64 protein-coding genes (2 of these 64 running past the window's edge) are annotated in these 53,805 nt (G+C 71.5%); 26 read left to right on the forward strand and 38 right to left on the reverse strand.

The window, feature by feature from the left end; genetic code table 11:
- The 3 genes from ACZ7OH_RS11035 to ACZ7OH_RS11045 form a co-directional block, all read left to right on the forward strand.
- Positions 1–548 carry the 3' portion of a sigma-70 family RNA polymerase sigma factor gene (locus tag ACZ7OH_RS11035; RefSeq protein ID WP_470280643.1) on the forward strand. 145 nt of this gene lie to the left of the window's left edge, so the window shows 548 of its 693 coding nt (coding positions 146–693); its start codon lies off the left edge, out of view; the stop codon is at positions 546–548.
- Between the two features lie 114 nt (positions 549–662).
- Positions 663–1,724 carry a DUF5667 domain-containing protein gene (locus ACZ7OH_RS11040; protein WP_470280644.1) on the forward strand — a complete coding sequence of 354 codons (1,062 nt, stop codon included), beginning with the start codon at positions 663–665 and terminating at the stop codon, positions 1,722–1,724.
- Positions 1,725–1,798: 74 nt separating this feature from the next.
- Positions 1,799–2,692 (forward strand): HAD family hydrolase, encoded by an 894-nt coding sequence (locus ACZ7OH_RS11045; protein ID WP_470280645.1) that lies wholly within the window; start codon positions 1,799–1,801, stop codon positions 2,690–2,692.
- Positions 2,693–2,704: 12 nt separating this feature from the next.
- Here ACZ7OH_RS11045 and ACZ7OH_RS11050 read toward each other — a convergent pair whose 3' ends face one another.
- The 5 genes from ACZ7OH_RS11050 to ACZ7OH_RS11070 all read right to left on the reverse strand — a co-directional run bounded on the left by ACZ7OH_RS11050 (position 2,705) and on the right by ACZ7OH_RS11070 (position 6,252).
- Entirely contained in the window at positions 2,705–3,739 is a 1,035-nt protein-coding gene (locus ACZ7OH_RS11050; protein WP_470280646.1) for a lysophospholipid acyltransferase family protein, read from the reverse strand.
- A complete protein-coding gene (locus ACZ7OH_RS11055) occupies positions 3,736–4,779 on the reverse strand; it encodes an NAD-dependent epimerase/dehydratase family protein (RefSeq protein WP_470280647.1) in 1,044 nt (347 codons plus the stop codon). Before ACZ7OH_RS11055 ends, ACZ7OH_RS11050 begins: the two co-directional genes overlap by 4 nt.
- Before the next feature lie 257 nt (positions 4,780–5,036).
- On the reverse strand, positions 5,037–5,138 hold the full coding sequence (locus ACZ7OH_RS11060) for a 30S ribosomal protein bS22 (protein ID WP_007030867.1): 102 nt from the start codon (positions 5,136–5,138) through the stop codon (positions 5,037–5,039).
- A 155-nt stretch (positions 5,139–5,293) separates the two neighbouring features.
- Positions 5,294–5,509 (reverse strand): helix-turn-helix domain-containing protein, encoded by a 216-nt coding sequence (locus tag ACZ7OH_RS11065; RefSeq protein WP_013222402.1) that lies wholly within the window; start codon positions 5,507–5,509, stop codon positions 5,294–5,296.
- A 182-nt stretch (positions 5,510–5,691) separates the two neighbouring features.
- Positions 5,692–6,252, reverse strand: coding sequence for a carboxymuconolactone decarboxylase family protein (locus ACZ7OH_RS11070; protein ID WP_470280648.1), 561 nt, complete (start codon positions 6,250–6,252; stop codon positions 5,692–5,694).
- Positions 6,253–6,291: 39 nt separating this feature from the next.
- Here ACZ7OH_RS11070 and ACZ7OH_RS11075 point away from each other — a divergent pair, with 39 nt between their 5' ends.
- A complete protein-coding gene (locus tag ACZ7OH_RS11075; protein WP_400901032.1) occupies positions 6,292–6,618 on the forward strand; it encodes a winged helix-turn-helix transcriptional regulator in 327 nt (108 codons plus the stop codon).
- Here the strand turns inward: ACZ7OH_RS11075 and proC are convergent.
- From proC to ACZ7OH_RS11115, 8 genes are all read right to left on the reverse strand, one after another.
- Positions 6,606–7,415: a pyrroline-5-carboxylate reductase gene (proC, locus tag ACZ7OH_RS11080; RefSeq protein WP_470280649.1), complete on the reverse strand. Its 810-nt coding sequence runs from the start codon at positions 7,413–7,415 to the stop codon at positions 6,606–6,608. The two genes, ACZ7OH_RS11075 and proC, sit on opposite strands and share 13 nt — an antisense overlap.
- Before the next feature lie 24 nt (positions 7,416–7,439).
- Entirely contained in the window at positions 7,440–8,267 is an 828-nt protein-coding gene (locus ACZ7OH_RS11085; protein ID WP_400901036.1) for a thioesterase family protein, read from the reverse strand.
- A 134-nt stretch (positions 8,268–8,401) separates the two neighbouring features.
- Entirely contained in the window at positions 8,402–9,214 is an 813-nt protein-coding gene (locus ACZ7OH_RS11090) for a sugar phosphate isomerase/epimerase family protein (protein WP_470280650.1), read from the reverse strand.
- A gap of 75 nt (positions 9,215–9,289) precedes the next feature.
- Entirely contained in the window at positions 9,290–10,915 is a 1,626-nt protein-coding gene (locus ACZ7OH_RS11095; protein WP_470280651.1) for a hypothetical protein, read from the reverse strand.
- Between the two features lie 163 nt (positions 10,916–11,078).
- Positions 11,079–12,062 (reverse strand): Ppx/GppA family phosphatase, encoded by a 984-nt coding sequence (locus ACZ7OH_RS11100; RefSeq protein ID WP_400901042.1) that lies wholly within the window; start codon positions 12,060–12,062, stop codon positions 11,079–11,081.
- A gap of 113 nt (positions 12,063–12,175) precedes the next feature.
- Complete coding sequence (locus ACZ7OH_RS11105) at positions 12,176–12,865, reverse strand: response regulator transcription factor (RefSeq protein WP_086680214.1); 690 nt, start codon at positions 12,863–12,865, stop codon at positions 12,176–12,178.
- Positions 12,862–14,103: a sensor histidine kinase gene (locus ACZ7OH_RS11110; RefSeq protein WP_400901044.1), complete on the reverse strand. Its 1,242-nt coding sequence runs from the start codon at positions 14,101–14,103 to the stop codon at positions 12,862–12,864. Before ACZ7OH_RS11110 ends, ACZ7OH_RS11105 begins: the two co-directional genes overlap by 4 nt.
- A 145-nt stretch (positions 14,104–14,248) precedes the next feature.
- Positions 14,249–15,121: an oxidoreductase gene (locus ACZ7OH_RS11115; RefSeq protein WP_470280652.1), complete on the reverse strand. Its 873-nt coding sequence runs from the start codon at positions 15,119–15,121 to the stop codon at positions 14,249–14,251.
- Positions 15,122–15,187: 66 nt separating this feature from the next.
- Between ACZ7OH_RS11115 and ACZ7OH_RS11120 the strand changes: the two genes are divergently transcribed.
- Both ACZ7OH_RS11120 and ACZ7OH_RS11125 read left to right on the forward strand, forming a co-directional pair.
- On the forward strand, positions 15,188–15,826 hold the full coding sequence (locus ACZ7OH_RS11120) for a DNA-binding response regulator (protein ID WP_470280653.1): 639 nt from the start codon (positions 15,188–15,190) through the stop codon (positions 15,824–15,826).
- Complete coding sequence (locus tag ACZ7OH_RS11125; RefSeq protein WP_470280654.1) at positions 15,823–16,698, forward strand: hypothetical protein; 876 nt, start codon at positions 15,823–15,825, stop codon at positions 16,696–16,698. The genes ACZ7OH_RS11120 and ACZ7OH_RS11125 overlap by 4 nt, the downstream gene beginning before the upstream one ends.
- Before the next feature lie 51 nt (positions 16,699–16,749).
- Here the strand turns inward: ACZ7OH_RS11125 and ACZ7OH_RS11130 are convergent, their stop codons facing one another.
- From ACZ7OH_RS11130 to ACZ7OH_RS11160, 7 genes are all read right to left on the reverse strand, one after another.
- Positions 16,750–17,499: a phosphoglyceromutase gene (locus ACZ7OH_RS11130; RefSeq protein ID WP_470280655.1), complete on the reverse strand. Its 750-nt coding sequence runs from the start codon at positions 17,497–17,499 to the stop codon at positions 16,750–16,752.
- A gap of 642 nt (positions 17,500–18,141) precedes the next feature.
- A complete protein-coding gene (locus tag ACZ7OH_RS11135) occupies positions 18,142–19,008 on the reverse strand; it encodes a DUF4349 domain-containing protein (protein ID WP_470280656.1) in 867 nt (288 codons plus the stop codon).
- Positions 19,009–19,078: 70 nt separating this feature from the next.
- Entirely contained in the window at positions 19,079–19,582 is a 504-nt protein-coding gene (locus ACZ7OH_RS11140) for a type III secretion system chaperone family protein (protein ID WP_086684658.1), read from the reverse strand.
- The gene (gene mshA, locus ACZ7OH_RS11145) at positions 19,579–20,913 is read right to left on the reverse strand and encodes a D-inositol-3-phosphate glycosyltransferase (protein ID WP_470280657.1); all 1,335 of its coding nucleotides are present in this window, start codon (positions 20,911–20,913) and stop codon (positions 19,579–19,581) included. Before mshA ends, ACZ7OH_RS11140 begins: the two co-directional genes overlap by 4 nt.
- Positions 20,907–21,722, reverse strand: a complete 816-nt coding sequence (locus ACZ7OH_RS11150) for an alpha/beta fold hydrolase (protein WP_470280658.1) — start codon at positions 21,720–21,722, stop codon at positions 20,907–20,909. Before ACZ7OH_RS11150 ends, mshA begins: the two co-directional genes overlap by 7 nt.
- Before the next feature lie 3 nt (positions 21,723–21,725).
- Positions 21,726–22,901 carry a L,D-transpeptidase gene (locus ACZ7OH_RS11155; protein WP_470280659.1) on the reverse strand — a complete coding sequence of 392 codons (1,176 nt, stop codon included), beginning with the start codon at positions 22,899–22,901 and terminating at the stop codon, positions 21,726–21,728.
- 159 nt (positions 22,902–23,060) lie between these two features.
- The gene (locus tag ACZ7OH_RS11160; RefSeq protein ID WP_470280660.1) at positions 23,061–24,116 is read right to left on the reverse strand and encodes a UDP-N-acetylmuramate dehydrogenase; all 1,056 of its coding nucleotides are present in this window, start codon (positions 24,114–24,116) and stop codon (positions 23,061–23,063) included.
- 24 nt (positions 24,117–24,140) lie between these two features.
- Here ACZ7OH_RS11160 and ACZ7OH_RS11165 point away from each other — a divergent pair, with 24 nt between their 5' ends.
- The 5 genes from ACZ7OH_RS11165 (at position 24,141) to purU (ending at position 27,421) form a co-directional block, all read left to right on the forward strand.
- The gene (locus tag ACZ7OH_RS11165) at positions 24,141–24,647 is read left to right on the forward strand and encodes a DUF2505 domain-containing protein (RefSeq protein WP_470280661.1); all 507 of its coding nucleotides are present in this window, start codon (positions 24,141–24,143) and stop codon (positions 24,645–24,647) included.
- Positions 24,626–25,420, forward strand: a complete 795-nt coding sequence (locus ACZ7OH_RS11170) for a class I SAM-dependent methyltransferase (RefSeq protein WP_470280662.1) — start codon at positions 24,626–24,628, stop codon at positions 25,418–25,420. Before ACZ7OH_RS11165 ends, ACZ7OH_RS11170 begins: the two co-directional genes overlap by 22 nt.
- 63 nt (positions 25,421–25,483) lie before the next feature.
- A complete protein-coding gene (locus ACZ7OH_RS11175) occupies positions 25,484–26,185 on the forward strand; it encodes a DedA family protein (RefSeq protein ID WP_470280663.1) in 702 nt (233 codons plus the stop codon).
- Entirely contained in the window at positions 26,082–26,531 is a 450-nt protein-coding gene (locus ACZ7OH_RS11180; protein ID WP_470280664.1) for a maleylpyruvate isomerase N-terminal domain-containing protein, read from the forward strand. Before ACZ7OH_RS11175 ends, ACZ7OH_RS11180 begins: the two co-directional genes overlap by 104 nt.
- A 23-nt stretch (positions 26,532–26,554) precedes the next feature.
- The gene (gene purU, locus ACZ7OH_RS11185; RefSeq protein WP_470280665.1) at positions 26,555–27,421 is read left to right on the forward strand and encodes a formyltetrahydrofolate deformylase; all 867 of its coding nucleotides are present in this window, start codon (positions 26,555–26,557) and stop codon (positions 27,419–27,421) included.
- Between the two features lie 22 nt (positions 27,422–27,443).
- Here purU and ACZ7OH_RS11190 read toward each other — a convergent pair whose 3' ends face one another.
- Positions 27,444–28,493 (reverse strand): NAD(P)-dependent alcohol dehydrogenase, encoded by a 1,050-nt coding sequence (locus tag ACZ7OH_RS11190; protein ID WP_470280666.1) that lies wholly within the window; start codon positions 28,491–28,493, stop codon positions 27,444–27,446.
- 90 nt (positions 28,494–28,583) lie between these two features.
- Here ACZ7OH_RS11190 and ACZ7OH_RS11195 point away from each other — a divergent pair, with 90 nt between their 5' ends.
- The 3 genes from ACZ7OH_RS11195 to ACZ7OH_RS11205 all read left to right on the forward strand — a co-directional run bounded on the left by ACZ7OH_RS11195 (position 28,584) and on the right by ACZ7OH_RS11205 (position 30,680).
- Positions 28,584–29,198 carry a TetR/AcrR family transcriptional regulator gene (locus tag ACZ7OH_RS11195; protein WP_470280667.1) on the forward strand — a complete coding sequence of 205 codons (615 nt, stop codon included), beginning with the start codon at positions 28,584–28,586 and terminating at the stop codon, positions 29,196–29,198.
- A gap of 9 nt (positions 29,199–29,207) precedes the next feature.
- On the forward strand, positions 29,208–29,822 hold the full coding sequence (locus ACZ7OH_RS11200; RefSeq protein WP_470280668.1) for a pyridoxamine 5'-phosphate oxidase family protein: 615 nt from the start codon (positions 29,208–29,210) through the stop codon (positions 29,820–29,822).
- A 234-nt stretch (positions 29,823–30,056) separates the two neighbouring features.
- Positions 30,057–30,680, forward strand: coding sequence for a haloacid dehalogenase type II (locus tag ACZ7OH_RS11205; RefSeq protein ID WP_470280669.1), 624 nt, complete (start codon positions 30,057–30,059; stop codon positions 30,678–30,680).
- Here ACZ7OH_RS11205 and ACZ7OH_RS11210 read toward each other — a convergent pair.
- Both ACZ7OH_RS11210 and ACZ7OH_RS11215 read right to left on the reverse strand, forming a co-directional pair.
- Positions 30,677–31,693, reverse strand: coding sequence for an NADP-dependent oxidoreductase (locus tag ACZ7OH_RS11210; RefSeq protein WP_470280670.1), 1,017 nt, complete (start codon positions 31,691–31,693; stop codon positions 30,677–30,679). The two genes, ACZ7OH_RS11205 and ACZ7OH_RS11210, sit on opposite strands and share 4 nt — an antisense overlap.
- Positions 31,694–31,788: 95 nt before the next feature.
- Entirely contained in the window at positions 31,789–32,223 is a 435-nt protein-coding gene (locus ACZ7OH_RS11215) for an SRPBCC family protein (RefSeq protein WP_470280671.1), read from the reverse strand.
- 49 nt (positions 32,224–32,272) lie between these two features.
- Between ACZ7OH_RS11215 and ACZ7OH_RS11220 the strand changes: the two genes are divergently transcribed.
- On the forward strand, positions 32,273–32,755 hold the full coding sequence (locus ACZ7OH_RS11220; protein ID WP_470280672.1) for a MarR family transcriptional regulator: 483 nt from the start codon (positions 32,273–32,275) through the stop codon (positions 32,753–32,755).
- 29 nt (positions 32,756–32,784) lie between these two features.
- Positions 32,785–33,561 carry a class I SAM-dependent methyltransferase gene (locus tag ACZ7OH_RS11225; RefSeq protein WP_470280673.1) on the forward strand — a complete coding sequence of 259 codons (777 nt, stop codon included), beginning with the start codon at positions 32,785–32,787 and terminating at the stop codon, positions 33,559–33,561.
- A 1-nt stretch (position 33,562) separates the two neighbouring features.
- Here the strand turns inward: ACZ7OH_RS11225 and ACZ7OH_RS11230 are convergent, their stop codons facing one another.
- Entirely contained in the window at positions 33,563–34,486 is a 924-nt protein-coding gene (locus tag ACZ7OH_RS11230) for an ABC transporter substrate-binding protein (protein ID WP_470280674.1), read from the reverse strand.
- Between the two features lie 139 nt (positions 34,487–34,625).
- Here ACZ7OH_RS11230 and ACZ7OH_RS11235 point away from each other — a divergent pair, with 139 nt between their 5' ends.
- Genes ACZ7OH_RS11235 through ACZ7OH_RS11250 form a run of 4 tightly spaced genes read left to right on the forward strand, consistent with a single transcriptional unit; the run spans position 34,626 to position 37,096 of the window.
- Positions 34,626–35,315 carry an ABC transporter permease gene (locus ACZ7OH_RS11235; RefSeq protein WP_470280675.1) on the forward strand — a complete coding sequence of 230 codons (690 nt, stop codon included), beginning with the start codon at positions 34,626–34,628 and terminating at the stop codon, positions 35,313–35,315.
- Positions 35,312–36,025: an ABC transporter permease gene (locus ACZ7OH_RS11240; RefSeq protein ID WP_470280676.1), complete on the forward strand. Its 714-nt coding sequence runs from the start codon at positions 35,312–35,314 to the stop codon at positions 36,023–36,025. The genes ACZ7OH_RS11235 and ACZ7OH_RS11240 overlap by 4 nt, the downstream gene beginning before the upstream one ends.
- 38 nt (positions 36,026–36,063) lie before the next feature.
- Positions 36,064–36,900, forward strand: a complete 837-nt coding sequence (locus tag ACZ7OH_RS11245; RefSeq protein WP_470280677.1) for a helix-turn-helix domain-containing protein — start codon at positions 36,064–36,066, stop codon at positions 36,898–36,900.
- 16 nt (positions 36,901–36,916) lie between these two features.
- Positions 36,917–37,096, forward strand: coding sequence for a DUF397 domain-containing protein (locus tag ACZ7OH_RS11250; RefSeq protein WP_230863066.1), 180 nt, complete (start codon positions 36,917–36,919; stop codon positions 37,094–37,096).
- Here ACZ7OH_RS11250 and ACZ7OH_RS11255 read toward each other — a convergent pair.
- The 7 genes from ACZ7OH_RS11255 to ACZ7OH_RS11285 form a co-directional block, all read right to left on the reverse strand.
- Positions 37,093–37,635, reverse strand: a complete 543-nt coding sequence (locus ACZ7OH_RS11255) for a cadmium resistance transporter (RefSeq protein WP_470280678.1) — start codon at positions 37,633–37,635, stop codon at positions 37,093–37,095. The two genes, ACZ7OH_RS11250 and ACZ7OH_RS11255, sit on opposite strands and share 4 nt — an antisense overlap.
- A gap of 170 nt (positions 37,636–37,805) precedes the next feature.
- Positions 37,806–39,239, reverse strand: coding sequence for an aromatic amino acid lyase (locus ACZ7OH_RS11260; RefSeq protein WP_470280679.1), 1,434 nt, complete (start codon positions 39,237–39,239; stop codon positions 37,806–37,808).
- Positions 39,236–40,243 (reverse strand): ornithine cyclodeaminase family protein, encoded by a 1,008-nt coding sequence (locus ACZ7OH_RS11265; protein WP_470280680.1) that lies wholly within the window; start codon positions 40,241–40,243, stop codon positions 39,236–39,238. The genes ACZ7OH_RS11260 and ACZ7OH_RS11265 overlap by 4 nt, the downstream gene beginning before the upstream one ends.
- Positions 40,240–40,782, reverse strand: coding sequence for a YbaK/EbsC family protein (locus ACZ7OH_RS11270; protein WP_470280681.1), 543 nt, complete (start codon positions 40,780–40,782; stop codon positions 40,240–40,242). The genes ACZ7OH_RS11265 and ACZ7OH_RS11270 overlap by 4 nt, the downstream gene beginning before the upstream one ends.
- Before the next feature lie 13 nt (positions 40,783–40,795).
- Positions 40,796–41,089 carry a DUF2516 family protein gene (locus tag ACZ7OH_RS11275; RefSeq protein ID WP_400901106.1) on the reverse strand — a complete coding sequence of 98 codons (294 nt, stop codon included), beginning with the start codon at positions 41,087–41,089 and terminating at the stop codon, positions 40,796–40,798.
- Between the two features lie 84 nt (positions 41,090–41,173).
- The gene (locus ACZ7OH_RS11280; protein ID WP_470280682.1) at positions 41,174–41,866 is read right to left on the reverse strand and encodes a hypothetical protein; all 693 of its coding nucleotides are present in this window, start codon (positions 41,864–41,866) and stop codon (positions 41,174–41,176) included.
- Entirely contained in the window at positions 41,863–42,288 is a 426-nt protein-coding gene (locus ACZ7OH_RS11285) for a helix-turn-helix domain-containing protein (protein WP_400901933.1), read from the reverse strand. Before ACZ7OH_RS11285 ends, ACZ7OH_RS11280 begins: the two co-directional genes overlap by 4 nt.
- A 151-nt stretch (positions 42,289–42,439) precedes the next feature.
- On the opposite strand from ACZ7OH_RS11285, the gene ACZ7OH_RS11290 reads away from it, so the two are divergent.
- Entirely contained in the window at positions 42,440–43,588 is a 1,149-nt protein-coding gene (locus tag ACZ7OH_RS11290) for a methyltransferase domain-containing protein (RefSeq protein WP_470280683.1), read from the forward strand.
- Here ACZ7OH_RS11290 and ACZ7OH_RS11295 read toward each other — a convergent pair.
- The 3 genes from ACZ7OH_RS11295 to ACZ7OH_RS11305 are packed head-to-tail and all read right to left on the reverse strand — an operon-like array spanning position 43,585 to position 44,930.
- Complete coding sequence (locus ACZ7OH_RS11295; protein ID WP_470280684.1) at positions 43,585–44,196, reverse strand: nucleoside kinase; 612 nt, start codon at positions 44,194–44,196, stop codon at positions 43,585–43,587. The two genes, ACZ7OH_RS11290 and ACZ7OH_RS11295, sit on opposite strands and share 4 nt — an antisense overlap.
- A 1-nt stretch (position 44,197) precedes the next feature.
- Positions 44,198–44,554, reverse strand: coding sequence for a TFIIB-type zinc ribbon-containing protein (locus tag ACZ7OH_RS11300; protein ID WP_470280685.1), 357 nt, complete (start codon positions 44,552–44,554; stop codon positions 44,198–44,200).
- Positions 44,555–44,561: 7 nt separating this feature from the next.
- Entirely contained in the window at positions 44,562–44,930 is a 369-nt protein-coding gene (locus ACZ7OH_RS11305) for a VOC family protein (RefSeq protein WP_400901114.1), read from the reverse strand.
- A 90-nt stretch (positions 44,931–45,020) separates the two neighbouring features.
- On the opposite strand from ACZ7OH_RS11305, the gene ACZ7OH_RS11310 reads away from it, so the two are divergent.
- Positions 45,021–45,491, forward strand: coding sequence for a CGNR zinc finger domain-containing protein (locus tag ACZ7OH_RS11310; RefSeq protein WP_470280686.1), 471 nt, complete (start codon positions 45,021–45,023; stop codon positions 45,489–45,491).
- A 412-nt stretch (positions 45,492–45,903) separates the two neighbouring features.
- On the opposite strand, the gene ACZ7OH_RS11315 is transcribed toward ACZ7OH_RS11310, so the two are convergent.
- Entirely contained in the window at positions 45,904–47,202 is a 1,299-nt protein-coding gene (locus tag ACZ7OH_RS11315) for a DUF445 domain-containing protein (protein ID WP_470280687.1), read from the reverse strand.
- Between the two features lie 29 nt (positions 47,203–47,231).
- Between ACZ7OH_RS11315 and ACZ7OH_RS11320 the strand changes: the two genes are divergently transcribed.
- Both ACZ7OH_RS11320 and ACZ7OH_RS11325 read left to right on the forward strand, forming a co-directional pair.
- Positions 47,232–48,398: a pyridoxal phosphate-dependent aminotransferase gene (locus ACZ7OH_RS11320; protein WP_470280688.1), complete on the forward strand. Its 1,167-nt coding sequence runs from the start codon at positions 47,232–47,234 to the stop codon at positions 48,396–48,398.
- A gap of 538 nt (positions 48,399–48,936) precedes the next feature.
- Positions 48,937–50,319, forward strand: a complete 1,383-nt coding sequence (locus ACZ7OH_RS11325; RefSeq protein ID WP_470280689.1) for a hypothetical protein — start codon at positions 48,937–48,939, stop codon at positions 50,317–50,319.
- Positions 50,320–50,815: 496 nt separating this feature from the next.
- Here the strand turns inward: ACZ7OH_RS11325 and yczR are convergent, their stop codons facing one another.
- The gene (gene yczR / locus ACZ7OH_RS11330; protein ID WP_470280690.1) at positions 50,816–52,261 is read right to left on the reverse strand and encodes a MocR-like transcription factor YczR; all 1,446 of its coding nucleotides are present in this window, start codon (positions 52,259–52,261) and stop codon (positions 50,816–50,818) included.
- Positions 52,262–52,322: 61 nt separating this feature from the next.
- Here yczR and yczE point away from each other — a divergent pair, with 61 nt between their 5' ends.
- A complete protein-coding gene (gene yczE / locus ACZ7OH_RS11335) occupies positions 52,323–52,949 on the forward strand; it encodes a membrane protein YczE (RefSeq protein WP_470280691.1) in 627 nt (208 codons plus the stop codon).
- Here yczE and ACZ7OH_RS11340 read toward each other — a convergent pair.
- Positions 52,946–53,473, reverse strand: a complete 528-nt coding sequence (locus ACZ7OH_RS11340; RefSeq protein ID WP_470280692.1) for a Clp protease N-terminal domain-containing protein — start codon at positions 53,471–53,473, stop codon at positions 52,946–52,948. The genes yczE and ACZ7OH_RS11340 overlap by 4 nt on opposite strands.
- Positions 53,473–53,682: a sigma factor-like helix-turn-helix DNA-binding protein gene (locus ACZ7OH_RS11345; protein ID WP_329052797.1), complete on the reverse strand. Its 210-nt coding sequence runs from the start codon at positions 53,680–53,682 to the stop codon at positions 53,473–53,475. Before ACZ7OH_RS11345 ends, ACZ7OH_RS11340 begins: the two co-directional genes overlap by 1 nt.
- 94 nt (positions 53,683–53,776) lie before the next feature.
- Here ACZ7OH_RS11345 and ACZ7OH_RS11350 point away from each other — a divergent pair, with 94 nt between their 5' ends.
- On the forward strand, positions 53,777–53,805 hold the beginning of the coding sequence (locus ACZ7OH_RS11350) for a protein phosphatase 2C domain-containing protein (protein WP_470280693.1). Its footprint extends 757 nt past the window's final position; the window shows 29 of its 786 coding nt (coding positions 1–29); its start codon is at positions 53,777–53,779; its stop codon lies beyond the right edge, outside the window.

Here is a 53,805-nt window from a genome sequence, read left to right on the forward strand (position 1 = left end):
TGCGCGCCGCGCAGGACGGCGACTCCTCCGCGTTCGGCCGGCTCTACGACCGCTACGTCGACGTCGTCTACCGGTACGTGCTCTTTCGCCTCGGCGACCGCGACCTCGCCGAGGACGTCACGAGCGAGACGTTCCTGCGCGCGCTGCGCCGGATCACGTCGGTGAGCTACCAGGGCCGTGACGTCGGCGCCTGGTTCGTCACCATCGCCCGCAACCTCGTGCTCGACCACGTGAAGTCGAGCCGGTTCCGCCTGGAGGTCGTCACCGACGAGGTGACCGAGCCGGGCTCGGCGCCGTTCAGCGTCGGCGCGAGCGTCCAGGTGGGTCCCGAGCAGGAGGCGATCAGCCGCGCGACCCGCACCGAGCTGCTCCGCTGCGTCGCCGAACTGGGCGATGACCAGCGGGAATGCATCATCCTGCGGTTCCTGCAGGGCCTGTCGGTGGCGGAGACGGCGCAGATCATGAACCGCAACGAGGGCGCGATCAAGGCGCTCCAGCACCGCGCGGTACGCCGTTTGGCACAACTCCTGCCCACCGGATTGCGCTGATCCCGCGAACTTTTCTGCCCGTCGACCGAAACCGGTAACCCTGACGGCTTCTTAATCGTTACTCCAGCGAGACCGGTGTCAGGACCGGTCACCGGCCCGAGATGGAGCAGCGCAGTGAGGTTTGCGCGTGAGCGAGCCGAGATCGATCGGTTCGCGCGTGCCCTGGAGCCGTCCCCGGTACGCCGGGACGGCGAGTTCGCCGACGAGCTGGCGCTCGTCGGTGCCTTGCGCGAGCTCGGTGCGGCCGGGGCCCCGGACCTGGAAACCCGGCAGCGGATCCGCGCGGAGATCGCGGGCCGCCTGGAGACGGCGGCGGCCACCCCGCGTCGGAGGTGGCGGCCGCGGACCGCCGACCTGGTGGCCGCCGCGCTCTTCCTCTTCCTCGTCCTCTCCGGGTTGACGCTGGTGCTCTCCCGCAACGCGCTGCCGGGCGACCCGCTCTACGGCGTCAAGCGCGCCGGGGAGTCGACGGCGCTGAGCCTGACCTTCGGCGACGAGGCCAAGGCCCGCAAGCACCTGGAGTTCGCGACCAACCGCGTCACCGAGCTGAGCGAGCTGGCCTCGGAAGGCGCGAGCGAAGCCGACTACCGCACGGCGTACGACGACTTCGCGGCCGACCTCAAGGCCGGGGTCGCCCAGATGGCGGCCGTGGCGACCAGCGACGGCGGCGGCGCGCAGGCGCTGTCCGACGTCCGGCTGTGGGCCCGCAACCAGCAAGGCCGGCTCGCGGCGCTCCCGGCCGGCTCGGCCCCGGTGTTCGGAGAGGTCCGCGACCTGCTCGGCAAGGTCCAGGAGCGCACGAGCGGCCTGGCCGCGCGGCTGAACTGCTACCGCATCACCACCGGGACGTCGGACGACCTGGGCCTGATCCCGGCGACCGGCGAGTGCACGCAGCGGCCGGCGCCGTCCTCGGGCGGCGAGCCGACGTCGGCCTCGCCCCAGTCGTCGGCCGAGAGCACCGCGCCGGTGCCGACGGGCACGCAGCTGCCGCCGTCGAACGCCGCGTCGACGCCGGGCCTGCCCGCGCCGACCGGCGGGGTCACGCCGCCGCCCGTGTACGGCCAGGTGCCGACGACGACCCCGCCGCGGCCCCCGGTGACCTCGACCACGCCCCCGCCTCCGCTCATTTCGGTCCCGCCGCTGCTCCCGGGCCTGCCGCCGATCGTGATCGGCTGAGGTCCGGGCCACACCTGCGACGGCACCGTGGGCGGCTCGCTACGCTGTGCGAAGGAGACGTGGAGGCGGTGTACGTGTCAGCTTGGCGTGGCAAGGACAAGAGTCAGGAGCTCGAACGGCTTGCCGCGCTGGCCGGCGAGGCGTCGGCCGAGGCCGCCCACGCCCGCGTGGTCGCCGAACCCCCCGCCCCGCCCGCACCGCCGGACCTCACCGCGGCCGCGTTCTTCGACGTCGACAACACGATGATGATGGGCGCGTCGATCTTCTACTTCGCGCGCGGGCTGGCGGCGCGCAAGTTCTTCACGTCGTCGGACCTGGCCGGATTCGTCTGGGGCCAGATCAAGTTCCGCCTCGGCGGCCGCGAGAACAAAGAGGACATCAAGACCCACCGCGAGCGCGCACTGTCCTTTGTGGCCGGACGCACGGTGGCCGAGCTGACGTCGATCAGCGAAGAGATCTACGACGAGCTGATGGCGGACAAGATCTGGTCCGGCACGCGCGCGCTGGCCCAGATGCACCTGGACGCGGGCCAGCGCGTCTGGCTGGTGACGGCGACCCCGATCGAGCTGGCGGCGATCATCTCCCGCCGGCTGGGCCTGACCGGCGCGCTCGGCACGGTGGCCGAGACCCGCGACGGTGTGTACACGGGCCGCCTGGTGGGCGACCTGCTCCACGGTCGCGCGAAGGCGCACGCGGTGCGGGCCCTGGCGTCCCGCGAGGGCCTGAACCTCAAGCGCTGCACGGCGTACTCGGACTCGGCCAACGACATCCCGATGCTGTCCGCGGTGGGCACGGCGGTGGCGGTCAACCCGGACGGCGGCCTGCGCGACGTCGCCCGGGCGCGCGGCTGGGAGATCCGCGACTTCCGGACGGGCCGGAAGGCCGCGAAGATCGGCGTGCCGTCTGTGCTGGGCGCGGGCGCGCTGGCCGGCGCCGTGGCGGCGGGCATGGCCTACCGCCGCCGCTGAGGCGTCCGCCCGTCAACCGCGGAAGACCGACTTCCGCTGCGAAAGCCGCTGGTAGAGCGTCTGCTGGATCGACTCCCGCACCTGGTCGGTCAGCTGGAACACCAGCATCGGGTCCTCGACCGCCTCCGGCTCGAACTCGTCGGTGCGGATCGGCGTCCCGAACTCGATGCTCCACTTCGTCGGCAGCGGGATCGCGCCCAGCAGGCCGAACATCGGGAAGAACGGCGTCACCGGGAAGTACGGCAGCCCGAGCATCCGCGCCAGGACCTTGATGTCGCCCAGCTTCGGGTAGATCTCCTCCGCGCCGATCACCGACACCGGGATGATCGGGACGCCCGCGCGCAGGGCCGCCGACACGAACCCGCCGCGGCCGAAGCGCTGCAGCTTGTAGCGGGACGAGAACGGCTTGCCGACGCCCTTGAACCCCTCGGGCCACACGCCGACCAGCTCGCCGCCGCGCAGGAGGCGTTCCGCGTCCGCGTTGCAGGCCAGCGTCTGGCCGGACTTGCGGGCGAACGACCCCACCAGCGGCACCTGGAACACCAGGTCCGCGCCGAGGCCGCGCAGGTGCCGGCCGCCGGTCTCGTCGTGGACGGCGACCGCCGTCATCAGCGAGTCGAGCGGCAACGTGCCGGAGTGGTTGGACACCAGGAGCGCGCCACCGGACGCCGGCAGGTTTTCGACGCCGTACGTGTCGACGCGGAACCACTTCTTGTAAAGCGCACGCAGCGGCGGCAGGAACACCGCGTCGGTCAGCTCGGCGTCGAAGCCGAACTCGTCGACGGTGTAGTCGCCGGTCAGCCGGTCGCGGATGAAGCCGAGCGCCGAGCGCGCGGCGTCGGACAGCGGCTCGGGCGTCTCTTCCCGCTCGGCGCCGGGGAAGGCGACGACCGGGGCGTCCACCCGCGCGGCTCCGCCGTCACGGAGGTCGCGTTCGGTTTCCGGCTTTTCCCGGCCCGGTCCGTGCAGGGGGATGACCTGCGCCTCGGCACCGCCCACCGTCTCCGCCTCGCTTCCGAAGTCGTCCAAGTCGTGCGGTCTGCTCATCGGCTCTGTCCCGTGGCTGCCGCCACGAGCACCTTTCCGGCCAAGCCCGCCAGCTTCCCGCCGTCGAGCACCGGCCTCAAGCCGCGTCCGGCGATGTAGTCGTCGAACGCCTCACGCGTCGTCCACCGCGGGGTGTAGCCGAACTCTTCCTTCAGCTTGGTGATGTCGACGACCCGGCCGAAGTTCAACAGCCGGACCTGGTCGGCCGAGAAGTCGACCACGCGCGCCCCGCGCAGAACCTTCCCGACCGACGGCACCACGCCCCGCGGCATCGGCAGCTCGACCCGGCCCGCTCGCCGGATCGCCTGCGAGAGCGTGAGTACCCCCTCCGAGCCCACGTTGAACACGCCGGGTTTGTCGGTCAGGGTCGCGCGTTCCAGCACGGACAGCGCGTCCGAGGAGTGCAGCAGCTGGATCCGGGCGTCGAAGCCGAAGACCGTCGGCACGACCGGCAGCGCGAAGTAGCGCGAAAGGACGGTGTCGGTCTCGGGGCCGATGATGTTGGCGAAGCGGAACAACGTCGTGGTGATGTCGGGCCGGCGCCGCACCAGGCCGCGCACGTAACCCTCCATTTCGACGGCGTCCTTCGCGTACCCGCTGGACGACGTCGGGATCAGCTCGGAGTCCTCGGTGAACACCGCCTGCGAGCGGGCGCCGGCGCCGTAGACCGCCGCCGTCGACTTGACCACCAGCTTCTTGACCAGCGGCGAGCGCTGGCACGCGGCGAGCAGCCGCATGGTGCCGATGACGTTGACTTCCTTGATCGCGCTGCGGCGGCCCGGCCCGGCGGGGTGCGCGGTGCAGGACGCGTGCACGACCGTGTCCACTTCGGCCGTGCTGATCACCTTGGCGATCAGCGGGTTCCGGATGTCCGCGCGGACGAACTCGGCGTGGCCCATGCGCTGCAGCACCGTCTTGTCCGGTGCCACCGTGTCGACGCCGATGACCCGCTCGAAGTCGGGGTTGTTGCCCAGCCGGGCGAGCAGTTTCCCGCCCAGTTCGCCGGCGACCCCGGTGACGAGCACGATGTTCGACGGCATGCGACTCCCTGCGGCGTAGGGCGTGGTGGGGGTGGACGATCACCCGGTGTGCGCGGGCCTGCACCCACTGGAAGCATCGCGCGGACGCCCTTGAGATGTTACCGCTCATCAGTGGTAGCTCCGGGGTGTCTTACGTGCTATTAACCGCCGTTCCCCGGAAAGCGACGAACGCCTCACTCGAACGGGGGGAACCGGCCCACCACATGGACGTGGCCCGTCCAGAGACTGGACGGGCCACGGCTGCGCACGGCTGGGTCTTACTTGCCGGCCTTGCGACGCTGCACTCGCGTGCGGCGAAGCAGCTTGCGGTGCTTCTTCTTCGACATGCGCTTGCGGCGCTTCTTGATCACAGAGCCCATGGGCGCTCCTTAGGTCGTCGTCGGTCACGCTGCCCGGCGCAGCGTCCAACGGGTGGAGCGCACAGGCACGAGCGGTTTTCCAGGTTACCCGGCACCCGGGGCGGGCCGGTCGGCGGGCACGTCGTAGGGCGACGTACCGCCGGCCGCGACGGGGATCAACCCACGTCGTAGTAAGCGCCCTGGAGGTACTCGTGCACTGCTTTTTCCGGCACCCGGAAGGACTTCCCGACCCTGACGGCGGGCAGCTCACCCGAGTGCACGAGACGGTAGACGGTCATCTTGGAGACCCGCATCAGCGTGGCCACCTCGGCGACCGTCAGGAACTGGACCTGCCCGACAGCCGGCAGATCCTCCTTCTTGTTCGGCGACATGTTTACCGCGTCCTTCGACACGTGTCGCGCCACGAGGCTTCCCCACCTGTGGTATCGACACGCACGTGCTCTATCGAGAGTAGCGGGACTGGTGGGACTAATGCGACGCCTGTCACCGAGATGGGCTCCTACCTGCGCTAACGCACAGCCACCCGCGCGTGCAAGACCGCAGGAATCGCCCATTACGGCGAATCCGGGCGGGCGGTCCCCGGCTCGAGGGGCAGCCGCAGCGCCCGGACGGTGAACGAAACGGCGTGGTACCACCCGCAGACGAGCAGCAGGTCGAGTACGCCGTCCTGGCCGACGGCGCCTTCCAGCGCCGCCCAGGTGCCGTCGGCGAGGTCGTAGGTGGCGTGGAGTTCGTCGACGGCTTCGAGGACCGCGCGGTCGCTCGCGTCCCAGCACTCGTCGGCCGGGCTGCCGACGGCGAGCGAACGGATTTGCGCCGCGTCGAGGCCGGCCTTCTCGGCGAAGGTGGCGATGTGGACGCCCCACTCGTAGCCGGCCCCGCAGAGTGCCGTCGTCCGATCGATGACCAGCTCACGCTGCCGGACGGTCAGCGCCGACTGCCGCGAGAAGTAGTACCGCCCCCAGTCCGCGACACCCCGGGCCAACTCGGGCCGGCGGGCCCAGACGCGGAAGAGCGCGATCGGCGGTCCGAGCCGGTCGAGTACGTCGGCCGTACCGCCGTCGAACGGCGGCTCGAGGGGCGCGATCCGCGGCTGCTTCGATTTCAGAGGCATACCCGGCACGCTAACATCGGCGCTTCGGAAAGGAAAGCAATGACGACGCCTCTACCCGGCCACCCGGTCCGCGGTTCGACGACGGGCCGCCCGATCATGGCCCTGCTCGACCTGCTCGGCCGGCGGTGGACGCTGCGGATCCTCTGGGAGCTGCGCGACTCGGCTCTGACGTTCCGCGCGCTCCAGCAGCGCTGCGACGGCGTCTCGTCAAGTGTGCTGGCCACGCGGCTGCGCGAACTGGGCGAGGCCGACCTGGTCGGGAACGCCGAGGGCTACTCGCTCACCGAGCAGGGCCGTTCGCTGTTCGGGACGCTGGTCCAGCTCGACGCCTGGGCGGCGGACTGGCGGCCGCGTCAGCCTTCGTGAGCCTTGCCCAGCTCGACCGACCGGTCCTTGGCCGCCTCGATGGCCGCCAGCATGGCCGCGCGGACGCCGTGCTTCTCCAGCTCGCGGATGGCGTTGATGGTCGTCCCGGCCGGCGACGTCACGGCCTCGCGCAGCAGCACCGGGTGCTCCTCGGACTCGGCGAGCATCTTCGCCGCCCCGACGGCCGACTGGATGATCAGCTGCCCGGCCAGCGCGCGCGGCAGGCCGAGCAGGATGCCGGCGTCGATCATGGCCTCGACCAGGTAGAAGAAGTACGCCGGCCCGGAGCCCGACAACGCCGTGACAGCGTCCTGCTGGGCCTCGGGCACCTCGACGACCTGGCCGACGTGCGAGAGCAGGTCGCGCACGACCGCGAGGTGCTCGGCGGTGGCGTGCCGCCCGGCGGAGATGGCGCTCATGGCCTCGTTGACCAGCATCGGCGTGTTCGGCATGACCCGGACGACCGGGACGCCCTCGGCGAGCCGGCGCTCGTACAGCGAGGTCGGCAGGCCCGCGCACAGCGAGACGACGAGCGAGCTCGGGCCGAGCAGCGGCGCCAGCTCGTCGAGCACGGGGTCGATGTCCTGCGGCTTCACGGCGACGACCAGGACATCGGCGTGCTTGGCGGCTTCCTCGACCTCGACCCCGCGGACGCCGTAGCGCGCGGTGAGCTCTTCGACGCGCGCCGGGTACCGCTCGGTGAAGAGCAGGTCGCCCGGCTCGTGGCCGCCGTGCAGCAGCCCCGAGAGCAACGCCTCGCCGATCTTTCCCGCACCCAGCACCGCGATGACCGTCATGGCGTAAAGCGTGCCAAACGCGCCTCAGGCGCCCGGTGCCGGGGCGAGCCCCAGCTGCCGGGCCTGGCACACCAGCCGCCCCTGGGAGTCCACCACCGTGGCGTCCGAGTCGAACCACGACTCGTGCACCGAGCGGGACTCCACCACCACCCGCAGCCAGCCCGGTGCCGGCCGGGTCCGCAGCAGCGCCGTCAGCTGGACCGTCGGCGCCCAGCCGATGCGGCCGAGGTTCATCACCACCGGCGGGTTCACGTCGGACGCCAGCAGCGTGAAGTACGGGTCGACCAGCCCGTGGCGCGGCCGCACCCACAGCCGCATCCGGGGCGGCTCGCCCGTGCGCCCGGCCAGGTACCCCGCCGTCGCCGGGTCGAGGCGGACCTCGCAGCCCTTGGCCAGGTTGAACGGGCCCTCCGTGCTCTCCGCCATCGCGAGCGCGCCCGGGGACGGCTCGGCGGGCATCGACGGCACGTCCGTCCACTCCGGCCGGCGCATCGGCAGCCGGCCGGTCGTCACGCGCGCCTCGACGCAGCTGCGGCCCCGCTGCTCCAGCCGGACCTCGACGACCGTCGCGCGCCGGCCGACCTTGCGGACGTCCGTGCGCAGCAGCACCGGGCCCAGCGCGGGCGCGTGCAGGAACTCCGCGCTGACCACCAGCGGCTCCGCGTGCGGCTCACCGCGCTCGTGGAGGGCGGCGATCGCCGCTTTGGCCAGCAGGGCCAGCAGGAAACCCCCGTGCGGGTGCGAGCCGATGGCCCACTCCGCACGCAGCACCGCGGTGAAGGTGCCGTCCCCCAGCGACCGCGCCGCACTCGCCGTCTCGAAGGACACGGCGGTGCCGTCCGTTCCGCTCACGAACGCGCCGTGCCAAGGGGCAAATCCGGGCAGGTGACGATCAGCGAGCGCGACGGTTTCACGGTCCGAACTTTACGTGTTCGGCCCGGGTAAATGGACCCGGGAGTAGTCGTGTCCGTGGTGAACGTGCGCAATTACTGCCCGAGGTGGAAACGCGCGAACAGCAATGCCTCCGCGAGATCACGGACCCGCTCGGCGCCGGTGGCGGCGTGCCGGGTGTTGATCTCCAGCACGATCTGCCCGGCGAAACCACTGCTGACCAGCTTCTCCAGCAGTTCGGTGCAGGGCTGGCCACCCCGCCCGGGCACCAGGTGTTCGTCCTTCGGGACGCCGGTGCCGTCCGCCAGATGGACGTGCGAGAGGCCTTCGCCCATCCGCTCGGCGAGCGCGAGGGCGTCCATCCGGGCTGCCGCTGTGTGGGACAGGTCGAGCGTGTAGTGCCGGAAACCGACGTCCGTCGGGTCGATCGACGGCCGGAACGCGGAGACGCGCGAATTCTTCGAACCGCCGGGCGGACGCACCTTGAACATGTTCTCGACGGCGATTTCGATCCCGCTGGAGTCCTCCAGCTCGTCGACGAGATCACCGAAGGCGTCGCCGTAGCGGCGTTGCCACCGGAACGGCGGGTGGACCACCACGGTCCGCGCGCCGAGCTCCTGCGCGGCCTCGACGGACATCCGCAGCCGCACGACCGGATCGGGCGACCAGATCCGCTGGGTGATCAGCAGCGACGGCGAGTGGATCGACAGCACGGGCACCCCGGTCCGGCGCGACCACCGGCGCAGGGCGCTGACGTCCTGGCTGACCGCGTCGGCCCAGACCATGACCTCGACGCCGTCGTAGCCGAGCTCGGCGGCGAGCTCGAAGGCGGTCCCGGCCTTGAGGGGCCACACGGACGCCGTGCTGAGCCCGACGGGGACCGGCTTCTCGTCTGTCACGCGCGCCATCCTGCCTCGTCACCGAGGGTGCGGAGCAGGGGCACGCGCGGAAGGGGACGCGGATCTCACCGCGTCCCCCGCGCGTCAGCGGCCGACGAGCAGCAGCGCCGCCGGCGAGACCGTCACGACCAGGCCGACCAGCACCGCCAGCACGGTCGTCTGCAGGTCTTCGGCGCGGCGGATCTTCCGCACGATCCAGACCAGCGCGACCACCACCAGCAACGCGGCCACCAGCGCGGCCGCCGGGATGTTCACCCACAGCCAGTTGAAGCCCAGCCACACGGCCGCGCCGCCGACGACGCCGAGCGCCAGCTGGCCGGCCAGGGCCAGCCACGCCTTGCCGGGCGAGGTCGCGGGCTCCGGCTCCGCGACCGGCTCCGGGACGTCGTCGTACTCGTCGTCCTCGTAGCCGTCGGCCTGCTCGTAGCCGTAGTCGTCCTGCTCGAAGTCCGGGCCGCCGTCGGGGTAGCCGTCGGCGAACTCGCGCTCGTAGGGCGCCAGGTCGTCCGGGATCGGCGCCCGCGACGCGCGGTCGCCGGGCGCGAACGGCATCGGCGGCGGGTAGGCGCCCGTCGGCGGGCCGGCGTCGTACGCGGCCTGGTAGCCGCTGCCCTCCGGCGCGAAGCCGTCCGGCTCGAAGTCGTCTTCGGGGTAGCCGTCGTCCGGGGTCTCGCCGGGCACCACCGGCATGACGCCGATCTCGGTGTCCTCCAGCTGCTCCTTCTGCCGGCGCTTGCGCCAGTTCGCGAGCCCACCCGGCGACGACGGCTCGTCGGGCTTCGCCGGCGGGGCCGGCGGCGGCTGCTGCTCGTGCCGGACCGCGTCGAACTGCTCGGTGTAGGCCTCCTGCTGCGGCTGCGGACGGCGCGCCGGGCCCCGGCGCGGGCGCCCGGGCGCGGCCGGCGGCGGCGGCGAGAAGGTCCCGCTGGCCATCGGGGGCGGCGGGACGTCGATGTCGGCGTCCGGGGTGCCGTTGAGGCCGTCGAGCCGGGCCGAGAGCGGACCGCCGGGCGGCGGCGTCGGCAGCTGCTGCGACGGCTGCGGCGGCGGGACCGGCAGCTGCTGCGACGGCGGCGCGGGACGGCGCCGGACCGGCGGGACGGCCCGGGTCTCCTCGGCCGCCGGCGGCGCCGGCAGCTGCTGGGACGGCTGCGGAGGCGGGGTGGGCAGCTGCTGCGACGGCTGCGGAGGCGGCGGCTGGCGCCGCGGCGCGCGCGGCGGCACGGGCAGCTGCGCCGACTCCTGCGGGCGCGAGAACTGCCCGGACTCCTGCGGCGGCCGGGTGAACTGGGTCGGCTCCTGCTGCGGCGGGCGCGCGTACTGGCCGGACTCGGCGCCGCCGGGCGCGGGCCGGGCCGGCGGAGGCGGCGGGACCGGCCGCGGCAGCGGCTGGGAGTCCTGCGGAACCGCGCGGGGCGCGGGCGGCGGCGCAGCGGGCGGCTCGGCGCGACGCCGTCCGGTGGGCCGGTTCGGCGGGGGCGGCGTGCCTTCCGACGCGACCCGGTCGATGATCGCCTGCGGGCCGGTGTCGCCGACGCCGGGACGGCGGTGCGAGCCGGTCGGCCCCGGGGCCTCCGGGGTAGCCGGCTCGTCGTCGTCATCGGCCGCGCGCCGGCGGCGACGGCGGTTGCCGTCGACCTGGGCACCGTGCTGGGCGAGCAGCTCGGCCACGGTCTTCTGCGGCTGGTCGCCTCCGGTCTGGTCCGTCATACCTGGTCGTCCCCCGCGCGCACCGAGTTGTCGCTGGTGGCACCTCGAGAGCGGGTTCCCGACGGCACCCCGGCGGCGCCGCGCGCGCTGTACGCCGACCTCTGCATGTCCGTCACCTCTCCACCGTGCCCGTTGTCCGTCCGGGAAGTCCAGCCGCGTGCTTTCACCGGTCCTCCTGTGCGCCGAAGCGCCCCACGAGGGCGGCTCCAGTCTCATCCGCGCCGTTCGAATGGTCCAGCCGCCGCAGGATCACACCCTCTCGCAGAGCCCACGGGCAGATCTCGAGTTCCGCCAAACCGAGTGCCCGCATGGTGGCCTGCGCGACGAGCGCGCCCGCCACCAGCTGGTGCGACCGGCTCGAGCTGACACCCTCGAGCTGGGCCAGATCGGCCGACGTCATCCGCGAGATGAAGGCCAGGAGCTGGCGCAACGCGGTATCCGTGAGCGTACGTCGCACGCGCGGGCCCGCCGCCGAGGGGGCGGCGCCGGTCAGCCGCGCGAGCGACCGGAACGTCTTCGACGTCGCGACGACGCGGTCGGGTTCACCCCATTTGGTGACCTTCCGCGCGAGCTCGGTGAGCTGGTCGTCCAGCCACGCCGACGTCGCGACGAGCTCCGAGCGCGACGGCGGGTCGTGCTTGAAGCGGGTGCGCGTGGTGCGGCCCGCGCCGAGGGGCAGCGATTCGGCCAGGACGGGCTCTTCGTCGCGGCCCATGGCGATCTCCAGCGAGCCGCCGCCGATGTCGAGCACGAGCAGCTGGCCGGCCGACCAGCCGTACCACCGCCGGACGGCGAGGAAGGTCAGCCGGGCCTCATCGGTCCCGGAGAGGACCTGCAGGTCGACGCCGGTCTTGTCGGCGACGCGGGCCAGGACCTTGGCGGAGTTCTTCGCTTCGCGGACGGCGGACGTGGCGAACGCCATGACTTCCTGGCAGCCGAGCCGCGCGGCGGCGTCCTTCGCGGATTCGACCGCGGTCACGAGGTCGTCGGCCCCGGCCTTGCTGAGCTCCCCACCGGGGGTGAGCTGCTCGGCCAGGCGCAGCACGGACTTTTCGGAATGCATCGGCGTCGGGTGGGCGCCACGGTGGGCGTCGACCACGAGCAGGTGGACGGTGTTGGAACCGACGTCGAGTACCCCTAGGCGCACGGGGGTCCAGGGTACCGGCCCCGGCGCCAGGTCTCGAACTTGTAACCGAAAACACTCGGTGCGGTACCGCCCCGGCGCGCCTCCACGCGGGAGCGGTACCGCCCAAACGGGACTTACGTCTCGAACTTGTAGCCCAGGCCGCGCACGGTCACCAGGTGCCGCGGCGAGCCCGGGTCCGGCTCGATCTTCGACCGAAGCCGCTTCACGTGGACGTCGAGCGTCTTCGTGTCGCCCACGTAGTCCGCGCCCCACACCCGGTCGATCAGCTGCCCGCGGGTCAGCACCCGGCCGACGTTGCGCAGCAGGTATTCGAGCAGGTCGAACTCCTTGAGCGGCAGCGACACCTCGGCGCCGTCCACGGTCACCACGTGCCGCTCGACGTCCATCCGGACCGGGCCCGCCGACAGCACCAGCGGGGCCAGCTCGCCGTCCGTGCCCGGCTCGCCGCCGCGGCGCAGCACCGCCCGGACGCGCGCGATCAGCTCACGCGCCGAGTACGGCTTCGTCACGTAGTCGTCCGCGCCGAGCTCCAGGCCGACGACCTTGTCGATCTCGCTGTCGCGCGCCGTCACCATGATCACCGGCACGGCCGAGCGCTGGCGCAGCTGCTTGCAGACGTCGGTGCCGCTCATCCCGGGCAGCATCAGGTCGAGCAGCACGATGTCGGCGCCGTTGCGGTCGAACTCCTCCAGCGCGGCCTGGCCCGTCCCGGCGACGGCCGCGGTGAACCCTTCCTTGCGCAGCAGGAAGGCGAGGGGGTCGGCGAACGACTCCTCGTCCTCGACGATGAGAACCCTGGTCACAGGTTTCCTCCATGATCTGGGCTGTCCTGCCCGGTAACCACGAGCCTCGGGGTGCGCTCGGGGGTCTTCTCCTGCCGAGGTGCCGGCGAGGTCTTGGCGGCCCGCGCCGGCTCGGCGGCCGGCTCGGGGCGGACGTGCGCGGGGATGCGCAGCGTGAACGTCGAGCCGGTGCCCGGCCGGCTCCACAGCCCGACCGAGCCGCCGTGGTTGGCCGCGACGTGCTTGACGATCGCCAGGCCCAGCCCGGTGCCGCCGGTGGCGCGCGAGCGGGCCTTGTCGGCGCGGTAGAAGCGCTCGAACACGCGCTGCTGCTCGTCCTCGGCGATGCCGATGCCGCGGTCGGTGACGGCGATCTCGACCATCCCGTCGGCGAGCCGCCGGCTGATCGAGACCGGGCTGCCGGCCGGCGAGTACGCGACGGCGTTCTCCAGCAGGTTCGACAGCGCGGTGACCAGCAGCGTCCGGTCGCCTTCGATGAGCAGGCCGCTGGGGGTGTCGGTGGTGATCCGGATGTCGGCCGACTCGGCCGAGAGCGTCGTCCGGCCGAGCGCCTCGCGGACGACCGCGTCGACCTCGACGACGTTGAGGTCCGGCAGCCGCTCGGCGCCCTGCAGCCGGGAAAGCGCGATCAGCTCGGTGACGAGCTGGCCCAGGCGGGTGGACTCGCGCAGGATCTTGCCGCCGAAGCGGCGGACCTCCTCGACGTCCTCGGCGGCGTCGAGCACGGCCTCGGTGAGCAGCGCGATTGCGCCGACCGGGGTCTTGAGCTCGTGGCTGACGTTGGCGACGAAGTCGCGGCGGACGGCCTCCAGCCGGATGGCCTCGGAGTGGTCGACGGCCTCGACGACGGTGAAGCCGTCGCCGAGCGGCCGGACCTGGCCGAGCACCGCCTCGGGCTGGCGGCCGCGCGCTTCGATGGGCGAAAGGTCGATCTCCATCGGCTCGTCGGTCTCGACGACCTGCTCGGCGGCCCGGCGGGCCCGCGGGTCGGCCTGGTTCACCCGCACCAGGCCCAGCTCGTAAGCACGCGGGTTGTGCAGCACCATGTCGCCGAACTTGTTGAGGACGACGACGCCGTTGTGGGACGACCGGACCAGCCGTTCGAGGAGCTCCGCGACGGTCGGGCCCGGCGGCCGGGCCTCTTCGCGGCGGCTTCGCGCCCGGGCGAGGAGGTAGCCGACCACCGCACCGGCCACCAGTGCCCCGATGGCCAGTGCGAGGGAAACAGGCGTGGTCACAGGCCGATCGTAAGCTGAGAAGTGGCCCTTCGGCCTAGCGTTGTCCGCCTAGTCGTGAGCACCGCGACACCTGGCGATGACATGTTCGCCGGTGCTTCAGCCCGCGTTCACCCGATCGATTCCCCGGCGAGACATTCCGGGTGAATCACCCGGCGGTGTCAAGGGTCTTCAGATCGTCGTCGGTGAGCTCGAGGGCGGCCGCGGCGACGTTCTGCTCGAGGTGCGCGACGTCACCGGTGCCCGGGATGGCGAGCACGTGCGGTCCTTGGTGGAGGGTCCACGCGAGCCGCACCTGGGCCGGGGTGGCGTCGTGGCGGCGCGCGACCTCGGCGACGCGCGCGTCCTCGCCCTGGCCGCTGGCGACGGCGAAGAACGGCACGAAGGCGATCCCGTGCTCGGCGCACATCCGGACGATCTCGTCGTCCTCGCGGCGAGCGGTGAGGCCGTACTGGTTCTGGACGCAGACGACCGGCGCGATCGCGAGGGCCTCGGTGAGGTGCGCCGGGCCGATGTTGGAGATGCCCAGCTCGCGGATGAGGCCGTGCTCCCGCAGCTCGGCGAGGGCCCCGAAGCCATCGGCGAGCGAGCCTTCGCCGCGGTCGAGGCCCGCGCCGATCCGGTAGTTGACGACGTCGAGGTGCTCGACGCCCAGCTGCCGCAGGTTCTCCTCGACCTGGGCGCGCAGCTGGTCCGGCCGGGCGAAGTAGAAGGTGCCTTCGAAGTCGCGGCCGGCGCCGATCTTGGTGGTGATCACCAGGTCGTCGTAGGGCGCCAGGGCGGTGTTGATCAGCTCGTTCGCCGAGCGCGGGCCGGCGAAGTAGAAGGCGGCCGTGTCGATGTGGTTGACGCCCAGTTCGACAGCGCGGCGGAGCACGGCCAGCGACGTCCCGCGGTCGCGGATGCCACCGTCCGAAGTGGACATCAGGCGCATCGCGCCGAAGCCGAGCCGGTTGACTTCGAAGGAGCCGAGCTGCCAGGTGCCCGCCGCGGCGGCGGGGAGGGTGGTGTTCGTGGTCATGGCTCCAGCCTTCCGACCTGGCCCGGAAGCCGCCGGGAATGGCACTTTGCTGCCAAACTGGAATACGTGGAGAGAGTCAGCGACGTCGTCGTGGTGCGCGGTGAGGCCGAGCTGTTCGAACGGACGGCCCACCTGTTCGCGACCGCGACAGAGGTCTCGTGCGCGGCCCGCGACCTGCACACCTGGTCGGTGGCGCACCCGACCGCGCCCGAGCGCGAGCAGGCCGTGCGCACGACGTCGGTGCGCAAGATGTACCTGCCCGGCGTCCTGTTCGACCCGGCGCTGGCCGAGCACCTGCGGTTCATGGCCACGCACGGCGCGCGCATCCGCATCACCGAGCGCGAGGTCAACGAGACGATCCTGCTGGACCGCCGGATCGCGATCGTGGCCGGCGACCACGTCGGCGGCGTCCGCAGCTACACCGTCGTCAGCAGCCCGGAGCTGGTCCAGGGCATCCAGTCGCTGTTCGAGGCCGCCTGGGCCGGCGGCACCGACCTCGAGTCCTACCAGGCCCGCTTCACCGAGCTGGGCGCGCGGGAGATCCTCGAGCAGCTGGCGTCCGGCTGCAAGGACGAGACGGCGGCCCGCGCGCTCGGCGTCGGCCTGCGGACCTACCGGCGGCGGGTGGCGGAGCTGATGGAGGTCCTCGGCGCGTCGTCGCGGTTCCAGGCCGGGGCGCGGGCGCGCGAGGCCGGGCTGCTGTGAAGCGAGCGCTGCTGGCGCTGGTCCTGACGACCTCGGCGTGCACGTCGGCGATCTCCGGCACGGCCACGCCGCTCACCGGCAACCTCGCGCTGGTCGACGCGCGCGGGACGGGCGCGGCCCTCGACGCGGTGAAGACGGCGGCCCAGGCGGTGTTCAGCTACGACTCGACGAACCCGGCGGCGTTCGACCAGGCCGTCGCGGCGAACGTCACCGGGGCTGCGAAGGACCAGCTCACGAAGCTGTTCGACACGATCAGGAAGAGCCCGCAGCCGGTCCACCTGACCACGCGGGTGGTGCGCAGCGCCGCGCTCGAGCTGACCGGCGGCCGGCTCCGGGAGCTGGCGGTGCTGGAGCAGGTCAACGGGACTTCGAAGGGCCTGGCGACGGTCGCGTTCACCGCGCTCGAATCCGCGGGGCGCTGGCGGATCTCGGACACCGCGCTGAACCCGGCGCAGCCGCCACCCGCACCGCACCCGGACGACGGCAGCCTCGCCGGCCTGCGCGATTCGGCGCTGGCCGGGGCCCGCTCGGCCGCCGCGGCGCTGCTGACGACCGACAGCGCCGACCCGGAAGGCTCGTACGCGCGGGCCGAAGCGGTGGTCACCGAGCCGTTGCTGACCGACTACCGCACGAAGAAGGCCACCTACGTCGACGCGATCCGCAAGAGCGGCACGAAGGTGGCGCTCGGGCCGGACCCGCTGGCCGGCGTCACCGCGCTCACGGGCGGAACGGCGACGGTGCTGTTCTTCACGACGCTGAAGGTGACGGGCCCCACCGGCACCGCCGACCGCCCGTTCACCACGGAACTCGACATGACCCGCGTCGGCACCAGCTGGAAGGCGACCGCGGTCCGCACGGTCGCCGCGTCCTGAAAGCCGTGAAGGGCGCCCTCAAGGCCTTGAGGGCGCCCTTCGGCAAACGAGTCAGCGGCCCTGGTTGGCGACCGCGGCGGCGGCTTCCTTGGCGGCCTCGGGGTCGAGGTACTCGCCACCGGCCTTGACCGGCTTCAGGTCCGCGGTCAGGTCGTAGCGCAGCGGGATGCCGGTCGGGATGTTGAGGCCGGCGATGTCGGCGTCGGAGATCCCGTCGAGGTGCTTGACGAGCGCGCGCAGCGAGTTGCCGTGCGCGGCGACCAGCACGGTCTTGCCCGCGCGCAGGTCCGGCACGATCTCGGACTCCCAGTACGGCAGCAGCCGCTCGACAACGTCCTTGAGGCACTCGGTCAGCGGGGCCTTGTCGCCGAGGTTCGCGTAGCGGGGGTCGCCGGCCTGGCTCCACTTGTCGTCCGGGTCGATCGGCGGCGGCGGGGTGTCGTACGAGCGGCGCCAGAGCATGAACTGCTCCTCGCCGAACTCCTCGAGGGTCTGCTTCTTGTTCTTGCCCTGCAGCGCGCCGTAGTGGCGCTCGTTGAGGCGCCAGTCGCGCTTCACCGGGATCCAGTGCCGGTCGGCGGCGTCCAGCGCGATGTTCGCGGTGGAGATCGCGCGGCGCAGCAGCGAGGTGTGCACGACGTCCGGCAGCAGCCCGGCGTCGGCCAGCAGCTGCCCACCCTGGCGGGCTTCGCCTTCGCCCTGCTCCGACAGCGGCACGTCCACCCAGCCGGTGAACAGGTTTTCCGCGTTCCACGTGCTCTGCCCGTGCCGCAGCAGCACCAAAGTCCCAATCTCGGCCATGTGCTCAGCCTGCCATGACGGACCAGCCGACCGACTGGTGACCTCGCGTCCTACGCAGAGTGTGTTACTTCGGAGTAACACCTCACCCTTCGACAAGTCCGAGCGCCAACAACGCGCAAAATCCTCGCTTCAAACTGCACACCGTTATCCCTGTGACCGAAGTTCACTCGAACGGACTAGTGAGTAGTCTTGTGATTACAGGTCGGGATCTGACAGGTTTGCTTACGTCCCGAGCGGCCGGATTCCACGCACTCCCCGGCCGGTTTCGGGCTTCGACCGCGGCTCGTCTCCCCCCTGCCGAGCCGCGGCCCGCCGGCCCCGATGGCACCCCCCTCGTCACCGGGTCCTGATCGGCGGGAACTTCAGCGGGGCGGCTCGAGATCGCGACTCCCCCCTCCCTCGAGCCGTCCCGCCTGCCCCGCGCAGGTCTTGAACGAGTCATTCAGGCAGTCCCACCCCATCGGCCCCGCAGGGGCCCGCAGGGCCGCGCCTAGACCTCCCCCGCCCCTCGTCCGAGCCGCAGTCAGCGCCGGAGACCCGGGGTCAAGGGTGAGCGAAGCTCATCGCGAAGCGACGCCGAAGGCGCCCTTGAGGCCGGGTATCCGGTGTTGAACAATCGAAGACGAGGAGCGGAAGCACTGCTCAGCTCTCGACAACCTCCGGCTTGACCGACCGACGACGCCGGTTCACCCACCACCCAGCCCACGCCAGCGGCCCCACGATCAACAGGAACGGCGCAACGGCCCCCAGCACCGTCAGCAACCCACCCCCAAACGTCAAAAACGCGTCCCAGCCACCAGCCAGCCCCCCGAGGAACCCACTCCGGTCCTCCGACGGCGGAGCAGGCGCGGCGACACTGCGGATGCTCATCGACACCGTCGCCATCGCCACACTCCCGGCGAGCGAGTTCTGCTGCTGCTCCAACGACTCCAACGCCGACTCGCGGCTCGTCAGCTCGCTCTCGATCGACGTGATGTCCGACACCGAAGTCGCCTGCGAGAGCAGCGCGCGGATCCGCTCGACCGACTTGCGCTGCGTCGTCAGGCGAGCCTCGACGTCGACGACCTGCTCGGTCACGTCCTGCGTGTTCAGCTCCCGCTTGACCAGCGAGGTGCCCAGGTGCGACAGCTGGTCGAGCACCGGGTCCAGCCGCTCCGAGGGCACCGCCAGCGACAACGTCGCCGACTCGTCACCGGTGCTCTCCTGCCCGGTGTAGCCGCCCGCGCCCTGCGCGATCCCGCGGGCCTGCGCGACGACGTCGACGACCTTGGTCGCGGTCAGCTCCAGCCGGGCGCTGCGCGAAAGCTTGCGGTCGGTGGCGCCGGCCTGCGGTGGCGTCACCTTCGAGTCGGCCTTGCCCCCGGTTCCCTGCTGCGGCGCGGCCGGGACCTTCGCCACCCCACCGGCACTGTCCGCCGTGGACGATGCGCCGTTCTCCGACGCCGAGCACCCGGCCAGCGCGAAAACCACCGCCGCGCCCGCGAGCGCCGCTCTCCATCGAGTCCGCATCCTGCGTCTCCCTCCAGTTTCGGCTGGCGGTGAGACGGATGTCCGGTTCAGGGCCGTTGCACGGCCCGGGTCACGACTCGGTCAAGCCCGGTTCGCGCGGCTCCGCGAGGTGCTTGAACGCCTGCAGGTTGGCCAGCGACTCGCCGCGGGAGACGCGCCAGTCCCACTCGCGCTTGATCGACGTCGCGAAGCCGATCTCCAGCAGCGTGTTGAAGTCGCCGTCGGCGGCTTCCAGGACCTGGCCGAGCACCTTGTCCAGCTCGTCGGCGGACATCGTCTCCTTGCCGAACCGGCCGACCAGGTAGATGTCGCCGAGACTGTCCACTGTGTAGTGGACGCCGTAGAGCTTCGCGTTGCGCTGCAACAGGAACCGGTAAACGTCCTCATGGGACTCATCGGGACGGCGGCAGACGAAGGCCTCCACCGAAAACGCGTGGTCGCCGTCGACGAGCCACGCGTTCGTCTGCAGCTTCTTCGTGCCGGGCAGCGTGACGAAGTACTTGCCGGGACCGCGTTTGTCGTACTTGAGCTCGGCGGAGTCCAAAGTAGACTGAATCAGCTGGTCCAGGCTCACACCGCCACCTCCGCGCGCAGGTCCAGCGCGCGGGAGAACGCGCTCGTCGCCTGAGCATAGATGTCCAGCAGCGCGTCCGTCGTACGACGCCAGGAGAACCGCCGCGCGTGCACGACGGCGTTGGCACCGAGCTCGGCGCGCCGGTCCGGGCGCAGGGCGACGGCCGCCAGCGCGGCCGCCCACTCCTCGGCGCCGTGGCCGGGCACCAGCAGGCCGGACACGCCGTGCGGCACCGCGACCGGCAGCCCGCCGACCTCGGCCGCGACCACCGGCGTCCCGCAGGCCTGCGCTTCGAGCGCGACCAGGCCGAACGACTCGTTGTAGCTGGGCACCGCGACGACGTCGGCGGCGCGGAAGACCCGGGCGAGCGCTTCCCCGGGCTGCGGCGGCAGGAACCGCACCTGCGGTTCGATGCCCAGCGAAACCGCCAGCTCGCGCAGGGCCTGCGGCTGCTCCAGCCCGGTGCCCGACGGCCCGCCGACGACCAGCACGACCAGGCGCGGCGCCAGTTCGGGGCGCCGGCGCAGCAGGGCCGCGGCCGCGTGCAGCAGGACGTCCGGCGCCTTCAGCGGCTGGATCCGGCCGGCGAACGCCAGCACGACGTCGTCGGGAGCCAACCCCAGAGAGGAGCGCGCGTCATCCTTCGAGCCCGGTGTGAAGCGGTCAAGGTCGACGCCCGGCGGCACGGCGTGCACCGCGTCCGGCTCGGCGTCGTAGAGGTCGATGAGCTGTCGCGCCTCGACGGCGGTGTTGGCGACCAGCCGGTCGGCCTCGGCGACCACCTGCTCCTCGCCGATCACGCGCAGGCGCGGCTCCGGCTTGTCGCCCTCGGCGAGCGCGGCGTTCTTGACCTTCGCCAGGGTGTGCGCGGTGTGCACCAGCGGCACCGACCAGCGGTCGCGGGCGAGCCAGCCGACCTGGCCCGACAGCCAGTAGTGCGAGTGGATGAGGTCGTAGTACCCGGGTTCGTGGAACGCCTCGGTGCGCAGGACGCCGGAGGTGAACGCGCACAGCTGGGCGGGGAGCTCGTCGCGGCCCAGCGGCTCGAACGGCCCGGCCTGGACGTGCCGGACGGTCACGCCCGGCGCCAGCTCGGCCACCGGCGGCTGGTCGGACGCCGTCGCGCGGGTGAACACCTCGACCTCGACGCCGCGGCGGGCCATCTCGGTCGCCGTTTCGCTGATGTACACGTTCATCCCGCCGGCGTCGCCGGTGCCCGGCTGCTCCAGCGGCGAAGTGTGCACGGACAGCACCGCGATCCGGCGAGGGGCAGCGTCGAACCCCCGGATGGAGCTGGTCACCTGGTCACGTCTCCCGCGTTGCTTCAGCATTCCTCGGCGAACTGCCGCAGTGCCGCGTCGAACTCGTCCGCGGACTCGGCGAAGGGCGCATGGCCCCCGTCAAGGAACCAACGCCCGACAGCGCCCGGAATCTTCCCGAGGGCGTGCTCGGCCGTCGAGGGCTCGATCACCCGGTCGGCCGTCCCGTGCGCGACCAGGGTGGGCTTGTCCAGCCTGACCAGCACGTCTTCGCTGCCGATGTCCCGGCGGAACAACGCCGAACGGACCGCGGGCGGCACGCTCAAAGAAGCGCCGAGGAGGGCTTGGGCCTGGGTGCCGGGCACCGGCCGGGCGACCATCCCGCGGCTGAACGCGGTCAGGGCGGGGACCGCGATGTCCGGATCGTCCGAAAGCATCGCACGCATGTGCTCGCGCATCAGCGGGCCGACGCGCCCGCCCGGCCGGTCGCGGCCGATCTCGGTGATGGCGCCGACGAGCACGACCCCACGCAGCCGTGCGGTGCCGTGCACGCGGATGTGGTCGGCGAGCACGAGGCCGCCGTACGACCAGGCGACGACGATCGCGCCCGGCCCGGCGAAGTCGAGGACCGCGGCGAGGTCGTCGGCCCACACGACCGGGTCGTCGTAGCCGGACGCCGGGACGTCGGAGGCGCCGTGGCCGCGCAGGTCCATCGCGACCAGCCGGAACCGCTCGGTCAGCGCCGGGTCGGCGAGCTGGGCGGCCCAGCAGCCGGCCGACTGCGCCCAGCCGTGCACGAACACGATCGGCCTGCTGTTGCCGGTCCCTTCGACCCGCAGGCCGAGCCGGACCCCGCCGTGCCCGACGACTTCGGTGCGCACGGTCTACTTCGCTCCCAGCGACTTCCAGGCCGACCAGCTGTAGTTCCAGTCCTTGACGTCCGAGGCCATCGGCGGGGCCAGCTGGGAGCCGGTGATCTCGACCGGATCGCCGATCAGCGCGGAGTCGAAGAAGTCCTTCGCGTCGGCTTCCAGCAGGTTGACGCAGCCGTGGGAGTTGTTGTTCTTCCCGATGTTGGCCGCGTTGTCCTGGTTCTCGTGGATGTACTCGCCGTGGTTGGAGATCCGGCAGGCCCACTTCTTGTTGACGTTCGTGTAGCCGTAGCGGGCGTTGTCGAAGACGGCCGTCGGCTCCTTGCTCATGATGATGTAGGTGCCGTTGGGGGTGTTGCGGTCGACCTCGGCGTCCAGGCCGTTCGCGCAAGGGTAGCTCTTGTACTGCGACCCGCCCCGGTAGACGTGCATCTGGTGCTCGGGGGTGTTGACCTTGACCACCTGGTTGCGGCCGATCTTGAACTTCGTGGTGACGTCGGCCTTGCCGTACGCGCCGCCGCCCAGCTCGACGCCGTAGAGCTTCGCCTCGACGCTCACGGTGATGTTCTGCGGCCAGTACTCCTTCGGCCGGTAGTCGACCTGGCTGTCCGACAGCCAGCCCCAGGCGCCTTCGACCTCCTTGTCCGTCTTCACGGACAGGGCCTTCTCGACGGCCGCGCGGTCCTTGACCGGCGACTGGAACTTGACGCTGATCGGCATGGCCACGCCGACCTGCTGGTTGTCGGCCGGGTTGAGCGTGGCCCGGATCTGCTTCGCGGGGCTGATCGTGCTGAACGTGCCGGTGAGCTCGACCGGCCTGCCGTCGGTGCCGGTGGCCTTGGCCGCGTAGGTGTAGGTCTTGCCGTAGCCGAGCGGCTCGGAGCTGGTCCAGGTGAGCCCGTCCGGCGCGGTGTCGCCCTTGATGGCCTTGCCGCCGTCCGCGGTGACCTTGCACTCGGTGAGCTTGCCGTCGGCGACCTTGATGGTCACCGGCTTGAGGACGGAAGCGTCCTTCGCGTTCACCGCGGGCTCGGCCGTGATCTTTGCCACAGGCTGCGCGCCACCGCCGTCGGCGCCCGCCGCGCCGGTGGGCAGCGCGGTTCCGTCGTTCGTGCTCGAACACGCCGCGGCGACCAGGGCGGCCCCCGCCGCGAGTGCGGCCTTGAAGACCGTACGCCGTTCGATCACCGAAACCTCCTGAGTTTCCCCCGCCGACCTGCGAGCACACGCCCTTAGCGCTGGTGGCCCGCCCGACGTTACCTCCCGAAAGGTAAAGACCATCCGATCAGGTGGTTACGCCTTTGTCGACAAAGACGTCCTGTACACGTCCAGGTTGCCCGTTTCGGCTCAAATGACGCAGTTGATCAAGAGCGGTTCGGGGTGCAACCGGACGCCGAACCGCGCGAAAACGCCGTCGCGGACCTCGCGGGCCAGGGCCAGCAGGTCGTCCGTCGTGGCGTCGCCGCGGTTGGTGAGGGCGAGCGTGTGCTTCGTCGACAGCGAGACGCGGTTCCCCGGCCCGGGGTAACCCTTGGCGAAGCCGGCGCGTTCGATCAGCCAGGCCGCCGACAGCTTGACGCCGCCGTCGGCCGGGTACTGCGGCGCGTCGGTCCCGACGCTCTCGGCGATCCGGGCCAGGACCGCTTCGGCCTCGGCCGACGGGACGATCGGGTTGGTGAAGAAGGAGCCCGCGCTCCACGTGTCGTGGTCGTCCGGGTCGAGCACCATGCCCTTGCCGCGACGCAGCTTCAGCACCGCTTCGCGCGCTTCGGCCGCCGGGACGCGGGAGCCGATCTCGACGCCGAGCGTGCGCGCCAGCTCGGCGTAGCGGACGGGCGCGGAGAGGCCGTCTTCGCGGATCTCGAAGCGGACCGAGAGGACGACGCCGCTGTCGGTGCCCTTCAGGACGCTGGTGCGGTAGGCGAAGCCGAGTTCGTCGGCCTTGAGCGTGCGCACTTCGCGCGTCCGGCGGTCGTACAGCTCCAGCGAGACGATGGACTCGGCGACTTCGCAGCCGTACGCGCCGACGTTCTGGATCGGCGTCGCGCCGACGCTGCCCGGGATGCCGGAGAGGCATTCGAGCCCGCCCAGGCCCGCGTCGACCAGGCCGGCGACGAACGCGTCCCAGTTCTGGCCGGCCTCGACCTCCACGACGTCACCGTCACGCCGCCAGCCGGTGTTCGCCACCTCGACGAGCGTGCCGTCGAACCCCGCGTCCGCCACCACCAGGTTGGAGCCGCCGCCGAGCAGCAGCACCGGCTCGGCCGCCGCGTCGGCCTCACGCACCGCCGCGACGAGGTCTTCGCTGGTCGCGGCACTGACGAACCGGCGGGCGGGGCCGCCGAGGCGCAGCGTCGTGTACGCGGAGAGCTTCGGGAGGGCGGGAGTACGGGCGGTGTTCACGCGTCTGACGGTACTGTCCGGCTCATGGGATCCCGGATCGAGCACCGCGCTGAGTTCGCCGCCGACGTCCCCGCGACGTACGCGGCGGTCGCCGGTGAAGCCGCCCTGCGGGCTCGGCTCGAGCAGCTCGGCGGCCACGACGCGGCGCTGCTGTCGTACGAGGAGTCCGGCACGGACCTGCAGTACGAGCTGCGACAGGGGATCAGCGCGGACAAGCTGCCGTCGGCGGTGCGGACGCTGCACAAGGGCGACCTGCTGGTGACCCGCACGCAGACCTGGCGCGTGAGCAACGACGGCACCGGCCGGCAGGGCAACGCGACCGTCGAGGTCGGCGGCGTCCCCGGCGAGATCGCCGCGCGGACCGCGCTGCTGGCCGACGGCGACAAGACGGTGCTGCGGATCAGCGGCGAGGTGACGGTCCGGATCCCGCTGTTCGGCGGGAAGCTGGAGAGCGTGATCGCCGAGCAGGTCACGAAGCTGCTGGAACGCGAAGCCGAATTCACGGCGAAGTGGCTCACCGAAGCAAACTGAGCCCGGTCGGCGCGCCGACCCGCGGCACGACCAACCCGAACCGCCTCCGCCGGGTCGACCGGTGGATCACGTACTCCCCCGCGACGACCCGGTTGCTGCGCACGGCTTCCTCGCCGCTGGTCGTCGACCTCGGGTACGGCGCTTCCCCGGTGACGACGGTCGAGCTGGCTCGCTGGCTGCGGCGCGTCCGGCCGGACGTCCGGGTCCTCGGTCTGGAGCTGGATCCCGCGCGGGTCGCGGCCGCGTTGCCCGCCGCGTCGCCGCCCTTTTTGGACTTCCGCCGCGGCGGGTTCGAGCTGGCCGGGACGCGGCCGGTGCTGGTGCGGGCGTTCAACGTGCTGCGCCAGTACGCGGAGGACGAGGTCCCGGGCGCGTGGGCGCTGGTGCTGGACTCGATGGCGCCGGGCGGCCTGCTGGTCGAGGGCACGTGCGACGAGATCGGCCGGCTGTCGACGTGGGTGCTGGTGTCTTCCGCCGGCCCGGTGTCCTTGACGCTGTCCATGCGGCTGGCGGGGCTGGAAAAGCCGTCGACGATCGCCGAGCGGCTGCCGAAGGCGCTGATCCACCGGAACGTCCCGGGTGAGCGGATCCACGCGTTCCTGGCCGCGCTCGACACCTGCTGGGCGACGGCGGCGCCGCACCAGGCGTTCGGCGTCCGGTCCCGCTGGCTGGAGACGATCCGGTTGCTGGTGGCGCGCGGCTGGCCGGTGCCGGACCCGAGGATCCGCCCCGGCGCGCTGACCGTCCCGTGGTCCGCGGTCGCTCCCGCCTGAACGTTCACCGGTCCACCCCCGCTGCGTCACCCCGAAGTGACCTGCGGTGATCACCATTGAACCGTGGAACTCCTGGGGCACGTCACCGAGCTGCTGCGCGGCGCGCTCGGCTCGCCGTGGCTGTGGGTGCTCGTCTTCGCCGTGTCCGGGCTGGACGCGCTGCTGCCGTTCATGCCCAGCGAGACGACCGTCGTCACCGTCGCCGTCCTCCTCGGGCCCGATCCCGCGAACCTGGCGCTGCTCGCCGCGGTGGCCGGCGGGGGTGCGTGGGCGGGCGACTGCCTCGGGTACGCCGTCGGCCGGGTCGCCGGGCCGCGGGCCATCGCGCGGCTGCAGCGCGGAGCCGACGGGCACCGGCGCTACGAATGGGCCCGCGACCAGGTGCGGCGCAACGGCGGCCTGCTGATCATCGCCGCGCGGTACCTGCCCGGCGGACGCGTCGCCAGCGCGCTCGCGAACGGCAGCCTAGGCTACCCGCTGCGCCGGTTCGTCCCGCTCGACCTGGCCGGTGCGGCGATCTGGGCGGTGTACAGCGTGCTGATCGGCCTGGCCGGCGGCGCCGCGTTCGCGGACGAGCCGGTGAAGGGCCTGCTGCTGTCGTTCAGCCTGGGCCTGGGCCTGGTCTTCGCCATCGAAGCGGGGAGGCGGCTACGGTCGGCCCATGCTCGAAGCGATCGACGTCCACGCCGACGCGCTGAAGCGGGCGGCGCTGAAGGCGGGTCCGGCGGCCCCGGTGCCGAACTGTCCGAAGTGGACTGTCCATGACCTGGTGACGCACATCGCTTCCGTGCACTGCGCCGCGGTCGGCTTGGTCCTGGACCGGCCGTTGGCACCGTCGCCGCCACCGGAGTGGGCAGACGTGCTCGGGTGGTGGGATGGGCAGCGCCTTGCCCTGCGCGAAGCCCTGGTGCGAGACCCCGGATCGCCGTGGACCGGCCGATTGGCCCACGCCACGGCGATCCACCGCCTCGACGCCGAATCCGCCCTCGCCCGGCCCGTGCCGGCGCGCCTGTCCCCCGAGTTCGCCCAGGGGGCCGATGACCTGGTTTGCGCCGTCGTACTGCCGGGTTCGGCCGGGTGCGGCAGCGGGGACCGGCTCCCCGCCGTCTGACCGGCGCGGGGGAGAATGCCGTCGTGACCGCTCCCGAACGCCGCTACGTCATCACCTTCGGCTGCCCCGACCGCACCGGCATCATCGCCCGGATCTCCGGGTTCCTCGCCGAGCACGGCGGCTGGATCGTCGAAGCGGCCTACCACACCGATCCGGACACCGGCTGGTTCTTCACGCGCCAGGTCGTCCGGGCCGACTCGCTGCCGTTCGACGCCGACGAGCTGCGCGCCCGGTTCGCCGAGGTGGCCGCGGACCTCTCCGCGGAGTCGAACTGGCAGGTCAGCGACACCGGTGAGCGGCGCCGCGCGGTCGTGCTGGTGTCGAAGGCCGGGCACTGCCTGTACGACCTGCTCGGCCGCGTCGCGTCCGGCGAACTGGACGTCGACATCGCGGCGGTGATCGGCAACCACGAGTCCCTCGCGGACATCACCCGCGCGCACGGCATCCCGTTCCACCACGTGCCGTTCCCGGCCGGGGGCAAGGAAGAAGCGTTCGAGCACGTGCGGAAGCTGGTCGACGAGCACGAGCCGCACGCGGTGGTGCTGGCGCGGTTCATGCAGATCCTCCCGGCCGACCTGTGCCGCGAGTGGGCCGGCCGGGCGATCAACATCCACCACAGCTTCCTGCCGTCGTTCATCGGCGCGAAGCCGTACCACCAGGCTCACACGCGCGGGGTGAAGCTGGTCGGCGCGACCTGCCACTACGTGACGGCGGACCTCGACGCGGGCCCGATCATCGAGCAGGACGTCATCCGCGTCGACCACGGCGACTCGGTCGAGGACATGGTCCGCAAGGGCCGGGACATCGAAAAAGTCACCCTCGCTCGCGGCTTGCGCTGGCACCTGGAGAACCGGGTGCTGGTGCACGGCAACCGCACCGTGGTGTTCTGACGCGGTTGCCGTACCCCGGGAGTCAGGCCCCGATCGTCTTGGCGTCGATGACGAACCGGTAGCGGACGTCGGAGTTCTCGACGCGCTCGTAGGCCTCGTTGACCTTGTCGGCCGAGATCGTCTCGATCTCCGCGCCGATGCCGTGCTCGGCGCAGAAGTCCAGCATCTCCTGCGTCTCGGCGATGCCGCCGATCATCGAGCCGGCCAGCACCTTGTTGCCGCCCAGCAGCGAGAAGGCGTTGTAGGACAGCGGTTCGCCGGGCGCGCCGACGTTCACCATCGCGCCGCCGACCCGCAGCAGGCCGAGGTAGGCGTCCACTGGCAGCTTGGCCGACACAGTGTTGAGGATGATGTCGAACTTGCCCTTGAGCACGTCGAACGTCGACTCGTCACTGGTCGCGTAGTACTCGGTCGCGCCCAGCTTGAGCCCGTCCTCCTGCTTCTTCAGGCTCTGGCTCAGCACAGTCACCTCAGCGCCCATGGCGGCGGCGATCTTGACGGCCATGTGGCCGAGCCCGCCGAGGCCGATCACGGCGACCTTCTTGCCGGGGCCCGCGCCCCAGTGGTGCAGCGGCGAGTAGGTGGTGATGCCCGCGCACAGCAGCGGCGCGGCGACGTCGAGGTCGATGCCCTCCGGGATGCGGCAGACGAAGGCGTCCTTCACGACGATCTGGTTGCTGTAGCCGCCGTAGGTGTTCTCGCCGTCGAAGCCGACGCCGTTGTACGTCTGGACGTTGCCCTTGACGCAAAACTGCTCGGTGCCGGCCAGGCAGTACTCGCACTCGCCGCAGGAGTCGACCATGCAGCCGACGCCGACGCGGTCGCCGACCTGGTACTTCGTGACGTCCGAACCGACCGCGGCGACGACGCCGGCGATCTCGTGGCCCGGGACCATCGGGAAGATCGCCTGGCCCCAGTCCTCCTTGGCCTGGTGGAGGTCGCTGTGGCAGATACCGGCGTAGGCGATGTCGATCAGCACGTCGTCCGGACGCAGGTCACGGCGCTCGATCGTGGTCGGCGCCAGGGGCGCGCCCGGCGCCGGAACGGCGATGGCGTGCGTGGTGGTGCTCATGGAACCCTCCAACTTCAAGTACCGTTGCCTCGTAAGAGGCCTCTTACATGGTCTACGTAAGAGCCCTCTTACATATTTCGAACGAGAGATGTGATCCAGGTCATGGGCGGCAAGTACCACCACGGCGACCTCCGCGGCGAGCTCGTGCGCGTATCCCTGGACCTGATCGCGGAGCAGGGCCTCGCCGGCTTCTCGGTCGCGGAGGTGGCGCGGCGCGCGAAGGTCAGCCCCGGCGCGCCCTACCGGCACTTCCCCACCCGGGAGAGCCTGCTGGCCGAGGTCGCGGCGAACGTCGCCTGCCAGCTGGCCGAGCGCGTCGCTTCGGCGGCCGGCGAGCACGAAGACCCGGTGGACGCCCTGGCCGCGGCGGCGGGCGCGTACACGCGGTACCTGATCGAGCGCCGGGCCGGGATGAACATCATCTACGCCGAGGGCCTGCACGGCCCGGAGCACGTCGGGCTGCACGAGCAGACCCGGCGGCTGACGGACGAGTTCCTCATGCGCTGCCTGCTGGTCGCCCCGGACCCGGCGACGGCGCTGGAGCTGATGGAGCAGCTGTTCACCCAGGCCCACGGCTACGGCACGTTCCAGCTCGACGGCGTCTTCGTGAAGCACGGCTACTCGGTGGACTTGGTGGTGAAGAAGTCGTCGGAGGCCGCGCGGATCGCGATCGCGGGCCGCCGGATTGTCGGTGGTGCGCGCTAGCTTGGGCGCATGGGGATCATCGACTCACACGAGGCTTTGCGGGAGCTGATCGGCGACGCGAAGCCGACCACGCGGCAGAAGGTCATCGGCCACCTCGACGAGCACGCGCGGACCTTGATCGCGCACTCGCCGTTCGTGCTGCTGGCCACCTCGGCACCGGACGGAAGCTGCGACGTCTCACCGCGCGGCGACCCGGCGGGCTCGGTGCTGGTGCTCGACGACAAGACGCTGGTGCTGGCGGACCGGCCGGGCAACAAGCTGGTCGACAGCTTCCGCAACATCGTCGACAACCCGCACGCGGGCCTGCTGTTCCTGGTGCCGGGCATGAACGAGACGCTGCGGGTCAACGGCCGCGCCCAGCTGGTGTCGGACGCGCCGTACTTCGACGCGCTGGTGGTCCAGGGGAAGCGGCCGAAGCTCGCGGTGGTCGTCGAGGTCGAAGAGCTGTACATGCACTGCGCGAAGGCGTTCCTGCGGTCGTCACTGTGGGACCCGTCGACGTGGCCGGAGCGCGCGGAGCTGCCGACGATGGGCACGATCCTGCGTGACCAGATGTCCCTGCCGATGTCGGCGGAGGAACTCGACGCGGATCTCAACGAACGGGCGCTGACCCAGCAGTACTGATCCCCCGCGCTGCCGTCGGCCGCGAGCATCAGCACCCACGGGGGCGGCGCCGATCGCGATCGCGGCCCGCACCGCCGGTGGCGCCCGCGGCTCGGGCGCGCGGGGCCGATCGACCACCTTCCGTTCGTGCGGCCGGCGCATCGACCCCCAACGGCACCCGCGGTGTCTCCCGCGCTGCGAGCCGGCGGATCCGGTGCCGGGCCGCGGCGGGGTGATCAGGCGGATACTGAACCCATGCTGTGCGTCTTCGACGTCAACGAGACCCTGCTCGACCTGGCCGCGATGGACCCCGTGATCGGCGGCCGCGAGCTGCGGCGCGAGTGGTTCGGGCTGGCCATCCACACCGTCCTGACCGTGACGGCGACCGGCGGCTACCAGGACTTCGCGGGCATCGCGGGCGCGGCCGCCGTCGAGGCCGCCGCCCGGCGCGGCCACCAGGTGGACCTCGCCAAAGTCGCCGAGGGTCTGCGGTCGCTGCCCGCGCACCCGGACGTCGAACCCGGCCTGGCGAAGCTGCGCGAAAACGGCCACACCCTCGTCGCGCTGACGAACTCGCCGCTCGCCACCGCCGAGGCGCAGCTGCAGAACGCCGGGCTGGCGCCGCTGCTCGACAGGATCTTCTCCGCCGAGCAGGTCGGCCGGCTCAAGCCCGCGCCCGAGCCGTACCACCAGGTCCTGGCCGCCTACCCCGGCGAACGGGCGGTGATGGTCGCGGCGCACGACTGGGACATCGCGGGCGCCCAGGCGGCGGGCCTCGAGACGGCGTTGCTCACCCGTCCCGGCGTCCACCCGCTGCCCGGATCACCCGCGCCCACCTACACCGCGTCGACCCTGCCGGAGCTGGCCGAACTGCTCTAGTCGGCGATGCGGACCAGCATCTTGCCGGTGTTGGCCCCGGAAAGCAGGCCGAGGAAGGCGTCCGGCGCGTTGCGGATGCCGTCGACGAACGTCTCCGAGTACTTGATCTGACCCGACTGCACCAGCGGCGCGACCTCGCTGACGAACTGCTGCTGCAGGTGCCAGTGGTCGATCACCAGCAGGCCGCGGATGGTGAGCCGCTTGGCGATGATCTGCGAGAGGTTGCGCGGCGCCGGGGTCGCCTCGGTGGCGTTGTACTGCGAGATCATGCCGCAGACGGCGATCCGGCCGTGCAGGTTGATCGCGTCGATCGCGGCTTCAAGGTGCTCGCCGCCGACGTTGTCGAAGTAGACGTCGATGCCCTCCGGCGCCGCTTCGTGCAGCTGCGCGGCGACCGGGCCGTCCTTGTAGTTGAAGGCGGCGTCGAAGCCGAGGTCCTCGACGAGGTGCCGGACCTTCTCCGCGGAACCCGCCGAGCCGATGACGCGCTTGGCGCCCTTCAGCTTCGCGAGCTGCCCGACGAGCGAGCCGACCGCGCCGGCCGCGCCCGAGACGAACACCGTGTCGCCCGGCTTGAACTCCGCCGACTCCAGCAGGCCCGCGTACGCGGTCAGGCCCGGCATGCCGAGCACACCGAGGTAGGTCGAGAGCGGGGCCGCCGACGCGTCCACCTTGACGAACCGCTTGGCGTCGAGGACGGCGTGGGTGCGCCAGCCGGCCTGGTGCAGGACGTGGTCACCCGGCTCGACACCGTCCACATGGGACTCGACGACCTCGCCGACCGCCCCGCCGGACATGACCTCGCCGACCTCGAACGGCGGCGCGTAGGACTTCACGTCCCGCATGCGGCCGCGCATGGCCGGGTCGACGCTCATGATCAGGTTGCGCACCAGGATCTGGCCCTCGCCCGCGGCGGGGATCTCGGTGTCCACGACGTCGAAGTTGTCGTGCGTCGGGACGCCGTGCGGGCGGGAAGCGAGCCGGATCTCGGTCGCCTGGGTGGGTGCGTTCACCGTCGAACTCCTCAAGTCGGTCGAAGCGGGGCAGGCGCCCCGGATTCCTCCCGGTGCAACCTGTTAAGCGGGGCGCACATTCCGTCTGTGAGCCGTCACACGATCTCGGCGAGCTTCCCGAGCACGCCGTCGTAGATCTTCTTCAGGCCACCGGGCGCGAAGGTCTTCTCGAAGAAGCCGCCGATGCCGCCGGCGCCGTCCCACGTGGTCTCGATCTTCACGACACTGCGCTCACCGGCTTCGGTGACCGTCCAGGTCGTGACCATGCTGGAGTTCGCGTCGGTCTCGACGAGGGTGCCCGGCCGAGGCTCGCTGACCGTGGCCTTGACGTCGCGCACGCGCTTGGACGTCGCCTGCAGCTTCCAGCCGGCCTTGGTCCCGGCGCCGACGCCGCCTTCGGTGACCTCGTAGTCGCGGTAGTGCTCGGTGAGCAGCTTCGGACGCGTTTCGGCGTAGTCGGCGACGAGCGCGCGCACCTTGTCCGCCGGGGCGTCGATGGTGCGCTCCGCGGTGGCCGTGACCTTTCCCATTTCACTCCTTTTCCGAGGTACCGATCGTGACCACAGTAGGCTGACCCCCATGAGTGCCACCGCGGACGCCGCCCGCCGGCGCCGCGCGACCGTGGCGCTCAAGGAGTCGCTGCGGGAGCTGCGCAACCAGCTCTCGCTGCTGAACCACCAGGTCAGCGCCCATCTGGCGCTCAAGGACGTCGACCTGGACTGCCTCGAGCTGATCGCCCGCCACGGCCCGCTGAGCCCGAGCGCGCTGGCCCGCCGGGCGGGGCTGCACCCGGCGACGATGACCGGCATCCTCGACCGCCTGCAGAAGGGCGGCTGGATCGTGCGCGAGCGCGACCCGGAGGCGCCCGACCGGCGCGCGGTGGGGGTCCGCGCGGTCCGCGGCCGCAACGGCGAGCTGTTCCGGCTGTACGCGGGGATGAACGCGGCGATGGACGAGCTGTGCGCGGACTACAGCGAAGAAGAACTGGCGTTGATCGCCGGTTTCCTCCGGCGCGCGACGTCGGCGGGCAACACGGCGACGGGTGATCTCGCTAACGGCTGACCAGCGGTTTTCTGTGCTGTACTCGGGGCATGTGGCAGTCAGGCGACGCGTACGAGGCCTACATCGGACGGTGGAGCCGCCGGATCGCGGAGACGTTCGTCCGGCAGCTGGACGTCCCGGCGAGCCGGCGCTGGCTCGACGTCGGCTGCGGCACGGGAGCGCTGACCTCGGCGATCCTGACGGCGGCCGACCCGGCGGAGGTGGCGGGCGTCGACCCATCCGAAGGTTTCTTGAAGACGGCCCGCGAGTCGGTGACGGACCCGCGGGCGTCCTTCGAGGTAGCCGACGCGCGCTCACTGCCGTTCCCCGCCGACCGCTTCGACGTGACGGTGTCGGGGCTGGTGCTGAACTTCGTCCCGGACCCGGCCGCCGCGGCGGCGGAGATCGCCCGGGTGACCGTCCCAGGTGGACTCGCGGCGGCCTACCTGTGGGACCTCGCGGAAGGGATGGAGCTGATCCGCTTCTTCTGGGACACGGCGACGGAGCTGGACCCGGGGGTCGCGGAACTGCATGAAGGCCGCCAGTTCCCGCTGTGCCGACCGGAACCCTTCGGTCGCTTGTGGACGGAGGCGGGCTTCGCGGCGGTGTCCGTGGGAGAGATCAAGATCCCGACGGTGTTCCGGGGTTTCGACGACTACTGGCAGCCGTTCCTCGGCGCCCAGGGCCCGGCCCCGGCGTACCTCGCGACCCTTCCCGAAGCACGGCGGAACCAGATCCGGGAGCTCTTGCGCAGCCGCCTGCCGACGAACCCGGACGGCTCGATCCCGCTGACGGCCCGCGCGTGGGTCGTCAGCGGAACCGCCTAGCTCAGAGACCGGCCTGCGACAGCCAGTCCTTCGCGACGTCGGCCGCCTTCTCACCGTCCGAGTCGACGCGCTTGTTCAGGTCGCGCATCACGTCCGTCGTCAGCTTCGCGCTCACCGCGTTCACCGCGTTCGCGAAGTCGGCGCCGCGCTCGTCGAGGACCTTCTTGTTCACCGCCGGCACCACGTTCTCCGTCGGCACGATGTTCAGGTCGTCCTTGAGCACCGTGTAGTTCGAGTCGCCGGTCAGCGGGCTGACGGAGTCGACCGGGATCACCGTCACCGCGCCCGACTTCAGCTGCTCGACCCGCGGCCCGGCCTCCTGGATCGTCTGGAAGGTCGCGTTGGTCAGCTTGTAGACGTCCTTGAAGCCCAGGAAGCACGGAAGCCGCTTCTCGCACTCCGGCGGCCCCGCCATGACGACCTTGTCCAGCTTCTTCAGGTCGCTGATCGACGCGATGCCCTTCGACTTCGCCAGGTCGGACTTGACGATGTAGGTGTTCTTGTCCTCGGCCGCGGCGAAGTTCAGCAGGCCGACGCCGCTCGGCTCGAACAGCTTGGCCAGCTGCTCGTGCTCCTCCTGCGCGGTCTTGCCCGCCTCCTTGCCGAAGCCGGTGGTGATCGCCGCGCCTTGGTACTCCGGGATGAACTGCAGCTCACCGGACTTCAGCGACGGGTAGATCAGCTCCCGCGACCCGAGGTTCAGCTTGCGCGTCACCGGATAGCCCTTGGCCTCCAGCGCTTGGGCGTAGATCTCGGCGAGGATCTGGCTGTCGGTGAAGTTGAAGGACGCGACGACGATCGGCGCGCCACCCTTGCTCTGCGCGGCGGGCTTGTCACCGCTGCCGCTGCCACCACCACAGGCGGCCAAGCCGAGCGTCGCCGCGACGGCCACCGCCACCACGGACGCGTTCCGGAACCAGCGCACGAATCCCCACTCCTTCGTCACTCGAACAGACGAAAGGACCCTAGCGCCGCCCACCGACAAGCGCCCACATATTGGGAGAAAAGCACTCGAATTCCCAAGCTTCGGAATGAGCCGCCGCCAATCGAGGTAGGGTCACCAGGTGCACGTGACCCCGCTGGCCGCCGACAGCGGACCCCCGATCTTCCAGTGGAAGTGGGTGGACCGCAACGCGGACGACATCGTCCAGCGCCTCGGCGAACACATCTCGCTGACCGCCGCCGCGCTCGGCGTCGGGCTGGTCGTCTCGATCGCGCTCGCGGTGCTTTCGCTGCGGTACCGCTGGTCGTACGGCGTCATCCTGAGCGCGGCCGGCGCGCTGTACGTGATCCCGAGCCTGGGCGCGTTCGCCGTGCTGGTGCCGTTCTTCGGGCTGACGTTCCTCACCGCGATGATCCCGCTCGCGACGTACACACTGCTGATCTTGGTCCGCAACATCGTTACGGGCGTCGACCAGGTGCCGAACGAGGTGCGCGAAGCCGCGGTCGGCATGGGCTACACGCGCGGCCGGCTGCTCTGGCAGATCGAGCTCCCGCTCGCGCTGCCGGTGGTGATCGCCGGGCTGCGCGTCGCCGCGGTGACGACGATCGGCCTGGTCACGGTGACGTCGATGCTCGGCCTCGGCGGCCTGGGCTACTTCATCCGCGCGGGCATCCAGACCGCGACGCCCAACCCGACCGAGATCATCGTCGGCGTGGTGCTTTCGGTGGTGCTGGCGGTGGTCGTCGACCTCCTGCTGTGGTTCAGCGAGCGCCTGCTGGCGCCGTGGACGCGGAAGGTGCGGGCGCGATGAGCTTCCTCGACCAGCTGAACGCGTGGCTCGCGGACCCGAACCGCTGGAGCTGGACGGACAAGGCCGGCATCCCGTACCGGACGGTGGAGCACCTCCGGTTTTCCCTGCTGGCGCTGGTGATCGCGGCCGTCCTGACGATCCCGGCCGCGTTGTGGCTCGCCCACTACCGCCGCGGCGCGTTCCTCGCGAGCAGCGCGGTGAACATCGGGCGGGCGATCCCCAGCTTCGGCCTGATCATCCTGTTCTGGTTCCTGGCCAGCCGCTGGGAGGTCGACACGACGTTCTGGCCGCTGCTCCTGGCACTGGTCGCCTTGGCGATGCCGCCGCTGTTCACGAACACCTACGCGGGCGTGGTGTCCCTCGAGCAGGAGACCGTCGACGCGGCCCGCGGGACCGGCTACCGCGAGGGGCAGATCATGCTCCGGCTCGAACTGCCGCTGGCGTCCCCGGTGATCCTGGCCGGCGCGCGGGTGTCTTTCCTGCAGCTGATCGCGACGGTCGCGATCGGCGCGATCGTCAACGACGGCGGCGGCCTCGGCCGCTACATCGTCGACGGCTTCGCGCTCGGCGCGTCGGGCTACGGCGAGATCTTCGCGGGCGGCGTGGCCGCGGTCGTCCTGGCGCTCGTGTGCGACGGCCTCTTCGCGCTCATCACCCGTTTGGCCACACCCCGAGGTCTGGCCCTGCAGAACGCCCGTCGCGAGTCGTAGGAATCTCACCCTGCGCAGTCGCGCCTTACCATCCGTGCATGGACCGGCCGAAGCCCAACGCCCGCAAGCGCCTGCTCGCGAACAAGCTCAGACGGCTCCGCGAGGACGCCGGGCTCACCCAGGTCGAAGCGGGCGAGCCCATGCGGTTCAACAAGAACAAGATGAGCCGGATCGAGCTGGGCCATCTCCCTGATTACAACGGCTTCCTGGCGCTGCTCGACCGCTACGGCGTGATCGTGTCGGACTACGACGACTGGGTCCGCCAGTACGACCGCGCGTGGGAGAAGGGCTGGTGGCACGCCTACGGCCTCAACGACCAGGGCTATATCGCGTTGGAAGCCGACGCTGATGAGGTCCGCGAGTACCAGCTCGGCTTCGTGCCCGGACTGCTGCAGACGGAGGCCGGGATGCGCGCCGCGTTCGCCAGTGCGCGGGACCCGTTGTCCGGTCGCCGGCTGGAGAACGAGATCGCGGTCCGCCTGCGTCGCCAGGCCAGGCTGACCGAGGACCCGCCGCTCGAATACCACGCCATCATCGACGAATCCGTGCTCCGGCGCCCCGATCTCCTCCCCGATGACCAGTGCGTACAGCTCGAGCAGATCATCGAGCGCGCCGCACTGCCCAACGTGACGGTGCAGGTCGTGCCCATCAACCACGGCATCCACTCCGGGCGGAACGGCAGCTTCATCATCCTCAGCTATCCGCGCCTGCGGGAGCCGGACATCGCCTACATCGAGCACGGCTTCGGCTCGCTTCAGTTCGAGAAAGCCAAGGACGTCAACACTGCTAGGCTGGCTTTCCGCCACCTCGCCGATCTCGCGTACGACGAACCGGACTCGATCCGGCTGATCCGGCAGGTGATCACCGAGACCTGACTCGAGGTGAACGATCGTGTCCGACCTCAGCTGGCGCAAGAGCAGCTACAGCTCCGGCGAAGGTTCCCAGGGTGCCTGCGTCGAGGTTGCGTTCACGCCCGGCTCGGTCGCGGTGCGGGACTCGAAGGCGCCGACGTCCGGCACGCTGACCGTGTCACCCGAAACCTGGCGCCACATCGGCGAAATCGCCCGTTAGAACGCCCCGAGCAGGATCAGCACGCCGAGCGCGATCAGCACCACGGGCAGCACGACGTGTCCCCACCGCGCGAGCACCCGCGCGACACCCGGCCGCGTCGCGAGGAACCGCCCGGCGAGGCACCACACGGCCACGCCCACCAGGAAGACCGCGGTGTAGGTGACCAGGCCGCCGGGCCCGGTCGCGGCGAAGGCGGGCACGTAGACGCCGACGTTGTCCCCGCCGTTGGCGAAGCACACGGCCGCGATGCCGAGCACTCCGGCGGCCGGCGCGGGCTTGTCATCGTCGCGTCGCCAGGCCGCGCGGATCCCGAGCAGGATCGGCACCACGCCGAGCCAGCGGACGGCACCGTCGGGCAACAACCCGGCCCCGAGCGCCCCGGCGACCGAGACGGCCAGAATCGCGCCAAACCCGAGCAACTGCCCGGCCACGACGGTCAGCGCGGTGGCCTGCCCGAAGAAGACGGCAAGCAGCACGAGATCATCGACGTTGGTCACGGCGAACATCGCCGCGGCCTGCCCGATCAGCCCAAGGCTCATGCGCGCGCGAGGCTGTAGACGTTCGTCACCGCGACCACCAGCCCGAAACGCCCGCACCAGCGAGCCCGTCGACGCCCATCATCACGAACACCACCGCCAGCCCGAACCACCCGCACCAGCGAGACCGCCGACGCTCGCCACCGCGGCCACCTGCCCGACCCGCCCGAGGCTCATGCACCGGCGAGCCCGTCCTCGCGGCAAGCGGCGATCAACCGCTCCACCTCGGGCCCCAGCGGCCGGTCCTCCTCGACCGGCGGCACCACCGACCGCACCCACTCGTAAGCCGCGCCCAGACCCGGCACCCCGTCCGGCGCCAGGTACCGCGCCTGCGACCCGGTGACCAGCTCGCACGCCGTGATCGCGAAGAGGTGCGTCGCGGCGGCCCGCAGCTGCTCCCCCGAGGCCCACGCAAACGCTTGCACGTCCTCCTGACCTGCCGAAGTATCAAGAGAACCAAGCGTGGCGGGCGACGCCAGCCGCCGCAGCGCGTGCAGCTCGCCGACCGCCCGCTTGTGCAGCGGCACCAACCCCGCCCGCGGCCCCGGATCCGCCGTGAGCTGCGCCGGGAGGCCGCTGAAGCGCTCGTCGAGCAGGCGGTGCGTGCGCTGCACCGAGATCTCGCCGAGGTGGACGAGCGCCGCCGTCAGCGCGTCCATGCGTAGCCCGAGGTCGACCGCGTGGTACGCCGTCCCCGGGAGGAACTCCCCGTCGACGAACGACGGCGAGTCCCCCGGCATCGTCCGCCAGCGCGCCACCGTCTCGTGCAGTTCGGTGTTCACGCGGGAGGCGTGCGCCAGCGCTCGCGGCGCGACCCGCACCGAAAGCGGCGCCTGCACGACTTCGGCGCGCACGGGACCCGCGCCCACCATCCCGGTCAGGGCCTCCAGCAGCCGCCGCAGGTGGTCGTCGCCACCCGCCATGACCGGGGAAAACACCTCGCGCGGCGCCCCGAGGACGTCGATCGCCATCGCCTCGGTGAGCGTCTGCAGCTGGATGAGCTGCCGCGCTTCGGCCCACCCGCGTTTCGCGTGCATCACGGCCAGCGGAGAACCCTGAAGCAGCGAAGCGCCTTCCTTGGGCCCCAACACGTACGGCTCGGCACCTCGGCGAGCGAGCGCGTCCGCCGCGGGAGTTTCGACGCCGTCTTCGAGGACGGTGCCGATACCGAGGAATGTCTGGAACGCGTGCGACAGCGGGATGATCTCGCCCGAGCTGCCGAGGCCGCCGCGCGGCACGGCGGGGGTGAACCCGTCGTTCAGGCGGTCCACCAGGAACTGCACCAGTTCGGCGCTGACTCCCGACCACGGCTGCAGGAAGTCGCGCAGCCGCACCAGAAGCAGCGACCGGACGTCCTCCGGCGGGAGCCACGGCGGGCCGCCGACCGCGCGGCCGATGAGCAGGTTGCGCTGGTGTTCCGCCTGCTGCCGCGCGTCGAGGGCGACACCCGCCAGGCGGCCCATGCCGGTGTTGACGCCGTAGACGGGCTTTTCGCGGCTTTCGAGCGCCGTCAAGAGCGCGTTCCGGCGCTCTTTCAGCGCTGTGACCAGCGCTTTGTCCAGAACCAACCGTTCACCGTCGGCGAACTCGCTTCCGTCGGTGATCATCGGTACGGCAGCATGGTGCCGACGCCGGAAGCCTCGGCACGGGCGAGGATCATGTTCGCCACCGCTACGTCCGTTGTGGACAGTCCGCGGTGCCAGAACAGGATCCGTTCGGCGTCGTGCTCGCGGCCCGGCTTCTTCCCGGCCACGATGTCGCCGATCTCGGCGTGGACCCCGTCCGCGGTGAGGAGGCCGGCGTTGAGCTGCGGGCGCAGGGCGCCGAACCGCGGGTTGCCGGACCGCGATTCGCGCCAGTCGTCGACGACGACCTTGTCGACGTCGTCGAGCAGCGTGAGCTCCAGGGCGCTGATCGTGCCGTAGGGCACCAGGAAGGTGCCCGGCCGGAGGAACTCCCGCCGCACCAGCGGTTCGGGTTCGACCAGCCGGGAGGCCTCGACCTGGATGTCCGCGCCGTCCAGGGTCTCCTCGGCCGTGGCGCAGACGCGGACGTCCTTGCCGAGCCGCTCGGAAAGGCGGCGGCCGAAGTCCTCGCGGGACTCCGGGCGCTTGCTGGTCACGCGGATCTCGGGGAAGTCGAACAACGAGTCGAGGAGCACGACGTTCCACCACGCGGTGCCGCGAGCGCCGATGTGCCCGAGCACCCGGGAGTCCGGGCGGGCGAGGTACTTCGCGCCGACGGCGGTCATCGCGCCGGTGCGGGCCTCGGTGATCATCGTGCCGTCGACGATGGCCCGCGGCATGCCGGTGTCCGGGTCCAGCAGCAGGATCAACGCCATTTCCGAAGGGAGGCCCCGTTCGAAGTTCCCCACGAAGTCACCGACGACCTTCACGCCACTGACCTGCTTCGCGGACAGGTGGCCGCGAAGGATGTTGAAGTGGCCCTTGCCGCCGTTGTCCGGCACGAGGTGCGTACGCGGCTCGAAGACGACCTGGCCGCGGCCGTGGTCGGCGAGCACGTCCTCGACCGCGCCGACGATGTCCGCTTCGGTGACGCCGAGCGAGTCGATGTCGGCACCGGTCAGGTACCGGAGCCAGACGGACGTCACTTGGCGAGGTCCTCGATGACCTCGGCGCCGGGCAGCGCGGCCAGCGCGGTGCCGGAGATCAGCAGCTTGCTGCCGCGGATCCCGCTGCCGATGACGAGCTCGGGCGCGTCCGCGACGCGCTGGTCGATCAGGATCGGCCAGTCGGCGGGCAGGCCGACGGGCGTGATGCCGCCGTACTCCATGCCGGTCGCGGAAACGGCTTCGTCCATCGGCGCGAACGACGCCTTGCGCACGTCGAGGCGGCGCTTGATCACGCCGTTGACGTCGGCGCGGGTGGTCGCGAGCACGAGCGCGGCCGCGAAGCGGACTTCGCCCGCGCGCTTGCCGGCGACGACGACGCAGTTGGCGGACGCCTCGAGCGGCGAGCCGTAGGCCTCGCAGAAGGCGGTGGTGTCGGCCAGCGACGGGTCGATCTCCGCGACGCCGACGGCGTCCGGGTCGGCGAGCGCGGCCAGCGCCTTGGCGACGGGCTCGGCGAGCAGGTCAGTACGCGTGGGGGCGGGAACGACGGTGAGGCTCCCGGCGATGGTCCAGGTCACGGCCCCAGCGTAGCTACCAGCTGGAGCCGCCGCGCTGGACCTCGATCAGCTTCGGCCGGACGTCCACTATGTAGACCAGGGCCGCGGCCATGGCGGGCACGTAGAAGATCATGCCGGGGCCCATCACGGGGAACAGCACCATGGCGAGCGTCGCGCCACCGGTGATGAGCATCCACACGGGCTTGGTCTTGCGGTCGGCCGCGGAATAGGCGTCGGCACGCTGAAGCAGCGCGTGCACGAAGGCGAAGAGCCCGACCAGCGCGCTGCCCCAGTGGATGACTTCGAGGATCCAGATGGCAACCAGCACAGCGACAGCTTACGGCAAACCACCCGAACGACCCCGGCCCCGCCACCGGGGTCCGGTGGCGGGGCCGAAGGGTTCACGGCGTCTTTACTTGTCGGTCTTCGGCGCGGCCGGCTTCTTCGCGGCGGCGCTGGTGGTCGTGCCACCGGTGGTGCGGCGAGCCGGGGCGGCCGTCTTCGGGGCCGTCTTGTTGGCGACCTTGCGGCTCGCGGAGCGGGTCTCGTGGGCGACGTCGTCACCCAGCTCCTCGATGGCGTCGGCGGCCTCGCCGGCGACCTCGGTCACCTTGCGGGCGGTCTTCTCACCGGCCGAGCGGGTGCGCTTGGTCACCTTGGCCAGCACGCCGTCAACGCGCTCGCGGACCTCGGTGCTGACGACCTCGGCCTGGCCCTGCGCGGTGGTGAGGGCCTCCTCGAGCTGCTCGATGGCCTTCTTGACCTGCGGCTGCGCGGCGATCTTGTCCCACGCCTGCTCGCCCGACTCGGCCAGCTTGTTGTACAGCTTGAGCGCGGCCTCGGTGTACTCGTCGATGACCTTGCGCAGCTCGGCCGGGTCCAGCTTCTCGCGGAGGCTCTCGACGTCGGTCGGCAGCTCCTGCAGGTTCTTGCGGGCGACCTCGCCGCTCTTGGTCACGTTCTCCTTGGCCTTCGCCACGGCGTCGGTGACGGCGTGGGTGGCCAGGTTGCCCGCGCCGAGCGCGGCGAGCAGCGGGGTGCGGACCTGGTCGAGAGCGGTGGTGACGACCTTCTTGACGTCTTCGGTGGTCTTGGGGGTGGTCATGCTGACTCCTTGGTGTCTGCGGCTTGCGCGGTGTCTGGGGTGTCTGGGGTGGGAGCGGACGCGGCGGCCGGCCGTGCCGCGGCGTTCTCCCGGCGGAAGGACTCGTAGACGTCGAGCAGGACCTGCTTCTGCCGTTCGGTCAGCTCGGCGTCGGCGCGGATCGCGTCGCCCACCGGTCCGCCCGTCGGCAGATCGAGGATCCCGGCCTGCACGTACAGCGCTTCCGCCGAAATGCGCAGACCCTTGGCGATTTGTTGGAGGATCTCCGCGCTGGGCTTGCGCACCCCGCGCTCGATCTGGCTCAGGTACGGGTTGGACACTCCGGCGAGCTTCGACAGCTGGCGCAACGAGATCTTCGCGGTGTTGCGCTGCTGGCGGATGTACTCGCCGATGTCGGAAGCGATGTCCGCGACCTTCTCCATGGGACCGCCGGATCCGGGCTGGGTCCCACCGGTTTCTGCCATCCGGTCACCTCCTCGCGACACCTCCGACGGTACGCGCGAGTGCTAGCTATTGCAAGCACTCTGCTTGCAACTATCGGGTGTGGTGGCGCTCACCCGCTAAGTTGGTCGCATGACGCGCTCGGCCCGGCTGCGGCGGCGGCTCGTCGAGCACCTGCTCGACGAGGACGTCCTGCACGCCCCGGAATGGATCTCGGCCTTCCGCGCGGTGCCGCGCCACGTCTTCCTGCCGCGGTTCTTCGCGCCGGCGGGCGGGCTGTGGGCGGCGGTCGACCGGGACGACCCGGGCTGGCTGGAGACCGTCTACTCACGGGACGTGCTGGTCACGCAGCTGGACGACGACCCGGACCGCTGGGAGCTCGCGCGGCGCACCGGGCCGGTGCCGGGGACGCCGACGAGCTCGTCGAGCATGCCGTCGATCATGGCGATCATGCTCGAAGAGCTGCGGGTGCGGGACGGGCACCGCGTGCTCGAGATCGGCACCGGCACCGGCTACAACGCCGCCCTGCTGAGCCACCGCTGCGGCGCCGGCCAGGTGTCCACAGTGGACATCGACCCGGTAATCGTCGAGGAGGCGCGCGACCGGCTGGCGCAAGCGGGCTACCGGCCGGCGTGCGCGGTGGGCGACGGCGCTCTCGGATTCCCGGCCGGCACCTTGTTCGACCGGGTGCTGTGCACCGCTTCGGTGTCCTCGATCCCGCCCGCGTGGCTCTCGCAGACCGTGCCGGGCGGGCTGATCGTGACGACGTTGAACCGGCCGATCGGCGCCGGGCTGATCCGGCTCGTGACCGGCGAAGACGGCACTGGGCAGGGGCACGTCCTCGCGCGCGACGGCCGTTTCATGCCGCTTCGCGCGCATCGGCTGCCGGAGGCCGACCCGCTGCCGATGCCGTCGCGGGACGACTGGGAGCAGACGCGGCTACCGATGTCGACGGTGCTCCAGCCGCGCAAGCAGTTCGAGTTCTTCGCCGGGCTGGCGTTACCGGGAGCGCGCCCGGTGCGCGAGAGCGACGACGGCGAAGCACCGAGCGTGGCGCTGGTGCACCCGGACGGCTCGTGGGTCCGCCACCGCAAGCGCGGCGGCGCCGACGAGGTGGCGCAGGGCGGTCCGCGAGCGCTGTGGGAGATCGCGGAGGCGGCGTTCGTCGAGTGGTGCGAGCTGGGCAAGCCGGACCGAGACCGCTTCGGCGTGACCGTCACCGACGAGCGCCAGGAGTTCTGGCTCGACGAACCGGACGGCCGCACCTGGCCGCTCGGTTAGGGCAAGCGGTCGCGGATCCACTTCTCGACGTGGTCGGCCGTCGCCTCCGTGGAGACGTCCGTGGTGTCGAAGAGGTCGACGCCCAGCTCCGGCGCGGACGTCCGGAGCCAGTCGTTGAACTCCAGCATCTCCTCGATCCGCGGTTCGTCCCACTCGCGCCACGCCGGGCGGGCCCGCAAGCGCGCCCGCAACGACTCCGCCGTCCCGACCAGCGCCAGGTAGTGGATCTCGCTGAAGAACGCGCGTTCCGGCAGCGGCTCGAACTCCGGGGGCGCGACCGTGCCGCACAGCACGACCGGGCGGCCGTTCTGGTGCAGCATCGCCGCCATCCGCAGCCACACCGCGCGGAAGGCCGTGACGTCGTCGCGCAGAGCGTCGACCCAGAGGATGTCCTGCTCCAGCACGACGACGTCACCGGCCAGGCGCTCGGCCAGCAGCGGCCCCATCGTCGACTTCCCCGCGCCGCTCGGGCCGGTCAGCGCGAACAGCGGCAGCTTGCGGAACGGCCACTCGTGGCCGCACCGGCGGCACGTGAGGACCGCGCCCGCGACGACGGGACACTCCGCCAGATCGCCGCAGGCCGGGCAGATCCGCAGGTCGAGACCCATTTCAGTCGAATAGGTTCTCGAGGAAGCCGCGCTTGCGGTGGCCGCCGTGCCCGTAGGGCCTCGGGGAATCCGAGTACCCGCGGTGCGGCCGCGGCGAGTCCGCGTACCCGCCGCGGTACGGCTTGGGCGAATCCGGGTGGCCGCCGCGGTAGGGGCGCGGCGAGTCGGGACGGCCCCGGTACGGCGGCGGCTGGTGGCCGTAGAACGAGCTCTCCGCACCGGCGATCGCTTCCAGCTCACCGCGGTCCAGGAAGATCCCGCGGCAGCCTTCGCACTGCTCGATGTGGACGCCGTTCTTGTCCACGGTCCGCATCTGGTTCTGACACTTCGGACAAATCACACATGCGAGACTACGCACAAAACGGTCAGCAGGCGCACAGGCAGAACGGGTGCCCCACCGGATCGGCGTAGACGCGGAACGTCTTCGGCGCGTCGTCCAGCAGTTTCGCGCCCAACCCGAGCACGCGCTCGTGCGCCGCTTCCAGGTCCGTGACGTTCAGGTCCAGGTGCAGCTGCTGCGGGTTCTCCGCGGACGGCCACGAGGGCGGCCGGTAGTCGGGCACCCGCTGGAACGCGATCCCCGCGCCGCCCGCCGGGTTGGCCAGCGTGACCCAGTGGCCGTCCTCGGCGACTTCGGGCGCGTCCCACTCCAGCACGGCTCGGTAGAACCCGGCCAGCGCCACCGGGTCGGGGCAGTCGAGGGCCACCACACCCAGCGTCGGTACCGCACTCATCGTCGCTCCCTTCGATCGCGAATAACCGTCTATCGGATTATGTAGGTTAGCGCACGCGGGGGCAACCACCGGCCGCCGTACACTGGTTCGGTGCACACCGACGCCTCCCTCGTCGTGGAGTTCCTCAACACGGTCAACGTCGAAGAGGGCACTGACCTGCTCGAAGATCCCGGGCAGTGGCGCGAGTGGGCGGCCGGGCGGAAGCTGACGGCCAACCCGGCCGCCGAGGCGCGCGCGGCGCGCGACGCCCTGCGCGCCGCGATCGGCGACCCGCGGTTGCCGGGCGGGAGCTTGGACGTCGGCACGCGGATCTCCCTGACCGACGCGGGGCCGACGCTCGTCGCGGACGACGTGGTGGGCGCGGTGTTCGCGGCCTGCGCGCGACTGGTCGTGCGCGGCGACTGGATCCGGCTGAAGATCTGCCCGGCCGACACATGCCTGTGGGCGTTCTACGACGAGTCCCGCAACCGCTCGCGAACGTGGTGCTCGATGCGGGTGTGCGGAAACCGCGAGAAAGCCCGCGGCTGGCGAGCGCGGGCGGCGGAGGCGGCGACCGGCTGAGCGTCGCGTGGCCAGTGACGGCGGCCGGCGGAGCTGTCCAGGTCGCCTCCGGGAGGCGGCGCGGCCGCCGGCGGCGGCAACCGCAGAGGGGCGAGCCGCACCCGCCGAGTCGAGGCGGGACGGCAAGCCGCGCGGGACAGGCCACCGCGGCTCGCAGCAGCGAGCCCGGCAAGTCACCCGGCCAAGGTCCCGCCTCGCGACGCTCTCATCCGAGCGGCGGACCCCCGAAGGGCTGTGGACAACTCCGCAACCGAGCACCACATATCCACGCCCCCGACGGCCCCGCCCCCACACGTTGTGGACAGCGATTAGGCCATCACCGTGAAAACCTGTGGATAACCCCGGGGATAACTCAGCTTCCTGTGGACAACTGGTTTGAAGGTCCCCCAGCTGTGGTATACGACTCAGTTCGTCAGAACAGCAGCTGCGCCACCGCGTAGATGACCAGTCCGGCGAGCGCACCGACGACCGTGCCGTTGATGCGGATGAACTGCAGGTCGCGGCCCACCTGGAGCTCGATCTTGCGGGACGTCTCCTCGGCGTCCCAGCGCTCGACCGTGTCGGTGATGATCGTCGTGATCTCGCGCGAGTAGTTCTTCACCAGGTACGCCGCGGCGCCCTCGACCCAGCCGTCGGCCTTCTCCCGCAGCTGATCATCCGAAACCAGCCGCGAACCCAGCGACATCAAGCCCAGGCGCACCCGGCGGCGCAGCTCGCTCGACGGGTCCTCCGCCGCCGTCAGCAGCATCTCCTTCGCCGTGCTCCACGCCGAGCCGATCAGGCGCTGGACCTCCTCGTGGTGCACGATCTGGCCCTTCACCTGCTCGGCGCGGGCCATCACGTCCGGGTCGGTCTGCAGGTCCTGGGCGAACTCGCCGAGGAACTTGTCCAGCGCCAGCCGCATCGGGTGGTTGACGTCGGTCTTGACCGCCCACGCGAACGACAGCACCTCGCCGTAGACCTTGTCCGCGAGCATCTCGTCGACGAACTTCGGCGACCAGCTCGGCGCCCGGTCGGACACCACGCGCAGCATCGTCGTGTGGTTGTCGCGGGTCCACTCGTACGCGCGGTCGCACATGAGGTCGACGAGCTTGTGGTGCGCGCCGTCGGCGAAGACGCCCTGCAGGATCTTGCCCAGCGGCGGACCCCACGGCTTGTCGATGATCCGGCGCGCGACCGCCTGCTCCATGATCGCCTGGACGTCCTCGTCACGCAGGACGCGAACTGCCGCCCGGACCACCGTGGCCAGCTCGGACGTCACGCGCTCGGCGTTCTCCTCCTGCGCCAGCCAGCCACCGAGCCGGCGGGCGATCTCGACGCGCTTCAGCTTGTCGCGGACGACCTCCTCGGAGAGGAAGTTCGACCCGACGAAGTCGCCGAGGCTGTTGCCCAGGGCGTCCTTCTTGTTCGGGATGATCGCCGTGTGCGGGATCTTCAGCCCGAGCGGGTGCCGGAACAGCGCGGTGACGGCGAACCAGTCGGCCAACGCGCCGACCATGCCCGCTTCGGCCGCGGCGCGCACGTAGCCGACCCAGCCCGGCCAGCCGGCCGACTGGGCCCAGCTGGTCAGCAGGAACACGACGGTGGCGCCGAGCAGGAAGGACAGCGCGACCAGCTTCATCTTGCGCAGCGCGCGCCGCTTTTCCTCTTCGCCGGCGGCGCCGCCCGGCGGGTCGGCGGGCGTCACCTTGGCGGGGGTCAGTTGCTCCACATCACCATTGTCCGTGAGGATGGCTGATCGTGCGCGAATCTGCTCTCGTCCCCCGCCTCCGGCCGTTCACCTCGACCATCTTCGCCGAGATGACCGCGCTGGCCGTCAAGCACGACGCCGTCAACCTCGGCCAGGGCTTCCCGGACACCGACGGCCCGGCCGGCATGCTCGAAGCGGCCAAGAACGCGCTGTTCGGCGGGGCCAACCAGTACCCACCGGGACCCGGACGGCCCGAGCTGCGCGCCGCGATCGCGCGGCACCGGCTGCGCTACGGCACCGAGTACGACCCGGACACCGAGATCCTGGTCACCGCAGGGGCTACCGAGGCCATCACCGCGACGCTGATCGCGCTGACCGAACCCGGTGACGAGGTCATCGTCATCGAGCCGTACTACGACTCCTACGCCGCGGCGGTCGCGATGGCGGGCGCCGAGCGGCGGGTCGTCGGGCTCGTCGAGGGCCCGGACGGCCGGTTCGGCCTCGACGTCGAGGGCCTGCGCGCCGCCGTCACGCCGCGGACCAGGGCGATCCTGGTCAACTCGCCGCACAACCCGACCGGCACCGTGTTCACCCGCGCCGAGCTGGAGGCGCTGGCGACGCTGTGCGTCGACCACGACCTGATCGCGATCTGCGACGAGGTCTACGAGCACCTGGTGTTCGATGACGCGGAGCACATCCCGCTGGTCACGCTGCCCGGGATGCGGCCGCGGACGGTGAGCATCTCCAGCGCCGGGAAGACGTTCAACTGCACCGGCTGGAAGATCGGCTGGGTCTGCTCGACGCCGGAGCTGGTCGCGGCGGTGAAGGCGGCGAAGCAGTTCATCACGTTCGTGTCCGGCGGGCCGCTGCAACCGGCCGTCGCGCACGCGCTCGACCACGAGCTGCCTTGGGTCGACGGCCTGCGCGCGTCGTTGCAGGAGAAGCGCGACCGGCTGTCGGCGGGGCTCGCCGACGCCGGGTTCACGGTGCGGCCGACGGCGGGGACGTACTTCGTCTGCGTCGACGTGCGGCCGCTCGGCTTCACCGACGCCGCCGACCTGGCGTGGGAGCTGCCCGGCCGCGTCGGGGTCGCCGCGGTGCCCGTGAAGGTGTTCACCGATCACCCGGACGAGTGGAAACACCTGCTGCGTTTCGCGTTCTGCAAACGCAACGACGTCATCGACGAGGGCGTCACCCGGTTGCGCAAACTGGTCTGACGTCCGCGAACCGGCTCGGTGGCACCCTTCGGCGTCGCCGAACCGGTCTCGCGGGGGCGGGCGTCGCGAGCGGCCGTCACGCTCCGGAGCCGTGGGCGCACAGCTCGACGGTCGGTTGGTCACCGACCGCACGCGGAACGGGTGGGCCCCGTCCCACTCGGCGGACCGGTTTCGAGCAACCGGCCAAAAACTGTTTCATGAGCACTGAACGCGATCGAGTCGACACCGCTCGCGACCGGGTTTCCCGAAACATCAGGTCAACGCCCGAATGTGCAAGTTGCAGTACTCGTCCGAATGGCCGCAGAGAAACCCCCGAACGGCACTGAGAGTGATCAACTCGTCGGCCGCAGATACCTTGCCCGGTCGGGCCGTTCCGCCTTACGGGCTGGATAGAACGCGGGAGAGATGAAAGACTCCCGAGCGGTGCTAGAAAGAGTGCAGCCCCGGGGGAACTGCGACCTGGCCGGAGAAAGACCCCAGCAAGAACGGACTCGAGCGCGAAGCGTTGGAGCCACAGGCGCGGACGGTGGTGGTGGCGGTGAGCAGCACGGCGAACGCACGCCGCAGCGCTCCCGCGCAGCCTGCGCTCACAGCGGGTGAAGTGGGCCAGGCCGGTCCGCTCCTCACCGATGGGTTGCGCCGATGGGCCGGCGGTTCGCGCTCCACGGGTGAGCTGCACGAGGCCAGCCCGCTCGCCGTGAGCGAGGCGCACCGCGAAGTCGCTCTTTTCGCAGGTCAGCACAACCGGCCCACCCGGAAGGCGCGCGCGCGCGGGCGGGCGCCACGGCCTTGGGCCGCCGCGCTGCAGCGGCCCGCCGCCAAGATCCTCGTCGCCGGGGGTTTGACCCTCGCCGGCTGGCTGCTCACCGGCGCGCTCTCCGGCAGCACCGCGGCCGCCGCCGAAACCCTCGACTGCCCGCACGTCGCCGCGTCCACTGTGGAGCACGGTGGCCTGCTGCACGGCCACCACCGCAAGAGCCACCGCGAAACCGCCGCCCCCTGCGCCCAGCAGCCGGCCGACGCGGCGAAGACCGACGCGACCGCGGCCGACACCACCCAGACAGACACCGCCCAGACAGTGTCCACGAAGGACACCCAGCCGGCCGAAAAGCCGGCGACGGAACCGGCCACGAAGGCGACCTCGTCCAGTGGCGGCCTGCTCAACGGCCTCATCGGCACCGTCCAGTCGGTGACCGAACCCGTCACGAAGGCCACCACGACCACGTCCTCCGGATCCGACAGCGGCCTGCTCGGCGGGCTCGTCGGCGGCGTCGTGAACCTGGTGGGCGGCACCCTGAACACGGTCACCACCACCGTCACCGGCACGCTGAACACCGTCGGCACCCTCACGAACACGCTGTCCCACACCGTCCTCGCGCCGCTCACCCAGCCGCCCGCGAACCACCCGGACGCCCCCGTCCTGCTCCCCCTCGACGACGTCCTGAACCCGATCCTCGGCGGCAGCTCGAACTCCGGCGGCGTCACGGTCACCGTGCCCGGCGTCGTGAGCGACACCGCCGGCACCCCGCCGGCGACCGCCGCCGCCGTCGTCGTCGAGACCGTGCCCGCCGAAGCCGCGGCCACCACGGCCTCGCCGACCTCCCGGGTCGCGGTCGTGCACCTCATCGAGCAGCAGAACACGCTGCCCGCCAAGCAGGAGCAGCCCCGCGACTCCGGGGTTCACGTCCGCAACGGCGGCGGCGACAGCACCCCGGGGCTGCCCGGCGGCACCACCGCCCCGAGCGCGCCGGCACCGACCGCGGCCCCCGGTCACGACGGCCCGGGCGGCGTCCGCCACCCGTTCGCCGTCCACACCGACGAAGCCACCACCACCCAGCTGAAGCTCATCGGCGCCAGCCGCGACCACGACGTCGACGGCGCGGGCAGGGAAGCCGCCCTGCCCACCACCTCCCCCGACTGACCCCGAACCGGGCAGCCGGGGAGAACTGCGTCCAAAACAAGATCAACTGGACGTACGCGCACGCCGTAATAGCGTGACGTTTCCCCTGCTCCAGTACGAAATCCGTGACTCTTTCACGTCTCGTGACGCCTAAGCGCGTCCGACGTACCCCAGGGGCTGAAACCCATGCGAAACCACAGTCTTTCCGACCGGCCGACCGCGCCCGGCCGGGTCGGATCCCGGTCCCGGCGTCGCGCTGCCCCCGCGACGCCGGGACCCACACCGGGCGTGCTCCGGGAGTCCTCGCTCACCGCGCCGAGCGACGACTCAGCTATCGGAGAGCACGCCTGAGCCGCCGGCTTCCCGGCACGTCGAGGGGCTGTGCCGGGAAGCCGCGGCACCCACGGACGGGGTCACGCCCGGAAGCGGGAGTGTGGAACAACGAACCGGTGCGCTGGATGCACATGAACGCCGCCCATCCCTGGGAGCAGGCTCGCATCCAGCGCACCGGTTCGTTCTATGCGATGGGCGCGTCCAGCGAGGCCGGCGTGCCGCGGACCGACGCCTCCGCCGCGCTCAACCGGCGGACCGCCTCCTCGATCCGGTCCGGCGGCAGCGAGAACGGCAGCCGGATCCAGCGCTCCAACCCGCCGTGGACGCCGAACCGCGAGCCCGGCGCCACCTGAACGCCGTGGCTCGCCGCCGCCACCGCCAGCCGCGAGCTCGCCGGCTCCGGCATCCGGCACCACAGCGACAGCCCGCCCTTCGGCAGCGTGAACGTCCAGTCCGGCAGGTACCGGTGCACGGCGCCGGCCAGCGCGTCGCGGTAGCCGCGCAGCTCCTCGCGACGGTGGCCCAGCGCGGCGTCGTCGTCCAGCAGCTCGCCGAGGACGATCTGCTCGAACACCGGTGAGCCCAGGTCGACCGCATAGCGCGCCGAAACAAGCCGGCCGAGCAGGTCCTCGGACGCCCGGATCCAGCCGAGCCGCAGCCCGCCCCAGTGCGTCTTCGACGCCGAGCCGACGCAGATCGCCAGGTCGCCGGCGAACGCGGCCAGCGGCGGCGGCCCGGCCAGCGGGTCGCCTTCCAGGTCCAGCTCGACGAGCGTCTCGTCCACCACGACGGGCGTCCGGGCGCGGGCCAGCACGGTGCCGAGCCGGGCGCGGCCTTCGGCGTCCAGGCGCAGGCCGGTCGGGTTCTGGAAGTCGACGACGAGGTAGGCGAACCGCGGGGACGCCTGGCGCAGCGCCGCGTCGACGCCCGCGATGTCCCAGCCGCGCTCCCCGCTCGGGTCGAGCGCCACCGGCACCGGGATCGCGTGCGCGGCCCGGATCGCCTCGAGGGCGTTCGGGTACGTCGGCTGCTCGACCAGTACGCGGTCGCCGGGGCCGGCGAGCATCCGCAGGACCAGGACGAACGCGTGGTGCGCGCCGTTGGTGACCATGACCTGCGCGGGCGTCGTCGGCAGCCCGCGCTCGGTGTAGCGCCGCGCGATCTTCTCGCGCAGGCCGAGCAGGCCGCGTTCCTGGTAGCCGTGGTCGCCGAGGTGGTCGGCGAGCCGGACGCGGGCCGCGTCGACCGCCGCGGCCGTGCCCGGGATGGCCGGCGAGGACGCGTGGGTGAAGTCGATCGAGCCGGCGGCCGCGGGGGCGAGCGGGCCGCGGCGACGCCTTCCGGGCGCGGCGATCCACGAGCCCGCGCCGCGACGGCTCGCCACGAACCCGCTCTCCCGCAACCGGTCCAGGGCCGCACCGATGAGCGTCCGGCTGACGCCGAGCGCGTCGGCCAGCTCGCGCTCGGCGGGCAGCCGGGTGCCGAGCGGGAGCTGACCGTCCAGCACCTGCAGTTCGATGGCCGCGGCCAGGTCGGCCGCGCCTTGCCGGGAACCCTGCCGCCACGAGCCCAGCATGACGGCCAATCGTGGTCCGGAGATGCGTCCACCCAGTGGGACTGCGGCTTCCATAAGGCCAATATCCTGGAATTGGCTATGGTTTACAAGGCCACTTCTGACGGATAGTGCTGGTGTGGCTCAGATCGACCTCCGGCCCGTCCGGATCTCCCGCGACCCCGTCCGCCGCAGCACCCAGTTGCTCGGCGGCCTCGCCCTCTACGGCGCCAGCGTCGCCCTCGTCACCCGCGCCGGCCTCGGCCTCGAGCCGTGGAGCGTGCTCGCCGAGGGCGTCCTGAAGCACACCGGCCTGTCGTTCGGCACGGTCACCGGCCTGATCTCGGTGGTCGTGCTCCTGCTGTGGATCCCGCTGCGCCAGCGGCCCGGCATCGGCACCATCGCGAACGTCGTGGTCATCTCGGTGATGGTCGACGTCGTCCGGGCGTTCCTCCCGGACCAGCACGACCTGGCGTGGCAGATCGCGCTGCTGGTCGGCGGGGTCGCGCTCAACGGCGTCGCGACCGCCACCTACGTCGGCGCCCGGCTGGGCCCGGGCCCCCGTGACGGCCTGATGACCGGGCTCGCCGGGCGCACCGGCTGGTCGGTCCGGCTGGTGCGCACCGGCATCGAGGTCACCGTGGTCGCCGCCGGCTTCCTGCTCGGCGGGACCGTCGGGATCGGCACCGTGCTCTACGCCCTCGCCATCGGCCCGCTCACCCAGGCGCTGCTGCCGCTGACCACCTGGCGCGAGCGGGCCGCCTAGCCGGCTTTGCGCTGCTGGACGGCCCGGCGCAGCGTCGGGTAGTCGGCGCCGCGCCGGGCGAGGACGTCGTCGGTGTCGCGCTGCTGGGCCAGCGCCAGCAGGATGTGCTCCTGCCCGAGGTGCTTGTCCCCCAGCCGGACGGCCTCCTTGAGGCTCAGCTCCAGCGTCTTCTTCGACTGGGCGGTGAACGGGATGTGCCCGCGCTTGGCCGGCCCGAGCCGGCCGGCGAGCGCGCCCTCGCCGTGGGTCCGCTCGACGCTCTGCACGATCTGCTCGACGTCGATGCCGAACTCGGTGAGCGCCTCGGCGTCGGCGTCGCTGACCCCACCGCGGCGGCGGGTGCGGGCCAGTTCGGCCGCGATCTCGTCGGCCGGGATCCCCAGCTCGGTCAGCACGGGGGCGCCGGTCTTGACCAGCCCGGCCAGCAGGTGCGCGGGCCGGATCTCGACCGAGCCGGACTCGCGCGCCACGATCTGCGCTTCGACGACCGCCATCCGCGCGTCGTCCGTGAACCTCTCGAACATCAGTGCCTCCCGTACTTCTTGTGCACGGCCTGCCGGCTGACCCCCAGCTCGGCGGCGATCTCCTGCCACGACCAGCCGTCGACCCGCGCACTGCGGACCTGCACGGCCTCCAGTTGTTCCACCAGCCGCCGGAGCGCGGCCACCGCACGCAGTCCCACGCGGGGATCGCGGTCGCCGGCCCGGGCGGCCAGGTCTGTCGCTTCCGTCATGTCTGTCAACCTACGTTGACATACCGGCCTTGTCAACCAGAGTTGACAGTCGCGTCAGCGCGAAGGTCGCCGGGGCTCGACGTACAGTCGGGTGATGCCCGAGATCGTCTTCGCCGAGCGGGC

The sequence above is a fragment of the Amycolatopsis sp. NPDC114478 genome, from assembly GCF_055633805.1.

Excerpts from the sequence above, each read along its gene's own strand:
- ACZ7OH_RS11050 (WP_470280646.1), bottom strand. The coding sequence starts at position 3,739 with ATGAGCAGACCGCACGACTTGGACGACTTCGGAAGCGAGGCGGAGACG.
- ACZ7OH_RS11055 (WP_470280647.1), bottom strand. The coding sequence starts at position 4,779 with ATGCCGTCGAACATCGTGCTCGTCACCGGGGTCGCCGGCGAACTGGGC.
- ACZ7OH_RS11060 (WP_007030867.1), bottom strand. The coding sequence starts at position 5,138 with ATGGGCTCTGTGATCAAGAAGCGCCGCAAGCGCATGTCGAAGAAGAAG.
- ACZ7OH_RS11065 (WP_013222402.1), bottom strand. The coding sequence starts at position 5,509 with ATGTCGCCGAACAAGAAGGAGGATCTGCCGGCTGTCGGGCAGGTCCAG.
- ACZ7OH_RS11070 (WP_470280648.1), bottom strand. The coding sequence starts at position 6,252 with ATGCCTCTGAAATCGAAGCAGCCGCGGATCGCGCCCCTCGAGCCGCCG.
- ACZ7OH_RS11075 (WP_400901032.1), top strand. The coding sequence starts at position 6,292 with ATGACGACGCCTCTACCCGGCCACCCGGTCCGCGGTTCGACGACGGGC.
- proC (WP_470280649.1), bottom strand. The coding sequence starts at position 7,415 with ATGACGGTCATCGCGGTGCTGGGTGCGGGAAAGATCGGCGAGGCGTTG.
- ACZ7OH_RS11090 (WP_470280650.1), bottom strand. The coding sequence starts at position 9,214 with ATGGCGCGCGTGACAGACGAGAAGCCGGTCCCCGTCGGGCTCAGCACG.
- ACZ7OH_RS11095 (WP_470280651.1), bottom strand. The coding sequence starts at position 10,915 with ATGACGGACCAGACCGGAGGCGACCAGCCGCAGAAGACCGTGGCCGAG.
- ACZ7OH_RS11115 (WP_470280652.1), bottom strand. The coding sequence starts at position 15,121 with ATGACCACGAACACCACCCTCCCCGCCGCCGCGGCGGGCACCTGGCAG.
- ACZ7OH_RS11130 (WP_470280655.1), bottom strand. The coding sequence starts at position 17,499 with ATGGCCGAGATTGGGACTTTGGTGCTGCTGCGGCACGGGCAGAGCACG.
- ACZ7OH_RS11135 (WP_470280656.1), bottom strand. The coding sequence starts at position 19,008 with ATGCGGACTCGATGGAGAGCGGCGCTCGCGGGCGCGGCGGTGGTTTTC.
- mshA (WP_470280657.1), bottom strand. The coding sequence starts at position 20,913 with ATGCTGAAGCAACGCGGGAGACGTGACCAGGTGACCAGCTCCATCCGG.
- ACZ7OH_RS11165 (WP_470280661.1), top strand. The coding sequence starts at position 24,141 with ATGGGATCCCGGATCGAGCACCGCGCTGAGTTCGCCGCCGACGTCCCC.
- ACZ7OH_RS11180 (WP_470280664.1), top strand. The coding sequence starts at position 26,082 with ATGCTCGAAGCGATCGACGTCCACGCCGACGCGCTGAAGCGGGCGGCG.
- ACZ7OH_RS11190 (WP_470280666.1), bottom strand. The coding sequence starts at position 28,493 with ATGAGCACCACCACGCACGCCATCGCCGTTCCGGCGCCGGGCGCGCCC.
- ACZ7OH_RS11200 (WP_470280668.1), top strand. The coding sequence starts at position 29,208 with ATGGGGATCATCGACTCACACGAGGCTTTGCGGGAGCTGATCGGCGAC.
- ACZ7OH_RS11205 (WP_470280669.1), top strand. The coding sequence starts at position 30,057 with ATGCTGTGCGTCTTCGACGTCAACGAGACCCTGCTCGACCTGGCCGCG.
- ACZ7OH_RS11215 (WP_470280671.1), bottom strand. The coding sequence starts at position 32,223 with ATGGGAAAGGTCACGGCCACCGCGGAGCGCACCATCGACGCCCCGGCG.
- ACZ7OH_RS11220 (WP_470280672.1), top strand. The coding sequence starts at position 32,273 with ATGAGTGCCACCGCGGACGCCGCCCGCCGGCGCCGCGCGACCGTGGCG.
- ACZ7OH_RS11225 (WP_470280673.1), top strand. The coding sequence starts at position 32,785 with ATGTGGCAGTCAGGCGACGCGTACGAGGCCTACATCGGACGGTGGAGC.
- ACZ7OH_RS11240 (WP_470280676.1), top strand. The coding sequence starts at position 35,312 with ATGAGCTTCCTCGACCAGCTGAACGCGTGGCTCGCGGACCCGAACCGC.
- ACZ7OH_RS11245 (WP_470280677.1), top strand. The coding sequence starts at position 36,064 with ATGGACCGGCCGAAGCCCAACGCCCGCAAGCGCCTGCTCGCGAACAAG.
- ACZ7OH_RS11255 (WP_470280678.1), bottom strand. The coding sequence starts at position 37,635 with ATGAGCCTTGGGCTGATCGGGCAGGCCGCGGCGATGTTCGCCGTGACC.
- ACZ7OH_RS11260 (WP_470280679.1), bottom strand. The coding sequence starts at position 39,239 with ATGATCACCGACGGAAGCGAGTTCGCCGACGGTGAACGGTTGGTTCTG.
- ACZ7OH_RS11280 (WP_470280682.1), bottom strand. The coding sequence starts at position 41,866 with ATGACCACCCCCAAGACCACCGAAGACGTCAAGAAGGTCGTCACCACC.
- ACZ7OH_RS11285 (WP_400901933.1), bottom strand. The coding sequence starts at position 42,288 with ATGGAGAAGGTCGCGGACATCGCTTCCGACATCGGCGAGTACATCCGC.
- ACZ7OH_RS11290 (WP_470280683.1), top strand. The coding sequence starts at position 42,440 with ATGACGCGCTCGGCCCGGCTGCGGCGGCGGCTCGTCGAGCACCTGCTC.
- ACZ7OH_RS11295 (WP_470280684.1), bottom strand. The coding sequence starts at position 44,196 with ATGGGTCTCGACCTGCGGATCTGCCCGGCCTGCGGCGATCTGGCGGAG.
- ACZ7OH_RS11305 (WP_400901114.1), bottom strand. The coding sequence starts at position 44,930 with ATGAGTGCGGTACCGACGCTGGGTGTGGTGGCCCTCGACTGCCCCGAC.
- yczR (WP_470280690.1), bottom strand. The coding sequence starts at position 52,261 with ATGGAAGCCGCAGTCCCACTGGGTGGACGCATCTCCGGACCACGATTG.
- ACZ7OH_RS11340 (WP_470280692.1), bottom strand. The coding sequence starts at position 53,473 with ATGTTCGAGAGGTTCACGGACGACGCGCGGATGGCGGTCGTCGAAGCG.
- ACZ7OH_RS11345 (WP_329052797.1), bottom strand. The coding sequence starts at position 53,682 with ATGACGGAAGCGACAGACCTGGCCGCCCGGGCCGGCGACCGCGATCCC.